46 protein-coding genes and 1 pseudogene (2 of these 47 cut by a window edge) are annotated in these 57,671 nt (G+C 56.5%); 4 read left to right on the top strand and 43 right to left on the bottom strand.

What is annotated here, in order from left to right:
* A protein-coding gene (locus HMPREF1153_RS03285; protein WP_037369658.1) for an NUDIX hydrolase crosses the window boundary here: on the bottom strand, positions 1-197 show its 5' portion. 271 nt of this gene lie to the left of the window's left edge; the window shows 197 of its 468 coding nt (coding positions 1-197); it begins with the start codon at positions 195-197; the stop codon falls past the left edge of the window.
* Between the two features lie 330 nt (positions 198-527).
* On the opposite strand from HMPREF1153_RS03285, the gene HMPREF1153_RS03280 reads away from it, so the two are divergent.
* The gene (locus HMPREF1153_RS03280; RefSeq protein ID WP_009645422.1) at positions 528-5,645 is read left to right on the top strand and encodes an autotransporter outer membrane beta-barrel domain-containing protein; all 5,118 of its coding nucleotides are present in this window, start codon (positions 528-530) and stop codon (positions 5,643-5,645) included.
* 95 nt (positions 5,646-5,740) lie between these two features.
* Here HMPREF1153_RS03280 and HMPREF1153_RS03275 read toward each other — a convergent pair whose 3' ends face one another.
* From HMPREF1153_RS03275 to fumC, 3 genes are all read right to left on the bottom strand, one after another.
* The gene (locus HMPREF1153_RS03275; protein WP_009645506.1) at positions 5,741-7,708 is read right to left on the bottom strand and encodes a methyl-accepting chemotaxis protein; all 1,968 of its coding nucleotides are present in this window, start codon (positions 7,706-7,708) and stop codon (positions 5,741-5,743) included.
* A gap of 389 nt (positions 7,709-8,097) precedes the next feature.
* Positions 8,098-8,955, bottom strand: a complete 858-nt coding sequence (locus HMPREF1153_RS03270) for a class I SAM-dependent methyltransferase (RefSeq protein ID WP_009645472.1) — start codon at positions 8,953-8,955, stop codon at positions 8,098-8,100.
* A complete protein-coding gene (gene fumC / locus HMPREF1153_RS03265; RefSeq protein WP_009645498.1) occupies positions 8,956-10,320 on the bottom strand; it encodes a class II fumarate hydratase in 1,365 nt (454 codons plus the stop codon). It abuts the gene before it with no gap.
* A 391-nt stretch (positions 10,321-10,711) separates the two neighbouring features.
* On the opposite strand from fumC, the gene HMPREF1153_RS03260 reads away from it, so the two are divergent.
* Positions 10,712-11,518 carry a class I SAM-dependent methyltransferase gene (locus HMPREF1153_RS03260; RefSeq protein ID WP_009645495.1) on the top strand — a complete coding sequence of 269 codons (807 nt, stop codon included), beginning with the start codon at positions 10,712-10,714 and terminating at the stop codon, positions 11,516-11,518.
* Between the two features lie 137 nt (positions 11,519-11,655).
* Here the strand turns inward: HMPREF1153_RS03260 and HMPREF1153_RS12250 are convergent, their stop codons facing one another.
* The 17 genes from HMPREF1153_RS12250 to tsaE form a co-directional block, all read right to left on the bottom strand.
* Positions 11,656-11,820 carry a FeoB-associated Cys-rich membrane protein gene (locus HMPREF1153_RS12250; RefSeq protein WP_009645499.1) on the bottom strand — a complete coding sequence of 55 codons (165 nt, stop codon included), beginning with the start codon at positions 11,818-11,820 and terminating at the stop codon, positions 11,656-11,658.
* Between the two features lie 45 nt (positions 11,821-11,865).
* Complete coding sequence (gene feoB, locus HMPREF1153_RS03250; protein ID WP_037369651.1) at positions 11,866-13,767, bottom strand: ferrous iron transport protein B; 1,902 nt, start codon at positions 13,765-13,767, stop codon at positions 11,866-11,868.
* Positions 13,767-14,006 carry a FeoA family protein gene (locus HMPREF1153_RS03245; RefSeq protein WP_009645483.1) on the bottom strand — a complete coding sequence of 80 codons (240 nt, stop codon included), beginning with the start codon at positions 14,004-14,006 and terminating at the stop codon, positions 13,767-13,769. Before HMPREF1153_RS03245 ends, feoB begins: the two co-directional genes overlap by 1 nt.
* A gap of 470 nt (positions 14,007-14,476) precedes the next feature.
* A complete protein-coding gene (locus tag HMPREF1153_RS03240; protein ID WP_037369648.1) occupies positions 14,477-14,761 on the bottom strand; it encodes a DUF2325 domain-containing protein in 285 nt (94 codons plus the stop codon).
* Between the two features lie 274 nt (positions 14,762-15,035).
* Positions 15,036-17,126: a heavy metal translocating P-type ATPase gene (locus HMPREF1153_RS03235; RefSeq protein WP_009645420.1), complete on the bottom strand. Its 2,091-nt coding sequence runs from the start codon at positions 17,124-17,126 to the stop codon at positions 15,036-15,038.
* Positions 17,123-17,950 (bottom strand): HMA2 domain-containing protein, encoded by an 828-nt coding sequence (locus HMPREF1153_RS03230; RefSeq protein WP_232208177.1) that lies wholly within the window; start codon positions 17,948-17,950, stop codon positions 17,123-17,125. Before HMPREF1153_RS03230 ends, HMPREF1153_RS03235 begins: the two co-directional genes overlap by 4 nt.
* Positions 17,951-17,965: 15 nt before the next feature.
* Positions 17,966-18,490, bottom strand: coding sequence for an HMA2 domain-containing protein (locus tag HMPREF1153_RS03225; RefSeq protein WP_009645489.1), 525 nt, complete (start codon positions 18,488-18,490; stop codon positions 17,966-17,968).
* A 113-nt stretch (positions 18,491-18,603) separates the two neighbouring features.
* Positions 18,604-18,813 (bottom strand): 50S ribosomal protein L9, encoded by a 210-nt coding sequence (locus HMPREF1153_RS03220; protein ID WP_037367891.1) that lies wholly within the window; start codon positions 18,811-18,813, stop codon positions 18,604-18,606.
* A gap of 148 nt (positions 18,814-18,961) precedes the next feature.
* Positions 18,962-20,080 (bottom strand): phosphonopyruvate decarboxylase, encoded by a 1,119-nt coding sequence (gene aepY / locus HMPREF1153_RS03215; RefSeq protein WP_009645452.1) that lies wholly within the window; start codon positions 20,078-20,080, stop codon positions 18,962-18,964.
* Positions 20,081-20,104: 24 nt separating this feature from the next.
* Positions 20,105-20,833, bottom strand: coding sequence for a class I SAM-dependent methyltransferase (locus HMPREF1153_RS03210; RefSeq protein ID WP_009645449.1), 729 nt, complete (start codon positions 20,831-20,833; stop codon positions 20,105-20,107).
* Between the two features lie 36 nt (positions 20,834-20,869).
* Positions 20,870-21,985 carry a 2-aminoethylphosphonate aminotransferase gene (locus HMPREF1153_RS03205; RefSeq protein ID WP_009645446.1) on the bottom strand — a complete coding sequence of 372 codons (1,116 nt, stop codon included), beginning with the start codon at positions 21,983-21,985 and terminating at the stop codon, positions 20,870-20,872.
* A gap of 97 nt (positions 21,986-22,082) precedes the next feature.
* A complete protein-coding gene (locus HMPREF1153_RS03200; RefSeq protein ID WP_009645431.1) occupies positions 22,083-22,628 on the bottom strand; it encodes a flavodoxin family protein in 546 nt (181 codons plus the stop codon).
* A gap of 155 nt (positions 22,629-22,783) precedes the next feature.
* Complete coding sequence (locus HMPREF1153_RS12245; RefSeq protein ID WP_009645441.1) at positions 22,784-23,071, bottom strand: zinc-ribbon domain containing protein; 288 nt, start codon at positions 23,069-23,071, stop codon at positions 22,784-22,786.
* A gap of 231 nt (positions 23,072-23,302) precedes the next feature.
* The gene (gene tsaD / locus HMPREF1153_RS03190) at positions 23,303-24,334 is read right to left on the bottom strand and encodes a tRNA (adenosine(37)-N6)-threonylcarbamoyltransferase complex transferase subunit TsaD (RefSeq protein ID WP_009645474.1); all 1,032 of its coding nucleotides are present in this window, start codon (positions 24,332-24,334) and stop codon (positions 23,303-23,305) included.
* Positions 24,327-24,824: a ribosomal protein S18-alanine N-acetyltransferase gene (gene rimI / locus HMPREF1153_RS03185; protein ID WP_009645469.1), complete on the bottom strand. Its 498-nt coding sequence runs from the start codon at positions 24,822-24,824 to the stop codon at positions 24,327-24,329. The genes tsaD and rimI overlap by 8 nt, the downstream gene beginning before the upstream one ends.
* Complete coding sequence (tsaB, locus tag HMPREF1153_RS03180) at positions 24,818-25,543, bottom strand: tRNA (adenosine(37)-N6)-threonylcarbamoyltransferase complex dimerization subunit type 1 TsaB (RefSeq protein WP_009645490.1); 726 nt, start codon at positions 25,541-25,543, stop codon at positions 24,818-24,820. Before tsaB ends, rimI begins: the two co-directional genes overlap by 7 nt.
* Positions 25,524-26,126: a tRNA (adenosine(37)-N6)-threonylcarbamoyltransferase complex ATPase subunit type 1 TsaE gene (gene tsaE, locus HMPREF1153_RS03175; protein ID WP_009645417.1), complete on the bottom strand. Its 603-nt coding sequence runs from the start codon at positions 26,124-26,126 to the stop codon at positions 25,524-25,526. Before tsaE ends, tsaB begins: the two co-directional genes overlap by 20 nt.
* 305 nt (positions 26,127-26,431) lie before the next feature.
* On the opposite strand from tsaE, the gene HMPREF1153_RS03170 reads away from it, so the two are divergent.
* Entirely contained in the window at positions 26,432-26,980 is a 549-nt protein-coding gene (locus HMPREF1153_RS03170) for an NADH peroxidase (RefSeq protein WP_006193450.1), read from the top strand.
* Positions 26,981-27,426: 446 nt separating this feature from the next.
* Here HMPREF1153_RS03170 and HMPREF1153_RS03165 read toward each other — a convergent pair whose 3' ends face one another.
* From HMPREF1153_RS03165 to scfB, 6 genes are all read right to left on the bottom strand, one after another.
* Positions 27,427-28,791: a GntP family permease gene (locus tag HMPREF1153_RS03165; RefSeq protein ID WP_009645502.1), complete on the bottom strand. Its 1,365-nt coding sequence runs from the start codon at positions 28,789-28,791 to the stop codon at positions 27,427-27,429.
* 52 nt (positions 28,792-28,843) lie between these two features.
* Entirely contained in the window at positions 28,844-29,857 is a 1,014-nt protein-coding gene (gene pdxA / locus HMPREF1153_RS03160) for a 4-hydroxythreonine-4-phosphate dehydrogenase PdxA (RefSeq protein ID WP_009645515.1), read from the bottom strand.
* A 31-nt stretch (positions 29,858-29,888) separates the two neighbouring features.
* Positions 29,889-31,166, bottom strand: coding sequence for a four-carbon acid sugar kinase family protein (locus HMPREF1153_RS03155; protein WP_009645468.1), 1,278 nt, complete (start codon positions 31,164-31,166; stop codon positions 29,889-29,891).
* Between the two features lie 27 nt (positions 31,167-31,193).
* Positions 31,194-31,958 (bottom strand): DeoR/GlpR family DNA-binding transcription regulator, encoded by a 765-nt coding sequence (locus HMPREF1153_RS03150; RefSeq protein WP_009645501.1) that lies wholly within the window; start codon positions 31,956-31,958, stop codon positions 31,194-31,196.
* Positions 31,959-32,180: 222 nt separating this feature from the next.
* Positions 32,181-34,010: a glycosyltransferase family 2 protein gene (locus HMPREF1153_RS03145; protein ID WP_198003313.1), complete on the bottom strand. Its 1,830-nt coding sequence runs from the start codon at positions 34,008-34,010 to the stop codon at positions 32,181-32,183.
* A gap of 97 nt (positions 34,011-34,107) precedes the next feature.
* Complete coding sequence (scfB, locus tag HMPREF1153_RS03140; RefSeq protein ID WP_009645424.1) at positions 34,108-35,511, bottom strand: thioether cross-link-forming SCIFF peptide maturase; 1,404 nt, start codon at positions 35,509-35,511, stop codon at positions 34,108-34,110.
* 199 nt (positions 35,512-35,710) lie between these two features.
* Here scfB and HMPREF1153_RS13010 point away from each other — a divergent pair.
* Positions 35,711-35,856: pseudogene (locus HMPREF1153_RS13010) on the top strand (ABC transporter substrate-binding protein); the annotation flags it as partial.
* Positions 35,857-35,939: 83 nt separating this feature from the next.
* Here HMPREF1153_RS13010 and scfA read toward each other — a convergent pair.
* The 16 genes from scfA to HMPREF1153_RS03065 form a co-directional block, all read right to left on the bottom strand.
* Positions 35,940-36,089, bottom strand: coding sequence for a six-cysteine ranthipeptide SCIFF (gene scfA, locus HMPREF1153_RS12240; RefSeq protein WP_006193459.1), 150 nt, complete (start codon positions 36,087-36,089; stop codon positions 35,940-35,942).
* A gap of 29 nt (positions 36,090-36,118) precedes the next feature.
* The gene (locus tag HMPREF1153_RS03135) at positions 36,119-37,231 is read right to left on the bottom strand and encodes an NAD-dependent epimerase/dehydratase family protein (RefSeq protein ID WP_232208176.1); all 1,113 of its coding nucleotides are present in this window, start codon (positions 37,229-37,231) and stop codon (positions 36,119-36,121) included.
* Positions 37,206-38,291, bottom strand: coding sequence for a radical SAM/SPASM domain-containing protein (locus tag HMPREF1153_RS03130; RefSeq protein ID WP_006193461.1), 1,086 nt, complete (start codon positions 38,289-38,291; stop codon positions 37,206-37,208). Before HMPREF1153_RS03130 ends, HMPREF1153_RS03135 begins: the two co-directional genes overlap by 26 nt.
* On the bottom strand, positions 38,281-39,354 hold the full coding sequence (locus HMPREF1153_RS03125; protein ID WP_009645486.1) for an AroB-related putative sugar phosphate phospholyase (cyclizing): 1,074 nt from the start codon (positions 39,352-39,354) through the stop codon (positions 38,281-38,283). Before HMPREF1153_RS03125 ends, HMPREF1153_RS03130 begins: the two co-directional genes overlap by 11 nt.
* Before the next feature lie 43 nt (positions 39,355-39,397).
* A complete protein-coding gene (locus HMPREF1153_RS03120; RefSeq protein WP_009645514.1) occupies positions 39,398-39,874 on the bottom strand; it encodes a VOC family protein in 477 nt (158 codons plus the stop codon).
* Positions 39,871-41,685, bottom strand: coding sequence for a thiamine pyrophosphate-binding protein (locus HMPREF1153_RS03115; RefSeq protein WP_009645497.1), 1,815 nt, complete (start codon positions 41,683-41,685; stop codon positions 39,871-39,873). The genes HMPREF1153_RS03120 and HMPREF1153_RS03115 overlap by 4 nt, the downstream gene beginning before the upstream one ends.
* A 12-nt stretch (positions 41,686-41,697) precedes the next feature.
* Positions 41,698-42,438, bottom strand: coding sequence for an SDR family NAD(P)-dependent oxidoreductase (locus HMPREF1153_RS03110; protein ID WP_009645517.1), 741 nt, complete (start codon positions 42,436-42,438; stop codon positions 41,698-41,700).
* Positions 42,438-44,054, bottom strand: a complete 1,617-nt coding sequence (locus HMPREF1153_RS03105) for an aldolase catalytic domain-containing protein (protein WP_009645439.1) — start codon at positions 44,052-44,054, stop codon at positions 42,438-42,440. Before HMPREF1153_RS03105 ends, HMPREF1153_RS03110 begins: the two co-directional genes overlap by 1 nt.
* Before the next feature lie 113 nt (positions 44,055-44,167).
* Positions 44,168-45,187, bottom strand: a complete 1,020-nt coding sequence (locus HMPREF1153_RS12125) for an FkbM family methyltransferase (RefSeq protein WP_050992505.1) — start codon at positions 45,185-45,187, stop codon at positions 44,168-44,170.
* A 98-nt stretch (positions 45,188-45,285) separates the two neighbouring features.
* Positions 45,286-46,245, bottom strand: coding sequence for an FkbM family methyltransferase (locus HMPREF1153_RS03095; RefSeq protein ID WP_037369678.1), 960 nt, complete (start codon positions 46,243-46,245; stop codon positions 45,286-45,288).
* Between the two features lie 43 nt (positions 46,246-46,288).
* The gene (locus HMPREF1153_RS03090) at positions 46,289-48,424 is read right to left on the bottom strand and encodes a glycosyltransferase (protein ID WP_009645416.1); all 2,136 of its coding nucleotides are present in this window, start codon (positions 48,422-48,424) and stop codon (positions 46,289-46,291) included.
* Positions 48,425-48,437: 13 nt separating this feature from the next.
* Complete coding sequence (locus HMPREF1153_RS03085) at positions 48,438-51,413, bottom strand: glycosyltransferase (protein WP_009645430.1); 2,976 nt, start codon at positions 51,411-51,413, stop codon at positions 48,438-48,440.
* A 184-nt stretch (positions 51,414-51,597) separates the two neighbouring features.
* Positions 51,598-53,730, bottom strand: a complete 2,133-nt coding sequence (locus HMPREF1153_RS03080; RefSeq protein WP_009645457.1) for a glycosyltransferase — start codon at positions 53,728-53,730, stop codon at positions 51,598-51,600.
* Positions 53,731-53,747: 17 nt separating this feature from the next.
* Positions 53,748-55,892 carry a glycosyltransferase gene (locus tag HMPREF1153_RS03075; protein ID WP_037369633.1) on the bottom strand — a complete coding sequence of 715 codons (2,145 nt, stop codon included), beginning with the start codon at positions 55,890-55,892 and terminating at the stop codon, positions 53,748-53,750.
* Between the two features lie 35 nt (positions 55,893-55,927).
* The gene (gene rfbF / locus HMPREF1153_RS03070) at positions 55,928-56,701 is read right to left on the bottom strand and encodes a glucose-1-phosphate cytidylyltransferase (protein ID WP_037369631.1); all 774 of its coding nucleotides are present in this window, start codon (positions 56,699-56,701) and stop codon (positions 55,928-55,930) included.
* A gap of 74 nt (positions 56,702-56,775) precedes the next feature.
* Positions 56,776-57,671, bottom strand: partial view of a glycosyltransferase gene (locus HMPREF1153_RS03065; RefSeq protein WP_009645471.1) — the final stretch only. 2,077 nt of this gene lie beyond the right edge of the window; only the last 896 of its 2,973 coding nucleotides appear in the window; the start codon falls outside the window, past its right edge; the stop codon is at positions 56,776-56,778.

Below are 57,671 nucleotides of genomic sequence, written 5' to 3'. Positions count from 1 at the left end.
TGCCAGCGGACGAGCCGATATCCCGTCTCCTCCTCCACCTCGCGCAGCAGGCATTCCTCGGGCGACTCGTCCGCCTCGAAGTGACCGCCGACGCCGATCCACTTGCCGTGATTGACGTCGTTCTCCTTGATTGTGCGATGCAGCATCAGATACTCGCCCTCGCGCTCGATATAGCAAAGCGTGCTCATTCTTTCCATGAATTGCTTCTCCCTCTCCAATAAGTCTTCATTCAAATCCGCCTCGCATTATAGCACCAAAGGACTGGGCTGAAAACAAGAAAAATCTTCCTTTTCTCTCTATATTGTTAGAAGGAGCAAAGCGCCGCAGAAATCATCCTCATTTATTTTTAGAAAAACAGAAAGATTATAGACAAACAACTAGGAAAATGGTATCATAATATCCGAGCAATACCGCACACCGAAACGAACGTTTCGGTGTGCGGTACTTGTCCATCTGGGTATGTGGGATGGTAAGGAGAAAGAAGCAGCTGGCTATCGCTTCTTGAAGACACAAGGAGGGATTGTTTCGTGTTTATGAAGAAAACTGCAGGAAAACGGCTTTCCTTTTTGGTGACACTGGCACTGTCTGCAGGGTTGGGAACAGCCGTCCAGCCGCCGTCGGCATGCGCGGCAGAAATAAACGTCACGACCGACCGCACGGCGGACGTCGACGGCGGTGCTGCAAACGGCAACAAGGTCACGATCGGCGCAGAAGGCGGCGGCGGGCATCCCGTCATCGCGGGAAACATCATCGGCGGCAGTGCGACAGATGCGGCGAAAAACCTCGTCGACATCAAGAGCGTCCTCTTAGAATCCCCTCATGCCGTCTACGGCGGACGCGGCGCCAACTCGGCGACAGAAAACACCGTCCAAGTGACGGGCGGCACACTCAAAGGCGACATCTACGGCGGCACGACGAGCGGCGGCGGCAATGCGACGGAAAACACCGTCACCATCACAGGCGGCACGATCTCGGGCAGCATCTACGGCGGCAAGGCGGAGGGCACGGGCGCGGCGCGAAATAATCACGTCACCGTGCGCCTTGCCGATACGACGCATCAAATCAGCGGACTGATCGTCGGCGGCACGGCCGCTGCTCCGACGAGCGCGATCACGGGCAACTCGGTGACCTTCGAGAGCGGTTCAAGCGGAATACGCGGCACAGCTGTCGGCGGTCTTGCTGCGGCATCCCATACGGGCGACTTGAAAAACAACACCTTCACGCTCAAGGGCGGCGAAATTTCCATGGGCATGGGCGCAATAGCGCTGGGCGGCAACGGCACGGTCGGCGGCGACAGCGCCGCAGACGGCAACCACGCCATTGTCGAGGGCGGAAAGACGCACCTCGGCATCTATGGCGGCGCAACCGCAGGCACGGGCAAAGTGTCGTACAACACGCTCACGATCAAGGGCGGCGAAATCGAATTGGCGGGTGCCGGCGGTGTTCATCAGGCGAACTCCGGCGCCTCGCTCGTCACACACAACAGCGTCACGATCTCTGGCGGCAAGATCGACGGTTTCATCTATGGCGGCTTCAGCAAGGCCGACGGCACGGTGACAGAAAACACCGTCACGATCACAGGCGGCAAATTCACCGCTCATGTCTACGGCGGCTATGCGGACGGCACCAACGGCAAGGCGACGCACAACTGCGTGAACCTCGGCGACGCTTCGCACGACCGCCTAGCGGCCGGCACGAACCTCGAACATGCGATTCTCTACGGCGGCAACAAGACAGATGATGTGACGGGCAACACCTTGAACGTCTACGCGAAGAATGCCGTCGTCCACTCCGTGAAAAACTTCGACAAATACGTGTTTCACCTCAAGGGCGATGCAGCGAGCGCCGAGCCCATGCTGACGCTCAAGGCGGCGGACGGCTTCGGCGCTCTCGTCGATTGGGACAAGCTCAGCCTTGATACGGCAAATGCCGCCAACACGCAGGCAATCGGCAAGGCGACGCTCCTCAAGAGCGAGACAGCGAATGCACTGAAATTCAAGAACTATGCGGCAAAGAGCCAAACGAGCGGCGACTACGAAACGACGCTTCGCACCGATACGAATGCGGCGACGGCGTCATCCGTCCTCCTCGACTACAACCGCTTCCAGAACAATACGGCTGTCTACGACGGCACGACCGCCGCCACACCGCTTGCAGGCGGCACGAGCGAAATCTATGGCGGCATCTCCTACAAGGGAAATACAGCGGCAAACAACCATCTGACGATCACGGGACTGCCGTCGGGCGGCGTCACGGCGGCCTATGGCGGCAAGACCACGAGCGGTGCGGGCGGCGCGACAGGCAACCGCGTGACCGTCAGCGCGACGGACGCAGAGAAAATCGGCAGTGTCTACGGCGGCTATACCTCGGGCACGGGCGCAGTCACGGGAAACACCGTGACCTTCTCGGGCGGCGCGACGCTGCACGATCTCATGGGCGGGCGCATCGACAACGCCGCCAGCCATGCCGACGCAACAGGCAACACCGTCACCATCACGGGCGGCAGCATCGGCGGCAGCGTATACGGCGGCTATACCTCGGGCACAGGAAAGACCACGGGCAACACCGTGAATCTCGGCGACGGCACGGCTGCGACGCTCGCCGCAGGCACACATACGGAAGATACAGCACTCTACGGCGGCAGCAAGTCAGACGATGCGAGGGGCAACACCTTGAACGTTTACGTCAAGGATGCCGCCGTCAAGAGCGCAGAGAACTTTGAAAACTACACATTCCACCTGACTGACCACATCACTGCGGACAAACCTTCGAGCGGCAAGATTGACGACAGCTACACCGAAAGCCGAGGCACGATGCTCACGCTCAAGGGTGCGAGCGGGCAGGAAATCGACTGGAGCAAGGTCACCGTCGACACATCGAAACTCTCCGCCGACAAGACGCTCGGCACGCTCACGCTCATGAAGAGCGGGACAGCGGGCGCACTGAAATTCAAGAACTACGCGGCGAAAGGCTACGAGACGGGCACGACGAGCGGCGACTACGAAATCGTCCAGCGCACGGATACGAACACGGGCACGGCGAGCGCCGTCCTCATCGACGCCAACCGTTTCCGCAAGGGCAGCGTCACCTATGACGGCGTGCATGATGCCAAGACGTACGGCGGCATTTCCTACGGCGGGCATACGACGGAGAACAATGCGATCACCATCACGGGAGTCGCAGAAGGCAAGACCATCAAGTACATCTCGGGCGGGCGCACGGAAGGATCGGCGGGCGACGCCAAGAACAACACGGTGCGCATCGAAAGCACCGCATACAAAAATACCGCCCGGACTGCTGCGGGCACGGGCACGATCGAAAATGTCTACGGCGGCTTCATCGGCAGCGACAAGAATGTGGGCTGCGCCACGGGCAACACCATCGACCTCTCGGGCGGCATCGTGAAGACGATCTACGGCGGCTACACGCGCGGCACGGGAAAGACCACGGGCAACACCGTGAGATTCACGGGCGGCACGGTCACGGGCACGATCTACGGCGGCAGCGATGCCAAGGACGTGAAGGAAAACACCCTCGTTGTCAGCGGCGAGCGCACGGCCGGACAGATCGCAAACTTCGAGAAGCTCCACTTCGACGCGGACATGGCGAAGGCGAACGACACGCTCCTGACGCTCAAGGGCGGCGCGGCGACAGCGGGTCTGAACTGGCAGAAGCTCGAAGCCTCGGGATTGGACGAAAATCGTCTCAAGACGCTGACCTCACCCTTCACAGAAAAATTGTTCTCGCTCATGGAAAATGCGAAGGGACTCGACTTCGGCACGACATACGACAAGGCGAAGGAAAAGACCGTCGGCGACTATGAATACACGATTGACACGGATACGAAGGGCGCGGCAGCGCAGAAAGTTGTCGTCCGCGGCTTTCGGTTCCAGAACAACGGCGATGCCAAGTATGAAACGGGCGACAACAAGGCCGCCTGGGGCGGACGCTCACTCATCGGCAACACCGTGCAGAGGAACAAGCTGACCGTCACGGGCGGCACACTCGAAAGCGCCTACGGCGGCCTGAATGCCAAGGGGAATGTCACAGGCAGCACGCTCGTCCTCGCGGGCGGCACAGTCAAAAATGCCTACGGCGGCTTCGCCGAAAGCACAGGCAATGCGACGGCGAACATCGTCGATGTGCGAAAGGACACGCAGGCGGCAATCTGCGGCGGTCATGCCGCCCAAGGCGAAGCGTCGGACAACATCCTCCATCTAGGAGCCGTCACCATCGGTGCAGACGTCTGCGGCGGCGTCGGAAAGAAGACCGAAGGCAACATCATCAACCTCCATGGCACGAAGATCCACGGCACGGTCACGGGCGGCACAGCGCCTGTCGCCCCGGGCGGCAAGGCGAACATCCTCGCCATCCGCTCCGCCGGCACGGAGATTCATGACTTCACAGGCGTGCAGAACCTCAAGTTCTACCTGCCCGAAGGAGCGACTTCCTCCATGGCGACGATGCTCAAGCTCGGCGTCAAGGACAAGGACATCCGCGGACTCCACGTTGACGTCGACTTCTCGGGCGCAGCGAAGCGGCTGCAGCAGAACGAGACGTTCAGCCTCATGAAGCTCGCCAAAGGCGGCACGTTGACGACCGACGAGAAGATTGCAGGCGAGATCACGGGCACGCAGGGCGTATCACTCGATTACAAATTCAGCGTGCGCAAGAAGAACACGGACGAGATCATCGCCGCCATCGAAGAAACATCGCTCAAGAATGAGACGAAATCCCTCGTTGAGACGAGGGCGGCGACGACGGACGTCTTGGGCGGCGGCATGAGCCTGCTCGCCGATGCAGGCATCGCCTCCGCCGTCACAGCAGCCGCCGCAAATGTGCAGACAGGCGCCTATACATCATGGGCGGCGCAGGGCGGCTCCTCCATGCGCGTGCATTCCGGCTCCTACGTCGACACGCACGGCTACACGCTGAACGTCGGCTTCGCGCGCAAGCAGACGACAAAGGACGGCGTCCTCACCTTCGGCCCCTTCGTCGAATACGGCAGGGCGAGCTACGATTCCTACCTTGAGGATGCCGCCGCCACGCATGGCGACGGCAAGGTCAGCTACGTCGGCGCAGGCCTTCTCGCAAGACATGACAAAAAGAGCGGCTTCTACATCGAAGGCAGCGTTCGCGGCGGCCGCATCAAGAGCGACTACGCGGGCATCATTGCCAAAAAAGCCACGAGCTACGACATCTCAAATCCCTACTACGCGATTCACCTTGGCATGGGAAAGGAACGGAAGCTCCGCGCGGGAGATTCGCTTGAAACGTACCTCAAGTACTTCTACTCGCATCAAAGCGGCACAAGCGCCAAGCTCTCAACGGGAGAAGACTACAACTTCGATGCCGTCAACTCACATCGTCTGCGCCTCGGCGCTCGCTACGCGCACGACATGGGCGAAAATGGGCGCTTCTATGCGGGTCTTGCCTGGGATTATGAATTCGAAGGCGAGGCGCGCGCCACCTACCAGGGCATGACGACGCCAAGCCCGTCGCTCAAGGGCGCGAGCGCCATGCTCGAACTCGGCTACCGCTTCGCGCCGAAGAAGAGCCGCATCAGCTACGACGTCAATGTCAGCGGCTGGCAGGGCAAACGCGAAGGCTTCACAGGAAGCGTGGGCGTGAATTGGACATTTTGATGAAAGCATTTCAAGGCATAGAAAAAGAAGCTGCCGGACGGCAGCTTCTTTTTCTATGCTTGTATGCTCTTCACAGCCTTCTCTCGATCCCCGTCTCACAGTCGGAACTTCTGCACGCCTTGCTGCAGCTGCTCCGCCAGATGCGCGAGCGTCTGGCTGGCGGCGGCGATCTCCTCGGTCGAGGCCGCCTGCTCCTCCGATACGGCGGAAACGTCGGTCGCCTTCTGCTGCACCGTATGCGAGACCTCATTGATCTCCTGCACGGCGGCCGCCGTCTCGGCGCAGCTCTTCTGCACCTTCTCGCTGATCTTGACGACGGACTCGATCTCGCCCTCAAGCTCCTCGACGAGCCCCATGATGCGGCGGAACTTCTCGCCCGCTTCCTTGACCTCTCGCACATTCTCGCGCACATCGTCCTGCTGGCTCTTCGTCAGCGAGAATACATGCTCGATCTCTTCCGAGTTCTTGCCGATGACTGTGCCGATCTCCTGCGCCGCCTGCTCACTCTGCTCGGCGAGCTTTCGCACCTCGTCGGCGACGACAGCGAAGCCCTTGCCCTGCTCGCCCGCGCGCGCCGCCTCGATCGCCGCGTTGAGCGCGAGGAGTTTCGTCTGCCCTGCGATGCTCGTGATCAGCTCGTTGATCTCAGCGATGTTCTTCGATCCCTCGTAGAGCTTTTCGACCGCCGCGCTCGTCTTCGCCGAGCCGTCGGCCAGACCTTCGACGCCTCGGATCGCACCCCTGAGCTTTTCCGCGCCTTCCTGCGTCGCCTCTCCCGTCGAGGCAACCGCCTGCTGCGCCTTGTCGACCGCCGAGCGAATCGTCTTCATCTCATCGTTGACGCCCATGACCTTCTCGGTTGCATCCTCAACGATCGTACTCTGACGCGCACTTTCCTCGGCGATGACGACGACGGCTTCCGCCGCCGACTGCGCCGCGTCCGCCGACTGCGAGGAGCTTGCCGTCAATTCCTCGCTCGACTCCGACACATGGTCGGCGGCTTCCTTCGTCGTCTTGACCATCGTCTGCAGGCTCGTCATCATGTCACGGCAGCTGTTCTGCAGGGCGCCGATCTCATCGGAGCGGCTGCTCGCGGGAAGATGCGTCGTGAGGTCGCCGCCCGCGATCTTCTCCATCAGCGAGCACAGGACGCCGATCGGCGTCGTCACCGCATGGAGCAATACATAGGTGATGCCGAGAAGCAGCACGAGAGCCGCGAGGCAGATCGCGACGACGAGCATGCTCATGTGCGTGACGGCGGCATTCGCCTCGTCGCGCGGCAGGGCGATGAGCACCGTCCAGCCCGTCTCCCCGACGGGAACGCCTGCATAAAACTTCTTGCTGCCCTGATATTCGGCTTCGATCTGCTCGGGCTTGCCTGTCGTAAGCTTCGCCGCCAGATCCTTGTAAGCGCCGCCGTCGATCTCGTTGAGTCGGTCGTCCACCGTATACTTCGTGTGGTAGATGTACTCCGTCTCCGGCCCTAAGATGACGAGCGCCCCCGTCTCACCGACCTTGACGTCCCGCACGATGTCCCCGACAGCTTCGAGCGAAATATCAATGGCGGCGACGCCCTTGATCTCCCCGTTCTTCTCGATGGCACGGCTGATCGTCAAGACGGGCTTGCCCGTGGACGCCGCCTTGTACGGCTTGGATATGATCGTCTTGTCAGGAGCAGCGGCCGCCTCCTTGTACCACGGGCGCTCCCTCGGGTCGTAGCCCGCGCGGAAGGACGCGCTCGTCGCCGCGCTGCCGTCCGCCCTGCCGATATAGGCGGAGACGACGCCCGGGCGTTCCGCCATGTGCAGCAGCGCCTCGTGCAGCGCCTCGCCCTCGGGCATCGCCTCATCCCAATTCACCGTCGCCGTTTCGACAGCGACGCGGTTCATCTCCACGATCTTGTCGATGGCATTAGCATAATGCTCGCCCATCTCATACATGCTTCTCTGCTTCGACTCCGACAGCGCCGAACTTGCCATCGTGCTGATCGCGAATCCCACGATGAGGAAGACCGCAACGAGCGGGATTCCGATGCCTAAGAGCATCTTCGGTTTCAGTTTCATAAGATACCTCCTCTTTCTCTCCCAACTTTTCTTTTATTATAGAACAAAAATCTCTCTTTGCGAGAAGAAAGTTTTTTCTGATAATTCAGGCAAAACAAGAAAACTCCCTGACAGTTGATTCCAATATACATGAATTGCGATGAATCTGCATAGAAGGAAACGACTTTCTGCTGTAAAAGAAAGAAATACGAGCAATCAAAACTCCGCAGACGAATTTCATGAGTAATTTCTAACAATATTTAAAGGACGTTTGCCCCATGTCGCTTGCGTGCAAAATATGCACGCAGCACCCGCCTATCGGGCATCGTGCGCCGCCCCTCCTGCAAAAAAGGCTGCGCACGAGTCGAACCGACTCATGCACAGCCTTCCACTTCTCTGTTACGACGACTTCACTTCCTGCCGACAAGCAGCTTGGAGGCGCTGCAGCACATGAAGCGCGCCTCTCCTTGACTCATGAACATGCCCTTGGCCGTGTCGAGAAGTTTGACCTCCTCGTAGCCCTCATCCTTCAGCTTGGCGGCGAACGCTTCCATATCGCCATACTTGCCGCGCTCCATAATGTCATGAATCGCGAAGACGCCGCCCTTCTTCAGGACGCGAAGTGTCTCTTCGAGCATCGTCTGCCCCGAGACCTTCGGGATGTTGTGATAAACGTAGTTGCTCGTCACCGCATCGAAACTCTCATCGGGAAAATCGAGCTTGAGGGCATCGCCCGGGCGGAACTCCACATTCGTCACGCCCTCAGCTGCCGCGTTCTCCTCGCAGATCCGCTGGCTGAACGAAGCGTAGACGCCGCGCCAGAGGTCGACGCCGATCGCCTGGCACGCGGGATTTCCCTTCGCGCAGGCGATCGTCAGAGCGCCGCTGCCGCAGCCGACGTCGAGGATGCGCCCGCCTGCGGGAAGCTTGACAAATGCCGCCGTCCCCTCGACAATCTGCCGCGCCAACTGCCGCTTGCCGTCGTAAGAAAACATGCGGTAGAGGGCGCAGAACCAAACTGTGAGGAGCGTCGAAGCGATTGCTGCAAGCGCGAGAAAGCCGTCTAGGGCAAGCCACGCGTCCGCACGCGGCAAAAGAGCGAATGCGAGCGCGAAGAAGGCCCAGAATAGGACAGCGGCCAGGAGAGCCGCCGCAATCATGCGGCGCGGCAGCCAGTTCTTGTAGTTCGGCTTTCTGCCCGTGCCGTCCTCGGGCGATTTCTCCGCGCCCGCTTCCGGTACGGCCGGACTCTTGCCGACATCCGTCACTTAGACCATCTCCTCGGGATGGAATACCTCGTCGAACTTCTCAGGCGCGAGGAAGCCGAGCGCGACGCACGCCTCCTTGAGCGAGATGTTCTCCTCGTACGCCTTGTGCGCCGTCTTCGCCGCCTTCTCGTAGCCGATGACAGGATTCAGAGCCGTCACGAGCATCAGCGAGCGGTGCAGATTCTCATGCATCTTCTCCTTGTTCGCCTTGATGCCCGATACGCAGCGCTCATCGAAGGAACGCAGGGAATCCGCCAGGAGGCGCACCGACTGCAGGAAGTTGTAGATCGTCACGGGCATGTAGACGTTCAGCTCGAAATTGCCCTGCGAAGCCGCGATGGCGACAGCCGCATCGTTCGCCATGACCTGCACCGCCACCATCGTCGCCGACTCGCACTGCGTCGGATTGACCTTGCCCGGCATGATGGAGCTTCCCGGCTCGTTCGACGGGATCGTGATCTCGCCAAGGCCGCAGCGCGGGCCGCTCGCGAGCCAGCGCACATCGTTGGCGATCTTCATGAGATTCGTCGCCAGCCCCTTCAAGGCGCCGTGCGCGAAGACCATCTCATCCTTCGCCGAGAGCGCGTGGAACTTGTTCGGCGCTGTACGGAAATCGAGTCCCGTGATGTCGCTGACGACGCGTGCGACTTCCTCGGCAAAGCCCTCGGGCGCATTGAGTCCCGTGCCGACCGCCGTGCCGCCCAAGGCCAGCTCCTTCAAGAACGGCAGCGTCGCCTCGATCTGTGCACGCGACTCCTTGAGCATGGCGAGCCAGCCGCTGATCTCCTGCGTGAAGGAAATGGGCACGGCATCCTGCAAATGCGTCCTGCCCGTCTTGACGATTCCTTCATTCTCCTTCATCAAACGCTCGAAGGTCGAGGCGAGCTTGTCGATCGACGGCAGGAGCTTGTCCTCGATGGCGACGACGGCGGCGATGTGCATTGCCGTCGGGAACGTGTCGTTCGAGCTTTGCGACATATTGCAATGGTCGTTCGGATGCAGAAGCTTCTCGCCCGCAATCTCATTGCCGCGATTCGCCAGCACCTCGTTGACGTTCATGTTCGACTGCGTGCCGCTGCCCGTCTGCCACACGGCGAGCGGGAAGTGCCCGTCCAGATCACCCGCGAGGATTTCGTCCGCCGCCTTCGCGATGGCGTCACGGCGCTTCTCGTCGAGCCGCCCGAGCGTCGCGTTGGCAAACGCCGCCGACTTCTTCAAGATGGCAAAGGCGCGGATGATCTCCTTCGGCATCTTTTCCGTGCCGATGGGGAAATTCTCGAAGCTCCTCTGCGTCTGTGCCCCCCAATAGCGATCCTTCGGTACGCGAACCTCTCCGAGAGAATCATGCTCGATCTTGTACTCCATAAACGTCTCCTCCTTCATCTGCAAGCTACACGCACAAACGTCCACTTTGTGGACATTGTGCGCTGCCCTTAATGAAAGTTACCCAATCAGTCTGCGCCCTTCGGGCTTGACTTCTTGGACTTTCATAGTAAAAACTCCCGTCCGCAAGTGGAAAGAAAAGCGCCGGAATTTTTCCGACGCTTTTAGTGTAACATATATGAAAATATTTTTCAATAATGTTTTATGAGGAATGAATATCATACTTCTGCATCGCCACTTCCGCACGGTTCTCCAATCCGAGTTTATGCTTCCGTACAAGCATGAGTATTCACCCTTGACATAGATGAACAAGCATCATAATATGTTTGTAGATATTGAGATTATATATCAATTATTCATAAGGAGGCCTTTCATGAAAACAAAGCTCAGCGGTGTAGCGGAAACCTTGCTCATTCCCCTGTGGGCGCGAGCAGAAGAAACGAAGCGCTCAGACGCCTTGATCCGAGACGATTTCGCCGTGCGGCTCGTCGAGCAGATCGACTACGACTTCGCCAAGTTCGCCCGCGCCAAGCACTCGCAAACGGGAGTCGCCGTGCGCAGCTACATCCTCGACCATGAAACAAAGGCATTCATCGAAAAGCAGCCCGATGCGGTATGCATCAATCTCGCCTGCGGTCTCGACACCCGCTTCTACCGCATCGACAACGGACAGATTGATTGGTACAACCTCGACCTGCCCGATGTCATGGAACTGCGCCAAAACTTACTCGCAGAAGAAGGCGCGCGCATTCACAATCTCGCCGCCTCCGTCTTCGATTCCGGCTGGCTAGAAAAAATCGAGCACGAAGGTCGCCCCGTCCTCATCCTCCTGGAAGGCGCGGCCATGTACTTCAGCGAACAAGAGATGCGCAGTCTCTTCGCCATGCTCGCCGAGGCCTTTGCCGATGCTTCCATGCTCATCGAAATCATGCCGCCTTTTCTCATCGGTCAGCAAAAGCGCCACGATTCCGTAGATACGCAGAAAGCGCCCTTTCAATGGGGCGTAAAAAGCGGCAAGGAGATAGAGAAACTCCATCCTGCCATCGCCTTTCTCAAAGAGCGAACCCTATACGAAGGATTCCGCTGCCGCTGGGGCTTGTTCGGCCTCCTCTCCGTGATTCCTTGGTGGAACAAGAACTGCAACGACAAGATTACCTGCCTTCATTTCGCAGCCCGCTGAATCGCCGCGGGATGTCTTGAAAAAGCCTGCGGTAACGCTTCGTATATTTTTACGACTCCTCCAAACATACGATAAACAATTCGCTCGAACAAGAAAAGCGCCGAGAATCTCTCGACGCTTTTCTTATATCCATCGGTTTACTTTTCCTGCCCCGTGCTGCAGCCGCCGCCGCAGCCTCCGCAGCCGCCGCTGCAGCTTCCGCCGCAGCAGTCTTCCTTGCCCGCCTTCACATTGTGATAGACGTGGCGCAGCGCGAAGAAGAGCAGGACGGCGACAATTGCGCCGACAATGATGCTTGCCATGGCAAAGATCTCCTTTCAAGAGTCAGAGAAGCACGGACGGCTTCCCTAGCCGTTCATGCCGAAGGCGCAGGCTCCCCAGTAGACAAGAAGTGAGACGACCCAGGCGACACCGAAGGTGTAGAGGGCGGCGAAGAGCATCCAGCTCCACTTACCCGTCTCCTTCTTGATCGTGCCGAGCGAAGTCATGCACGGCGTGTAGAGCTGCGAGAATACCATGAAGGCGAGCGCCGAGGCTGCCGTGAACGCCGTGCCCATCGAGCCGGCGAGCTGTGTCGCCGTCTCTGCGGCGTCCTCCGCCTCGGTCGAGACATCGCCGACGCCATAGAGGATACCGAGCGTCGAGACGACGGACTCCTTCGCCATGATGCCCGTGACGACGGCCGCGCCCGACTCCCAAGTCTCGAAGCCGTGCAGCGCGAAGAGATGGCTCATACCGCCGCCGATCGATGCGAGGAAGGACTCGCTCATCTCATCCGTAGCGCCGTCCGCATTGTAGTTCGACAAGAACCAGATGGCTACGCTCATTGCGAAGATGATCGTACCGGCTTTGATCAGGTATCCCTTGCCCTTGTCCCAAGTCTCCAGGAGCACCGTCTTCATGTCCGGCATGCGGTACGGCGGCAGTTCGAGGAGGAACGTCGATCCCTGGCTCCTGAACGCCGTGATGCCCAGAACCTTCGCCATGATGATGGCGACGACGATGCCGATGATGTACATCGAGAATACGAGATTCGCGGCATGTTCAGGGAAGAACATCGCAGCGAAGAGCGCCATGATCGGCAGCTTCGCCGAGCATGTCAAAAAAGGCGTGATGAGAATCGACGTGAGCCTGTCCTTTTCCGAGTCGAGCGCACGCGCACCCATGATGGCCGGCACGCCGCAGCCGAAGCCGACCATCAGCGGCATGATGCCCTTGCCCGTGAGGCCGACACGGCGCATGATCGGATCCATGATGAAAGCGACGCGCGCCATATATCCCGTACCGTCGAGGAAGGACAGCATGAAGAACAGTGTGAAAATGAGCGGCACGAAGTTGATGACGTTGCCGACACCCGCGACGATACCGTCTGCAATCAAGGATTTCAGCCACTCGGCGACGCCCGCAGATTCCATCGCGTCATTGATCCAGTCGGTGAACGGTCCGCCGATCCAGTCGCCGACGGCATCTGCGAGCGGCTGACCAATCCACGTGAAGGCGATACAGAACACCAAGTAGAGAATGCCGAGGAGAATAGGCAGCGCCAAGACGCCGTTCGCGAGCACGCGGTCGATCTTCTCCGAAGTCGACAGCCCGACGTTTCCGACGACAACCGCCTTCTTCATGATCTTGTCGATGAGATCATAGCGCATCTCGATGAGCTTTTCGTCCAGCTCTTCGGCGGAAAGGCCGCTCTTCTTGAGTTCCGTCGCCTTCGCCTTGTGCTCTTCAACCATCGCACTCGGACGGTAGTTCGACATGACGGTCGTCGTGAAGATTTCGATGAGCTTCTGGATGCTCTTCTTGCTGCGGCCAACTGTCTGCACGACGGGCATGCCCAGAGCCTCTTCGAGCTTCTGGATGTTGATGCGAATGCCCTTTCTTTCCGCCTCGTCCTGCATGTTGAGGTCGATGAGCAGAGGAATTCCCTCTTCGAGGAGCTGCACTGTGAGGAAGAGGTTGCGCTCGATGTTCGAGGAGTCAATGACATCAACCGCGAGGTCGGGCATCGTCGTCTTGAAGTAGTCGATGACGACCTGCTCTTCCGCCGAGCGTGCATTGATGCTGTAGGTGCCAGGCAGATCGACGACTGTGATCACGCGATCCTTGTAGTTGACGACGCCCATCTTCTTGTCAACAGTGACGCCCGGCCAGTTACCGATCTTCTGGCGCATACCCGTCAATTCGTTGAATATAGTCGATTTTCCCGTGTTCGGGTTGCCCGTCAGGGCGACGCTCATGGTGCTCATCAGGCTCCCGCTCCTTCCTTGATTTCCGTCACTTCAATCTTCTCCGCATCGGCGCGGCGAAGCGCCAAATTGTACGAGCGAAGCCCGATCGCCATCGGATCGCCCATCGGCGCCGACGGCAGCACCTTGATGCGCGTGCCCGGGATCAAGCCCATCGTCATCAGGCGCTGCTTGAGCTCCGAATCGCCCACCTTGTCGACACGAAGAGACATTCCTGTCTTTCCGTCTTTCAACGTCATGTTTCTTACCTCCATTAAATAAAACAGCAAACTGCACGCACAAACGTCCATGTTGCGGACATTGCACGCCTCCCTTAGCGAAACTCAGCCAATCGACCTACGCCTACGGCTCAATCGCTTGGGGTTTCATAAAAAATGAGAACGACAATGAAACTGAATCCAGTTCATCGGCAGAGATAATAATACTCTATCCAGCTCATGCTGTCAAGGAAATAAGGCGCGATTTGAACTTTTTCTATCAATTTATAAATATTCTCATTTAATCAAACAGCGGACGGACGTTCCGCCGAAGAAATTGCACCCTTCCCGTAAAAAATACTGCAGGGATGCAAATGCGCAGCCTCCCCAAAAGCTCCGCCTTGAGACCGACGACGCTCCTGCACACAAAAAGCGCAGGAGCGTCCCCTTCGCTCCTGCGCTTCCGTTAAAATATCACGGAAGACATCGCATCACCATGACGCGTTCCGCCTTCATGCTGAGTGCTCAGCGAGGACGTTCTGCAGCGCCGCCATGCTTGCCGAGTGGCAGAAAGCGATCTTCGCATTGCACTTCTTCGCCTCTTCCTGCGCGTGCATGGCAAGCTGGTGCGATGCCGTGCTCGTGAAAAGAATGATGAGATCGGGCGAGCCGATCTTCCTCCTGAGGTCTCGACACATCTTCGGAAAAACCTTCGCCTTGAACCCGCAACTCTTGCATGCCTCACGATAACGGCACTCCATACACTCGTTCCCCCCAAGAATCACCACACTGCTCATAACCACTCTCCCTTTCTTTTATCCTTGAATATGAATATCACTCATCTTTATGACATAATTATAAATGGGATGAGAATGATTGTCAAGTCCATAATAAAGGGGGATTCGTATAACTTTTGTCTTGGTCTTGCGGGGATGTCACGGCAAGGAAGCGCTGTCATCTTGCGGCAGATATCCCGACGGACTGCAAAGAGAAGCGAGCGACGCGCACATGCACCGCAGCATCAAAAAAGGATACCGCACAAATTTCTGCGGTATCCCTTTCTTTTTACTTTCAGCCGACGCGCCTTACAGGCTTCTTGCCTGTCGAGAGGATGCGTGCGCTGTTCAAGACGACGGCGAGCGTCGCCGTGTTGTGGATGACAGCCGCCCACAGCGGGCTGATCATGCCCAAGGCGCCCATGAGCATGGCGCCCGAGTTGACGAGGATCGTCGCGCGGAAATTCTGATGGATCAGTCCCATCGTGCGCTTGCCGAGACGCAGAGCGTCGACGAGGCCTTCAGGATCTTCCGAGCGGATCGTCACTGCCGAAGACTCGGCGGCAATGTCCGTCTGGCGGCCGCCGAGCGTCACGCCGACGTCGGCAAAGGCAAGCGCCGGCGCGTCGTTGATGCCGTCGCCGACCATCATGACTCTGCCGCCGCGCTCCTTGAGCTTCATGACGTAGTTCGCCTTGTCTTCGGGCAAGACCTCGGCATGGTAGGAGTCGATGTCCATCTGACGCGCCACATGATCGGCGACCTTCTCCGAGTCGCCCGTGAGCATCACGATCTCGTCGACGCCGTAACGGCGCATCTGGTTCAGCGTCTTCTTCATCTTCGGGCGCACGGGATCGGTGATGCCGATGATGCCCATGAGCGAGCCGTTCCGCGCGATGTAGAGGAAGTTTTCCGTCGTGTCCTCGACGACGAGCTCGCCCGCGCCCTGCACGCCGCGTTCCTTCATGAACTTGTAGCTGCCGACGATCACGTCGCCGCCCTTGAATCCGTCGAAATCAGGCACGACCGCCTGCATGCCGCGTGCGACGATCGTCTTCGACGAGCGGTGCTGCGGCACTTCCCAGTTGTTGTCCTTAACGTACTTCTGAATGGCGACGGCCAGAGGATGCACGGAGTGCATCTCCGCCGACGCCGCCAGAAGGATCATCTCCTTCTCCGTCACGCCCTCCGCCGTCTTGATGGAGGAGATCTGCGGGATGCCGACCGTGATCGTGCCCGTCTTGTCGAGGACGACAGTATCGGTATTAGCGAGCGCTTCCATATAGTTGCCGCCCTTGACGAGGATGCCCTTCTTCGCCGCCGCCGCAATTGAGGCGGAAATCGCCGTCGCTGTCGAGAGCTTCAAGCCGCACGAGAAGTCGATGAACAGGAGGTTCAGCACCCTCTGCCAATCGCGCGTCGCGCCGTAGACGATCGCCGCGCCGAGGAACGAGATCGGCACGAGCATGTTCGCCATGTTGTCGGCGAAGTTCTGCACGGGTGCACGTCTCGACTGCGCCTCTTCGACGAGGTGGACGATATGTGCGAGCGACGTGTCCTTGCCCGTCTTCTCGACCTCGATGACGATCTCGCCGACCTCGATGACAGAGCCTGCGTAGACAGGCGACTTCTCGCGCTTCATCGCGGGATTCGACTCGCCCGTGATCGACGCCTGGTTCACGGACGCCTTGCCGCTGACGACGCGGCCGTCGACGCAGATCATCTCGCCCGAATGTGCCGCGATGCGGTCGCCGACCTGCACGGACTCGACCGCGACCTTGCGCTCGACGCCGCCGTCAATGAGCCAGACGAAGCGCTGGTTCATGTTCAGAAGGCCGGAAATCTGCTTCTTCGCGCGCTCCGCTGCGTAGGCGGTCAGCATCTCAGCGCCGTTCGACAGCGTCAGCAGTGTGAGGCTCGATTCGGGCTTGCCTGCGAGCACGGAGGCGATAACCGCCGTACTCGTCAGCGTGTCGGCGTTCGGGCGGCGCTCTTTCACCATGCCCACGACGCCGTTCTTGAGGAAGTTGCGCGCGATGGCCAAGACGAGGAGGCTGCGAAACACCTTCATTCCCGCAAAGGCTTCAGGTGCGAGCTTTTCGAGCGCCTTCATGCCCGCGAAGCTCGCGAGCGAGAAGATTGCTTCGCGCCGATAGCCCGCCATGTCAAGCTCGGGATCGCTCGGTGCGCACTCTTCTTCCATGCGCTTGACGAGCCGACGCACGAGTGCAAGCGGCAATTCTTCCTTGTACCAGACCGTCAGCGCCTTGTCGCCGACCGAAGCGGCGACGACGCCCTTTATGCTTCGAAGCTGTGCACCCAAGAGGGCGCGCTTATCCTGAGCAAGATCCGCCGATAGGCGGAGCGAGCATGTCCCATACGTCATATCATCTTCCATCCTTTCAAGATCGAGAATGCCCACCAAAGCATCTGAGGACCCGACGGCCGCTGTTCATAGAGCAGGATCTTGCGCAAGCCGCGCACGATGAAGCCGAGAGCGAATACCGACGGGAAATCGAGCCAGCCATGCGTCTTCTCGTGCAGCCATACGTTCGCCGCGCCTGCTGCGCGGCGGATGCTTGCACCGAGTTCAGCGAGCGGCTGAGTGACGCCTGCCGCAGGGAGCAAATCGGAAAGCCCCTGCGGCAGATTAAAACCCGCATGCTCCGTAGCACCAAAGACGCGCTTGCCAAGATCCGCCATCAGGCGATCGACAGCTCCCTCATCGCCCGTATAGCAGACGAGCAGACTGCCCGTAACACTCGACGCCTTGACGGAATCGATGAAGGCGATGCGGCCAAGGTTCTTCTCCAGAAGCTTTGCCAGCTCCTCGTTCCCCTGCAGGGCCGCCGCATAGTAGCGCCTGCGCCCGGGCACGGCACTCTTCAGCGCGAAAGCTGGCATTGCCGGTGCAGACACGGCTGCAGAGCCGGACGCGTCCTGCGCCATGCCCTTGCCGCGTCCCCTGCCTTGACCGAACATGCTGCTCATGCCGCTGCCCATGCCCGTCGGCATCATGTTAAAGAGTCCGCTCATGCCGGAACTTCTGCCCATGCCGCCCCGCCCCATGCCGGACGCCATGCCGAAAAGACCGCTCATGCCCGCGCTCCTGCCCATGCCCATGCCGCCGCCCATGCCTGCAGAAGCGCCGCCCGAAAGCATGCTGCCGAGGCCTTGGACAAGGGCCGTGCCGATCATCAAACCAGACATATAAGACATAAAGATTTAACTCCTCCCCTGTGCCATCTGCACATGATGCTTCACATACGTTTCAATCTGTGAAAGCTCTTCGTTCTCAGCAAAAAATTCCGGCTCATAGGTGATGAGCACGGAGCCGGTGAGCGTACTGCACTCGACCTTGTCCACCTCGGGACAGTCGGCGAAGTACGCAAGAATCTGCTCTCTAAGCTTCTCGTTTCCCACGAGTGAACGGCTGTAGAGGCGCATCCTGCCCGGCGCATAGGCGGCAGGGCGCATCGAGCCGATGAGTGCGCCGAGCTTCGTCGGCGGCAGCGGCAGCTTCTGAAGCCCCTCGTCAATCTTCTTCATCACATTTTGCTTGAGACTTGCGCCGAACGGCATCGCAAGATCTTTCGCGAGCTTTTTGCGATACTGCCAAGCGTGAACGAGCGAGAGTGCCGCCCATGCCGTGCCGCAGACGATATGCAGACGCTTCGCCGGAACAAAGAGCGTCACGACCGTGCCTGCGGCAGCCGCTGCCAGCGGTAAGCCTAAAGGAATCTTTGCCATAGCGTCCTCCTTCATGCAATTCGTTATCAACAGCAAAACAGGAAAGGGGCTGCGCACGCAATATGCCATGACGATACGAGCATTTGCCTGTCGCAGCCCCTCTTATGTTTCCCTTACTGGTTCGCGCCGGCTTCCTGCGCAGCGATGAGGTCCTCAAGCTCTTCCTTCTGGCGCTGAAGCTCAGCAAGCGGCACCTGCGCTGCAGGAGCACCCTGCTGGATCGCCATCATCTGCTGCTCGCGCTCCTGCATGAAGCGATAGCCAAAAACGCCTGCGACAGCACCGACAGCAAGACCAATCCAGAAATCGCTCTTAGAGAAAATCGTACCCATAATATTCATCCTCCTAAAATTCAAAAGTGTCGACTCGAAAGACCGCTTCTTCGGCACTCTCCTCGCGTCAACGTCTTTTTCTATCATACCGATTATCCTACCATTTGTCAAGGGTATACCGGACAGTATCTGTTATTAATTAAAGGCTGAGAAAGCGCATCATTGCTAGCTTGTTGGCCTTTGGAGGAATCGTTGGTCGGCCGAGGTCGGCACGCGAGCCGACGGCGCATCGCACCTCTAAAAAGCACGATCCTGCCTGCCCTTTCATCTCCTCCAAGGCGGCGGCAAGCTCCTCGCCATCTTTCGCACGCTGTGCGGCGGCGTAGCCAAGCGCACGCGCGAGCGCCGGAAAGTCGATGGAGGAAGCCGCCGTCGGCATGCCGCCGACGCTCTCGTGCGCCTCGTTGTTCAAGACGACGTGGCAAAAGTTCGATGGCTTTGCGGCAGCGATGACAGCGGCCGCGCCCATGTGCATGAGGAAGGCGCCGTCGCCGTCGAGGCACCACGTGCGCCGCCCCTTCCTTTCGAGCGCAATGCCGAGCGCGATGGACGAGCTGTGCCCCATCGAGCCGATCGTCAAAAAATCGCGCTCGTGCCCCTCGCCGCGCTCCTCGCGAAGCTCGAAAAGCTCGCGGCTCGCCTTGCCTGTCGTCGAGACGAAGACATCGCTCTCGTCTGCGGCGTCGAGGATCGTGCGAATCGCCTCCTCACGGCGCAACGCATAGCCGTTTTTGTAGGAAACCTTCGTGTCGTGCGTGAGCGCGCCCTTTCGAACGACAAAGGCCACCGAACGCCCTGCCTCCAAAGACGAGCGGAAACGTTCCATGGCAGCGCGCACGTCTTCTCCTCGCGTCTCCTTCGCGAGCACGAAATGCTCGACCTGCAGAAGTTCGAGCAGCGGAAGCGTCACCTCGCCCTGATAGGCGTGCTGCGGCTCGTCCTTCACGCCCGGCTCGCCGCGCCAGCCGATGACGAAGATCAGCGGGATCGCGTACGCCTTCTCGTGCAGCAGCGACGCGAGCGCATTGACGATGTTGCCCTCACCGCTGTTCTGCAAATAGACGAGCGGCGAACGACCTGTCGCGAGATAATGCCCCGCCGCGATTCCCGCCGCCGTCCCCTCGTTCGCCGCGATGACGTGCGGCGCATGATTGCCGTATCGCTCCATCAAAGCGTCGCAAAGAGCGCGCAGCTGCGAGTCGGGCACGCCGACGAAAAAATCTGCACCCAAGATGTCCAAAAACTCCGTCGCCTGCATAATACCTCCCCCTTCTCCCGCAGATCATCTCTCTGACTCTTCCTTGCGATGGAAATATACATGATAGATGAACGGATTGTTCCAATAACCTTCGATTGTCGAATCTGCAAAGACAATGGACAGATCATGCTTTTTGGCAAATTCATCAAAGAACGACCTCCGGTAAAAGAACTTGTCAAGGTTCTTGTATCGCTCGTCGTAGTCCGGATCGATCATACGGCGCACACTCAGAAAATCCGCTCTCTTCTCGGCGTCATGCACATCGAGGAGGACGATGCTGCCGCATGTCTTTTCGAGCATTTTTTCCAGCACGGTTTCCGCATAGGATTCATCGGGAAAATAGGAGAAGACACTATTCGCCAGCACGCCGTCATATTTTTCTTTCGTGGGCAGATTTTTCGCTTCATCACAAAGGCTTTCCCGCAGGGTTCCTTCAGCAAATACGTCCTTCATGATAGAAATAAGCTTCTCCGAATAATCGAGGCCACCAACAGCGAAACCATCGAGTCGAAAGAGCCAAAGATTTGCTCCTGCACCGCAGCCGACCTCGAATATGCTGCCGCCTGCGGGCAAACGAAGCGCCGCCTTCGTTTCCTCATACTGCTTTAGAAGTGATTCATACGGTATGCCGCCACCCGTCACATCAAAGCCATTGATGCGCTTGAGTTCCAAGAGCATCGCCCGCTTGTCCGAGCGATCAATGCCTGCAAGCTGTGCACTTCTCTTATTCCAGATTTCCTGCCAGCGATTCATCTGTCTTCTGTCTCTCCTGTCCCATTCATTGCCGTTTCATTCCTTCGGCAAAATCATACCCAATTCCGCAAGAGCTTCTTTCAGCACGCGGAAAAACTTCTCAATATCCGTCTCGTCGATCGCGCCGAGCGCGCACAGGCGAAACGTCCCCTTCTCCTGCATCTTGCCCGGATAGATCGTGAAGCCATGCGCATAGCAATAGTCGTGCACGCGGTCAAAATCCCAGTGCTCATCCGCAGGATAGAGCACGGAGACGACGAGTCCCGACTGAACCTCCGGGCGGATCGCCTCCTTCAGCCCCAGAGCCGTAAGCCCGCGATGAATCGCCTGCGCCACCCGCGCATGACGCGCCGCCTTCGCCGCCTCGCCCTCGGCGAAGTATTCGGCAAGGGCCTGCTTCGCCGCATAAATCGTCTGCACGGGCGGCGTGAACTGCATCTGTCCCGTCTTTTCAAAGTAGGCGTACTGCTGGTAGAGATTGCAGTAATACGAGCGCACGGGATAATCCTTCGACTCCTCGATAAGTGATGTGCGGCCGATGACAAAAGAAAGCCCCGTCATCGCCTGTATACCCTTCTGTGCCGACGCCATGCAGAAGTCAATGTTCGCCTCTTCCATCGAAAAGGGCAGCATCGCATACGTCGATGTCGTGTCGACGACAAACATCGCGCCGTGCGCATGGGCAAGCGCACCGATTTCGCAGACGGGGTTCAGGACGCCCGTTCCCGTCTCATGATGCGTCGTATAGACGAGAGCGATGTCGGGATCTTCTGCGAGCGCACGCTCGACAGCCGCAAGATTGGGCACGTCTTCGACCGACGAGCGAAGGTCGATATGGGGAAGTCCATAGGCGCGGCATATATCGACGGCACGCGCAGAATACGCGCCGTTGTTGACGACGAGCACTTTCTTCCCCGCAGGCAAAAGCGAATTCAAGCACACGTCCATGTTGAGCGTGCCCGAGCCGCAGAAGAGCACGCACGAAAACTCCTTCGCATCGGCATGAACGATCTTCAAAAGCCCCTGCGCCACCTCGCGCATGACGTCGCCGAATTCTTCTTCGCGCGGGCAAATATCGGGCACGACCTGTGCCATTTTCACTGTATCTGTCGTCGTCGCCGGACCCGGATTTAAGAGGATCTTCCTCTCCATCAGTCACCGCCTCCATAAGAAATTATTAAGGAAAGTATAGCACAAGAACGTAAAAAGGGGAAGCGTTCATGTACACTCCCCCTGCACTTCATCCATATTACATCTTGCCCGCTTCCAGCCGCGCCTTTCGCTTCAGCCGCTTCTCCAGCATCACGCGCATGAAATCGTGCGCTCTTTGCAGATCCTCAGCATCGGGGTGGCTCGCAGCTCTCTGCCAGCGCGCCTGCGCCTTCTTTCCCGCGTGCGGGTCATCCTCTGCTGCAGCTTCCTTCTTACGCTTTTCGACGATCTTCGGATTGATCTTGCCCTGGCAAGAGAATGTGCCCGCGATATAGCAGTCCGCGCCGAGCGCATATCCTGCACGCGCGAACGCTGTAACGGCATGTTCGCTGCCTGGATCTGTACCGTGCGTCTGGAAAAATACGACATCCTTGCCCTCGATCTTTGGCAGGAGCGCGAGCATCTTCGGATCGGGCGCACCGAGCCGCAACCAGTAGCCGAGCGCCACGGCCTCGTAGCCCGAGAGGTCTTCCGGCACTTTCTCCACCGAGAAGAGGTCGGCGTCTGCTTCCTCTGCCATCGCTTCGGCGACAAGCTTCGTATTTCCCGTAAGCGACGAATAAATCACGCACCATTCTTTCATAAAAAACAGTCTCCTCCCATTTTATATGCCATCCTTACCATCTTAGCATATAAAACAAGAGGAGACTGTACCTTATGCTACGAAAGTTTGCGTCTTATCCGAGAAAGGAAACCATCCCGCAGGCTTCCATCGGGCAAAAGCATGCAAAGCTTGGCTTACCTGCCTCTTCTGGCAGCGAAGCAATCGCGGCAGTAGACCGGGCGGTCATCCTTCGGCTCGAACGGAACTTCCGTCTCCTTGCCGCAAGCGGCGCATGTCACCTGGAACATCGTGCGCTCACCGTTGTCGCCATCATGGCTGCGGCGTCTCTTTCCGCGGCAGTCGCGGCAGCGAACCGGATCATTTTCAAACCCTTTCTCCTTGTAGAACTCCTGCTCACCTGCGGTGAACGTGAACTCCTTGCCACAATCCTTGCAAACCAATGTCCTGTCCTGGAACTCCATGAAATATCTCCCTTGCTGATAATTATGTGAAAACGTCCTTCTCGGACGCTGCACGCACCGACGGCTTGGCATGTCCAAACCTGCGCTTGCCTACCTATTCTAGCAGATTCAAACAAAAAGCGCAACTGAAATTATTTTGCCATTTCTTGGAGGATGACCAAGCGAAACGCTAGGAATCATCGCTCTTGCCGCGTCTTTCGTCCATCGTGCAGCGGGCATCGGAAACATGCTTCACTCCCCGCCCACATCGCGCAGCGAAAGCCCCGGCACGGCGTTCAGATGAGAGTCGGCGAAGCCACCCGCCAGAGCTTGATAGTAGGCGCGGCAGCCGATCATCGCCGCATTGTCCGTGCAGAGCCGAAGCCCTGGATAATGGAACTCGACGCCACTCTCCGCCGCCGCCTGGCGAAGCCGCCCTTCGAGCGAGCTGTTCGCCGCGACGCCACCTGCCAAGACCAGCGTCCTCAGCCCCGTCTCGCGCAGAGCCGCGAGCGACTTCTCGACGAGCGTCTCGACGACGGCGTTCTGAAACGACGCTGCGACGTCGGCGGCATTGACCTCGATCTTCTTGAGCTTCATCGAGTTCAGATAATTTAAGACGGCAGATTTCAGGCCGCTGAAGCTGAACTCATAGTTGCCCTCTTCTTCCAAGGCGCGCGGAAAGTCGATGGCCGAGGCGTCGCCCTCTTTCGCGAGGCGATCGATCTCGGGGCCGCCCGGATAGGGCAGCCCGAGCACGCGAGCCACCTTGTCAAACGCCTCGCCCGCCGCATCGTCGCGCGTCTGCCCAAGCAAGGTGAAATGGTTGTAGTCCTTGACGTGGACGAGCGCCGTATGCCCACCCGAAGCGACGAGCGCCACAAACGGCGGCTTTAGCTCCGGCGAACTCAAGAAATTCGCAAAGATATGGCCCTCGAGATGATTGACGCCGATGAGCGGCACGCCGAGCGAGAAGGAAAGCCCCTTGGCGGCGGCGACGCCAACGAGCAATGCACCGACAAGCCCCGGCCCGTAGGTGACGGCAACTTGACCGATCTCCCCCTTGGCAACACCCGCCTCCTTGAGCGCCTCGTCGATGACGGGCACGATGTTCACGATATGACAGCGCGACGCAATCTCGGGCACGACGCCGCCGTACTTTTGATGCACGGGGATCTGCGTCGCGATGATGTTCGACAAGATTTCGCGCCCGCCGCGCAGCACGGCGGTGGACGTCTCGTCGCAGCTCGTCTCGATGGCGAGCGTCAAGATGTCCTTATCCATGCGCCTCATCTCCTTTTCCGTCCGTCCCGCCGAGTGCGGCAAGCGTCGCTTCGATGTCCGTGTTCCAGAGGATTTCCGCATCCTCCGCATTATCCGTATAGTAGTGCGGCCGCCTGCCGACACTCCGAAAGCCGAACTTCCTGTAGAGCGCGAGCGCCGCCTCGTTCGACGGGCGCACTTCAAGCGTCATGCTGCGCACGCTGTGCTCCATGGCGATCCGCATGAGTTCTGCGAGCAGCGCTGCGCCGACGCCGCGCCGGCGCATCTCGGGCGCAACGGCGACGTTCGTGATGTGGCCCTCCTCGCCGAGCAGCCAGACGCCGACGTAGCCGATGACTTCTCCGTCGTCGAGCGCCAACAAGTAGTAAGCCGCTTCCTGCGCGGCCTCCTCCCAGAAAGACTCGCGCGACCACGGCATGGAAAAGCACGCCAGCTCCACCTTCTCGACGGCAGCGGCGTCCGTGGGCAGCATCTTGCGAAAGGTCAGCATGACGCCCCCTCCGTCTTTTCTTTGCCATGGCGCTTCTCCCAAAGCACCTCCGCCTCCGAGCGCCGAATGTAGAACGGCTCCAGCGTCATGGGATCATCGCACTCGCCCGCCGCAAGCCGCGCGATGCCGAGCCATGCAACGTGCGAGGCGCGCGCCGTCAGAAGATGCGCGGGCGCGAGCGTGACATTGTCGGGCAGATTTCCGAGACGCGCACGCTTCTTCACTGCGAGTTCTCCCGTCAGCAATACGGGTTTTCCCATGTCCGCCGCCTCGCTGATCGCCTCGGCAAGCGGCGCAACGCACACGGGATGCACCTCGTGCAGACTCCCGTCACGCCACTCGTAGAGACCTGCATAGGCGTTTCCCTTCTGCGCGTCCATCAGGGCGAGCGTATGAACGTCCGGCACGGGGAAGGCGAGCGCGAGCGCCGCCAAGGTCGAAACGCCGACAAGCGGGATGCCCAGACCGTAAGCGATCGCCTTCGCCGTCGCCAAGCCGATGCGAAGCCCCGTGAAAGAGCCGGGGCCGATGCCCACGGCGACGCCTCGGAGAGCCGAGCGCTCGACGCCCGCGAAGGAGAGCGCCCCCTCGATATGCGAAAGAAGCGTCTCCGAATGCGTGCGCCCCGCCTCAACCGTCACTTCCGCCTGCAGTTTCCCCTCGCTCGCCACGGCGACGCTCGACACCGAGCTTGCCGTATCAATCGCCAGAATCGACAACGTCCCTCATCTCCTCAAAAAATTCCTTGAGCTGCACTCCCACAAGCGAAAAACACAGCCGACGGCGATCCGCCGCCTCCTCTGAATCGACCTCCCCCGCCGAAGATGCCACGCGCTCGATCGTCACGCGCACATAGTCTGCGGGCATCTCCTCGCTGAACTTGTCGAACCACTCGACGACGACGACACCCTCGGAATCGTCCGCATACTCGTAGAAGCCGATGTCATAAAGCTCCTCGGCACGCTCCAGGCGATAGACGTCGAAATGCGTAAGGCGCATCTTCCCTTCATATACGTTCATCAAGTTGAACGTCGGACTCGTGACCTCGCCCGAAAACCCCAAACCACGCGCCAATCCCTGCACGAAGAGCGTCTTTCCCGCGCCGAGATCGCCGGCGAGCGCGAAGACCGTCCCCGCTGGGCAAAGCGCCCCGATGCGCTCGGCGAGCGCCGCCGTCTCCTCGGGTGAAGCCGTTTCCACCGTAAACATTGCTGCAACACCTTTCCATAGGAGAGCGCCGCGTCCCTCAGCCATCGCGCCGAACTTTTTGCCGAAGCTCTCCGTCGTTTCTCTGCCTATCATACCACAAGCCCGCCTTTTTTTGAAACGCTTCGCGCAAGTATAGCGATACTTCTTATCAATAATAATTATCCACTAGTATTTATTTTGAAAAAGTATAAAAACGCGAGATATACGGAGATATTTCATGATATATGACTATATCTTTGTTATTTAGCATTTTTTCGATATTTCCTTCTTGGGACACTTCGCCTATAATAAGAGCACAGCAAGCGACAAGCACATGAGGGAAACACCCCGCACGGTGAATCGCGAGCCACTACCAAGAAAAAGAAAAACATCCACGATATTTTGGGAGGTAATGTAAAATGAAAAAGTTTGTTTGCACGGTTTGCGGTTATGTTCACGAGGGCGACCAGGCTCCGGCAGAGTGTCCGATCTGTCATGCTCCCGCTTCCAAGTTCGTCGAGCAGACGGGTGACATGCAGTATGCGGATGAGCATCATGTCGGCGCCGCCAAGGGAGCGGATGAAAAGGTCATCGAAGGCCTGCGCATGAACTTCACGGGCGAGTGTTCCGAAGTCGGCATGTACCTCGCGATGAGCCGCCAGGCAGACCGCGAGGGCTACCCCGAGATCGCCGAGGCCTTCAAGCGCTACGCTTTCGAGGAAGCCGAGCATGCAGCGAAGTTCGCGGAGCTTCTCGGCGAGGTTCTGACGAACAGCACGAAGGAGAACCTCAAGATGCGCGTCGACGCCGAGCACGGCGCCTGCGCAGGCAAGAAGGAGCTCGCTACGCTCGCGAAGCAGCTGAACCTCGACGCCATCCACGACACCGTGCACGAGATGTGCAAGGACGAGGCGCGTCACGGCCGCGGCTTCAAGGGTCTCTTCGACCGCTACTTCGGCAATAAGTAATGACTTTCCCTCGGGGCGGGGATCTTGAACCGCCCCGGGAACTTCCCCATAAAGAAATCACGGCTAACGATGAGTCCGTCCCATCGACGCTCTCGATTCGTCCGTGCTTTCTAAAACCTTCTCAAACCCCATAACCACTATCCAGAGGGGATTTCCCCAATCCCCGACCACTCCCAAAAAGCGACCCTTTCCCCAAGGGTCGCTTTTTCTATGGGTTGTTTCACGGCTGCTGCATCAGCTTCTTCGCCCTCCTTCAACATACCGCACACATGATCAGTAGACTACACGCACAAAAGTCTACTTTGCAGACATTGTGCGCCGCCCTTACAGAAACCTAGCCAATCGATCTGCGCCTTCGCTTGACCTCTTGAGATTTCACGCTAAAATAAAGGTCTCCATGCCACATCGACTGCAGCATGGAGACTTCGATGAAAACTACAGAAATATCAACCGAACATCGCGTTGAGAATCAGGAGCACGATGATGCCGGTCGCCCAAGCAATCGTGCTGGCAACGGAGTAGAGGCGCAGCTGCTCTTTGCCTTCGGTGATACCGATGGAGCGGTTGACGACCCAGAAGAAACTGTCGTTGAAATACGAGTAGAAAAGCGAGCCCACACAGGCGGCGAGAGCCGCGAAGACGGGGTTCACGGAGAGATTCGCGATAATTGGCGCCGTGATCGAGGCTGCCGTGATCATCGCCACCGTGCCGCTGCCTTGGATGAAGCGCACGATCGTCGCGATGAAGAACGGCAGCAATATGGCAGGAATGCTCGTCTGCAGCATGGCTTCGGCCAAAACCGTGCCGACGCCGCTGTCGCGGATCAACATGCCGAAAGCGCCGCCGCCGCCTGTGATGAGGATGATGATGCCCGCCGACTTGATGCCTGTTTCCATTTCCTCCAGCACGCGTTTCTTGTCGAGACTTCCCGTCAGGCCATAGATCGTCAGGAGAAGTCCAATGCCGACGGCAATAACCGGTGTACCGAAGAACTGAATGGCATCGGCGATCTGCCCTTTCATCCCCATGGCAGCCGCCACTGTACCAATAAGAATCAAAAGGATCGGCACAACGATCGGCGCAAACGAGATGAAGGCCGAAGGCAGATGCGCGTCATCGTAGATGCTGCTTCCCTGGTTCGATGCCGCATACGATCTGTCACGCGTCCAACCGCCATCCGCTGTCGGAATCTGCCAAATCCTTTCGCCCGCCCACTTCGCAAAGAGCAAAGGACCGATGAGCATCGGCACGGAAAGCACGAGTCCCCAGAGAATCAAGGATCCGACGCTCACTTCAAAGATGCCTGCGACTCCCACAGGTCCCGGGGTCGGCGGCACCATCGTATGCGTGATAACGAGACCAGTGGCGAGCGCGATGCCGATGGAAACAATCGACTTGCGCGCTTCTGTAGAAATCGCCTTGGCCAGAGGCGTCAAGATGACAAAACCCGAATCACAGAAAATCGGGATGGAGACGAGGAAGCCCGTCAACGCCATAGCGATTTCTTCACGTCCCTTGCCGAAAAGCTTGAGAAAGCACAATGCCATGCGCTTCGCCGCACCCGATACCTCGAAGAGCTGGCCCATCATGACGCCAAAGCCGATGATGATGCCGATGCTCCCAAGCGTACCGCCGAAACCCTTCGTGATGCTCGCGACAATCTGCTTGAACTCGATGCCGCCGATCACACCGACGAGGACGGTTGCCAAGATCAGCGCCAAGAATGTATGAATCTTGGTCTTCATGATCATGAAAATCAAGCAGGCAATACCAAAGCCAAGACCTATGAGTATTTGCGTTTCTGCAGCCATGAGGATTCATCTCCTTGTTCATGAAATCATTACTTCTGCGGAACTGCCCCGTTCATCCCTGCTTGAAATTCGGGGCATATTTTGCTGCGAGGCGGATCGCCTCCACCATGCTCACGGCACTCACGATGCCCTTTCCGGCGATGTCGAAAGCCGTGCCGTGATCGACCGACGTGCGCAGGAACGGCATGTCGAGTGTGACGGCGATCGTACGCTCGAAGTCATACGTCTTCGTCGCGATATGACCTTGATCGTGATAGAGGGAAAGAACCGCCTGATAGCGTCCCTGCAACGCCTGATGAAAGACGGAGTCCGGACCGATCGGGCCCACGACATCATAGCCTTCCTTCTGCGCCTCTTCCACAGCAGGCGCAATTTCCTTGACTTCTTCCCAACCGAAGAGCCCATGCTCACCCGAGTGCGGATTGAGTCCCGCGACGGCCATCTTTCCCTCAACGCCGAGCTGCTTCAATGCTTTCGTGCAGCGGCGGATATACTCAAGCACGCGCTCCTTCGTAATGGCATCACAGGCATCGCGCAGTGACATGTGACGCGTGAGGAAGAATACGCGCATCTCGTCAACCTCGAACATCGTCAGCGGATCACGCGAGTTCGACAGTCCGCCAAGAATCTCCGTATGTCCGATGTAGTTAATCTTCGCCGCACGCAGAGACTCCTTATTGATCGGCGTCGTGGCAATCGCATCAATCTTGTGCGCCATCGCCAGCTCCACGCACTTCTTGATGTAATCAAATGCCGCCTGTCCGCACATCGCTTGGACTTCGCCCATCTTCAGCTTCGCCATATCGACATTTTTGAGATCAATAAGATTGATGACGCCCGCCTCATCGACGGCAGCCGCAGGATCCTCCACCGTATGGATGCGCGCTTTTACACCGCAGACACCGATTGCTTGCTCCATCGTGCCCTTATCGCCGACGACGATGACCCTCGCAACATCCGTCACCTTCTTGTCGAGCAAAGATTTGACGGTGATCTCCGCACCGACTCCGGCAGGATCGCCCATAGGCACACCGATCAGAGGTTTTTCCATTACATTCTTTTCCATACGCACAACTCCTTTTATCTTTCAAGAATCATCAAAGGGCAATATCCTTGGCGATTTTTTCCAAGCAAAGCCCGATCGCATCATCGCCGCCGATCATCCCCCCCTTCGTCACAATGCGCAGCTTCGGCAGGCGGCCGCCAAGAATGCGCCCGTAGACAGCAAGCGGCAGAACCTCGTCACGCACCTCAATGCCGTCGGCGTCCAACTTCTCCAAGAGAGCAATCGTGATGTCGCCGCCCGAGCAATAAATACCCTCGAGTTTGCCGCTCTTCTCCAAGATCTCGCCCGCAGCCTCGGTCAATGTGCCGGAAAGGATGCGTGACACATCCTCCGGAGTGACACCGAGTGCCTTCGCAGTCGCCTTGAGATCGAGATGTCCCTCATCAGAAAGCGGCGTCGTCGTCAGCAAGAGAACGTCTTCAGCGTCTACGGCATCACAGATCTTATTGACGACCCGCCGAACTTCCGCCTCACGCCGCTCCTTCTCGAAAAACTCCTTCACGCGCATGTCGACAAAGAATACGCGCCTCTTTTGCAGCAAATCGGCAATCTGCCGCTTCGTCGTCGCCGTCACGCTGCCGATGACGAGCAAAACCTTCTGTTCGCGCTTTTCCTTCACCTGCATCTCGTACACAAACTGCATGGTCAAGGGCCCGGGATCGACCGTCAGCACGCGGCAGCCGCTCTGCAGCACCGCTTTGGCGATCTTCTGCACATCTTCATTGCGCACCGCATCAAAGACGAGAACGCGCACCTCCTTCGCCGCTTCTCTGACGACAGCGGCAAACGAGTCCACGTCCTGCGCCAAATCTTTCAACGAAAAGTATCGCACCTCGTGGCGCGTTTGCTGCGCGACAAGATCTACAACATCATCCGATGCAACGGGCATCTTCGGATCGCGCCCCGCATCCGACTCTGTCAGAAGCATGCCGTTCACGAGCATCGTTCGATTTGCGACGATGCGTCCCGAGTCGGGATAAGCGGGTACGACAATCGCCGTAAAGTCGTCGCCCAAGGCGGAAAGTGCCCCGTCAATCTCCGCTCCGATATTGCCGCGCAGCGTCGAATCAATGCGCTTGTTGAAAAATTCACCACCCGACTTCAACTGCAAAAAGGCTTCTCTGACACGTCGGAAAGCCTCCTCGGAGGATAATCCGCGGCTCGCCGTCGAGTAGGCCAGCACATCCGCCTTGTGCTCTGTCGCTCCAGTCAGGCGAAAGAGACTGCTCACACTAAGTCCAATTTTCTTGAGGAGCACGCCCGATGCATTCGCCCCTGTCAGATCGTCAGCAACAATCACGCCTTTCATCGTATCTTCTCCTTCCCGGCAAGCCGATCAAATCGCGATGATTTCTCCACGCGGCATCGCCTTCTTCACCTCTGTCTTCGTAAACGGATAATCCGTGATGACGCGATCCAGTTCGCTCATATGAGCCGCCTTATAGAGCTTTTTCTTGCGGAACTTCGATCGATCAGCGACAAGTATCGAAACCTCGCTTATCTCAAGGAGTTTCCGCTTGAACACGCACTTGCTCTCCGTCGGTACGACAAGAAAGAAGTCCTCCGTGACGGCAGACGTGCCGACAAAGGCGAGATCAATGCCGTAACGCACAAGCTGCTCCGTCGCCATAGCACCCGCAACAGCCCCTGTCTCCGGCAAGACGACACCGCCCAAGAGGATGGTGCGAATCTCTGTTTGAGAATACAGATGCGCACCTATGTGCAAATCGTTCGTCACAACCGTGATATTAGCGGGCGCTGATTTCTTCAAACGGTCAGCAATCTCGAACGTCGTCGTGCCTGCATCGAAGAAGACCGTCATACCCGCACGAATCTGCCGCAGCGCCGCCTCCGCGATGCGCCGCTTAACTTCGATATCGCGCACCTTCTTCTTCGCATACGAAGTCTCTTCCACGATGTAGTTTGGCAGCATGGCTCCGCCGTGCGTGCGCACGAGCAGCCCCTTCTCTTCCAACTGTTTGAGATCACGGCTAATCGTCATGGCCGTGACATTGAGCGCCTGCACCAGGACGCTGCTCGTGACCGTTTCATTCTGCTGCAGGTAGTCAAGAATAAATTTCTTCCTGTCGATCGAAATCATATGCGCCCCCTTGATGTTAATTTAGTTTATATTTTGTTATCTTTTGTTATCTTATTATAAAGCTGTCGTTTTCTTCTGTCAATATAGAAAATAAACGCATTGTCTTTATGCTGCAAAAAAAAACGGGTGCATGAAGTCTATCAACTTCATGCACCCATTACAACAAAATGCATATCCAAAGCATCGTCCGCTCTCTTTCTCCAAGCATCGGAAGTGCCTCAATCAGCATACCTGCTGCGCCAGTTCTGACCGAAGTCTGCTGCACGCTTCATAAAGTCCAGAACTTACGCCAGACCGGACGGCGAGGATTCCATCGCGGTTGCCATCTATGGCAAGCGTAACGGCAACTTTCAGTTCTTCTGAAGAAATCCCCCGTTTTCTCGTTTGAATCTCCTGCTCAAGCAACAATAGCCATTCCATGTGGCAAAGGAGTTTTTCCTCTGAACTGAGCCTTCGCCGAACCTGAACGAGCGCTTTCTTAAAGAAGCCAACGCGGCTTGTTTTCTCAAAGATTGAGAGCCATAGAGAAAGCCTTTGCAGACTCATATCTTGCAGTTCTCTTAGAAGATAATTGCAAGATTCCATCGTCTCACGTCGAAAGAGCGCTTCGGACATGCCGCCTTTAGGAAATTTCCCCTGTTTGAGAATTGTCTTTCGCAGGTCGTCACTTTCAAAAACATAAAACGGCAGTCCATACGTGGCAAAGTCCAAATAAACGGGCGGCTCAGGAACATCTCCCTCCGATACTTCAGCATCCGCCATCACAAAAGAAATATCATCGTTCAGTGCAAGCGAGGTCACCATCTGCTGCAAGCAGGCGCTATTGTGGGAAACGTCCGGCAGGAAATACTGCACATAGGTGCCACGGACATGCTTCGGCAAATGCTGAATCTCATCCTTCGCCAGAATGAGCGGATGCGATATCCCCGCCTCTTCGGCAAGGACGCGGAGGCTCTCCTTTTCCACGGGAGAAAAGCACAGGAGGATGCATTCGTAAAAAGAATATTTTTGCAAAGCAAGATCGCTAAGAGAAAGGCGAAGTGCCTGCATGTCACCATAAAAAGGAATAAGCACACTGACCACGGGCGGTTCTACATGCTTTTGTCCATCTCTTTCCACTATGCGGAGAACGGCTTCCTTCTGCGCATGGGCCTCTGCGATTCCTTCCGCCGTCAGCATGATGTTGCGCAGCAGCTTATGCTCGGGAACTTCCTCCCGTGTGAAGCGAAGCGGGAAACGTCCTCGAAAAGCGTCCTGCCGACTCGGTAAGGGATCGCTTGCCGTTGACATTTCGAATCGTTCATGCGCGAGGTATGCTTGAAAAATAAGACGCCAATGGATTGCCATAACAGTTCCGCCGGAAAACTTTGCTACATTCGTGAGCCAGCCAACAATGTTTTTGGATAGGATCTGCTCTATGCTGCGTTCTGGGAAATGTGCAAGGTATAGTCCTGCTACTTCGCGCATCGGACAAGATACTGACCTGCCGTTTTCACGAATCGCCACGAAATGATTTCCCTGCGCAACGGACATCCTTCCTTCCAGCCAAAGAGGAATATCCTCGTCTCTGCGAGTCAACAAAACCTTGCTGTCCATTCTGGGACTCCGTTCTCGCACATGATCGCGTGCGAGAAGGAACATGTCCTGATCTTCCTCGGGGCGCGTAAGGAAATGATCAATCCATGCCAAGTGATAATAAACTCCAAGCTCCAAGTTTTGCAGAATGCGGCGACTCTGGAAGACATCCTCGGTATCAGCCAGTAAAAACTCATCCGCATCCAGCGGGCATACGACATCCGCGGAAAACTCACGGAACGCACGAACCACAAGCTCCGTCGTATATTCCCACTGCCTGTACGCCATATCCTCCGCCTCTGCAAGGATAAGAGGCAGGCCCTCATCTCGCAGTGCGCACAAGATTTCCTTTGTACGATCCGTACTCCTGTGATCGAGCACCAGCATAGCGTCTGCAATCGCACAATGCCAGCGCACAAAGCTCTCAATGATGTCCTCTTCATTACGCACCATGGACACAACGACAATTCGATTCAAAGTCATCTCACCTCCGTTTTCATGTACGAGGACACAAACACGTGCAGCGCGGACGCTTGTGCAGGCAGATTCCCCTCCATCTGTCAGTGAAATCATCCTACAGAGCAGCCGCCTGCACCTGTTCTTCCTTCTCCAGTGCCAGCAGCGCCTGCACGTAGAGCGCACATTCGAGACGCTTTTTCTGAATCTCGCAGCCGACTTCGTAAGGCTTTCTTATATCGCCGTGGAATAGGTCGGCGTTGGCGTGGCAGCCGCCGCTGCAGAAGAAGCGTGCCCAGCAGTCGGCACATTTTTCCTTGTTGAGGACGTGCGACTCGCGAAAGTACGGCGGCAGTTCTTCGTCCGTCACTCCGTCGTAGATGCTGCCGAGCTTGTAGCGCTTTCTACCGACAAATTGATGACACGGGTAGAGGTCGCCGTTTTCTGCGACGGCGAAGTATTCGTGACCCGCGCCGCAGCCCGAGAGGCGCTTGGCGACGCAAGGGCCGTTCGACAAGTCCATGTTGAAGTGGAAGAAGAAGAATCCCCTGCCCGCGCGATGCCGCTCCATGTAAGCGGCGGCGAGGCGGTCGTACTCCTCGCGGATGCGCGGCAAATCTTCTTCCATGAGGGCGAGCGGGCTGTCCTTCAAGACGACAGGCTCGACCGAGAGAATATTGAATCCCGCATCGTGCATCGAGAGCACGTCCTCGGTGAAGTCGAGATTGCGCTTCGTGTAGGTGCCGCGAAGATAGGTATAGACGCCGCGATAGTCCCAGTCGCCGCCTGCGCGGCTCGCAAGACACCTTCGGAAGTTTTCCACGATACGGTCATAAGTGCCGTGTCCGCCGACGTCGGGACGCATGGCGTCGTTCGTCTCCCTGCGCCCGTCGAGCGACAGCACGAGCGAGAAATCGTTCTCGTTGAGCCACGCGATGTTCGCATCGTTCAAGAGCATGCCGTTCGTCGTCAACGTGAGCTTGAAGATCTTGCCCGTCTCCTTCTCGCGCTTCTTTATATGCTCCGTCACCTTCTTGATCGTCTTCATGTTGAGGAGCGGCTCGCCGCCGAAGAAGTCAATCTCACAGTGCTTGCGCGGCCCTGAACCCTCGATGAGGAAATCGACGGCGCGACATCCGACCTCGGGCGTCATGACGGCGCGCTCCATGCCGTAGTTGCCGCCGTCGCCGAAGCAGTATTTGCAGCGCAGGTTGCAGTCCTGCGCGACCATCAGGCACAGCGACTTCACGAGTCCCTTCTGGGAAAACGTCGGCGGCACGTCAATGTCGGGCGCGAAAAGCTCGCCGAGCGCCATGAGTTCGTGCAGCTCTTCGAGCGCTTCGGAAAGTTCCGCCCTCGGGTACTTCGCACCGAGCGCATCGACGACCGCCCGATCATTCGCGCCGTCGAAGACGTCCATGATGTCGTAGATCATCTCGTCGACGACATGGACGGCACCGCTGTTGACATCAAGCAGGATAAAGCTGTCCGCCTGTTTGAACTTATGTATTCTCTCTTTCATAATTCCTCCATATATGCTGCGGCAGAAAGGTCATGCTTCAAGGATGGGGTGATGCACTGCCCATAAGCGAACCGTTTTGAGCAAGCGTGAAGAAGCCCGCCCATTCCCCCTCGACCAAAATTCTCGTTCAAGCGAAGCGCGTTTGAATTTTGGTCGGTTGTTAGGGGAATGGACGGGCTTTAGAGGAATCACTGATAAAATGAAGTCCGTCAGATTGGTGCAGATTTTTCGTCCTATCAAGGAGACAAACCGGACGCATAGCGGGGCTATGCGGAGGATTTGCCGACGCAGAGAGGGCGGAAAAGATGCGCCAAGATGGCGGGTCGGAATTTATCAGTGCTTCCTCAACTTGCGAGATTCCGTGTTCGTGTTGGGCAGTGCATCACCACCGAAACATCGGCTTCAGCAGAATCGCCCTTTCCAGAATCTCACGCTTGCTTCCTGCTCTCACAGACCTGATTGCCCACCGTGCAGGACGTCTTGCATGCCGACTGGCACGACGCCTGGCATTCGCCGCAGCCGCCCGTCTTCAGCGTCTTCTGCATCGTCGGCTTGTTGACCGTCTTGATGTGTTTCATCGTATGACCCCCTTCTTGCCGTCTTTCCCTTATTCTACCCTTTTTCCGCTCGCTTGGCAAGATGTTTGCACATCGCGCAGGTATCGCCAGACGCGTGCGAATCCCGCTGCCGCGTCGAAGCGGCATTGCCAGCCGAGTTCTCGAAGTTTGTCGGCACTGGGGAGGTTCGCCTTGTTGAAACTGTTTTCCAGATACGCCGCGCCCTTCGGCCGTTCCTTCGCGATGACCTTCAATCCCAGTTCGGGACGCAATTTCACGAGGATTTCCGCAAGCTCGCGGATGCTCAAGAACGCCCTGTCGTTCGACACGTTGTACGCCTCGCCCGCCGCGCCCTCGAAGAGGATGAGAAAGAACGCCGAAACAGCGTCGGCGATGTAGCAGAAGGGACGGCATGCGCTACCGTCGCTGTGCATGACGATGTCCGTGCCCGCCGCAACGCACTTCATGAAGGAGGAGAAGACGCGCGGATCGCTCTCAATATCCATCGTCGGCGCGTAGGTGTGCGCGATGCGTGCGATCTTCGCGTTCACGCCATACTCGACGGAAAAGAGCCGGCACCACGTCTCGCCCATGCGCTTGCTGCCGCCGTAGCAGCTCAAAAGATCGAGCGGATCTGCCGCGCCGACGTCCGCCTCGTGAATCTCGCCCGCGCCCTCTTGCATCTTGCCGTAGACGTCGCCGCTGCTGAAAAAGAGGAAGGACTGCGTCCCCTTCTCCTTTGCCAAGCGCAGCAGATGGTATGTGCCGAGCACGTTCGGCTCGGCGACCTCGACGGGCATCGTCTTGTAGTACGCAGGATTCGCGAGGCTTGCAGCATGGATGATGAAGTCGACCGCCCCTTCGATCTGCCACGGTTCTCTGAGATCGTGCTGCACAAGCGAGATATATGGCGCATCCGCGTACTCGCCGAAGCGTGCGCGCGCTCTTTCCTCGCTTCGCACATGGAGCAACAGCCGCATCCCCATCGCGTGTTCCTCATTCAGATAGACGAGGAAGAACGCGACGTAAGACGCGAGCATTCCCGTCGCACCCGTGAGCAGCACGGTCTTGCCCCTGAGCTTTTGCCAATCCAGCCCACGCGCGTAGATGTCCTGCATGTCCTCGTCGAGCACCGGGCTATTTAGAAACGTTCTTCTTTCCATCGCCTTCCCCCCAATAATGGAGCTTCTCCACAGGGAAATCGTCGAGATTGTCCTCACTCGTATCCTTCAGCGGAATTTCGCACGTCGCGCAGAGCGCGTGGTGCGCCCCCTTCGTCTTCAGCTGCATACAGCGAAAATCGTAGAGCTTCTTCGAGTTCCAGATTTCTTCCAGTGTATTGTCACAGATGCTGCCGACCAAGGTGTCGCGCGACCAGTCCGTACAGCAGACGACGACGTCGCCGTTGCTGCGCACCGTCATGTGCGTGAACGGATAGCGGCAGACCTTGCGCTCCTTGTAAAGCGCCTGCTCCAAGTACGCCGCCTGCGCTTCCTCGCCCTTTTCCTCGCTGCCGTAGAGTCGGTCGAGGGCATTTTCCTCAAGCTTCGGCAAAATCCACGGCGTGTCAATCAGCTGCTCGTCGGACACATCCTCGTACATGCGATAGAACTCGTCGTTTTCCTCGCCGTGCGTGTCCATGATCTTCGCACAGATGAAGGGCTTCTTCGCTCCCTTCTCGTCGCGGTACTTCTTCAAGTAGGCGATGTTCTCGCGAATCTCGTGCGGTGTGACGCGCGATTGCGTGATGCGCGCCTGTCCGTCCGTGCGCACGGAGTAGATGGAAGCGCGCAGGTAGTCGAGTCCGAGATCAACGAGTTCCTCCGCCACTTCCTTCGTCAGAAGGGACGCATTCGTCGTGATCTCCATCTCGTGACAGACATCGGCTTCCTTGATCTTCTTCACCATGCGGCAGACGCCTTTGTGAAGAAGCGGCTCACCCGTCGAGTAGAGCTTGATGAGCTTGATCTTCTTGCCCTGATGGCGGCAGAAGTCCTTCATATCCTCCAAGAGCTTGTCAAAAAGCTCGTCTGTCATATTGCCGAAGGGACCGCCGTGCTTCGTGTATTCCTGTGTGCTCTGCCAGCACATCAGGCACTTGAAGTTGCAGATGTTCGTCGGCTCGATGCACACGCACAGAGGTACCGCGAGCGGCACGACCTCGCGCAGTGTCAGGCGATTCTTCTGATACGCCTCGGAAAAAGGCACAACTTCATTTTCCACGATGATTCCTCCAATATTGCAGCAGACACGCAAGCGCCTGCCGGATTTCTTCTTCCTCAACATCGCGATAGACACTGAGCTCATGCGCTTCGTTCAAAAGCACTGCCGTGATTCTCTCGCTCGTCTGCTTCTTATCCTTGTGAATGGCGGCGATGATGCCCGCAGGCGCGAACCACTCCTCACGCCAGGGAATGTGCGCGAGGATCTTCATACAGAGCGCCGCAATGCGCGCCGCATACGCTTCTTCGATGAAGCCGCGCTTGACCGATACCGCATTCGCCGTAATCATACCGAGCGCAACGGCAGATCCGTGCGGAATCTCATAGGAGCTGACACTCTCGAAGGCATGTCCGAAGGTGTGCGCGTAATTGAGCAGAACCCTCTTGCCGCGATCAAACTCGTCCTCCTCGATGAAGCCGCGCTTGAAGTCGAGCGACGTCCTCACATACTGCAGCAGCTTCTCGTAATCGTGCGCAAGAATCGCCTCCATATCGCGCTCCATGCCGTCGATGCCCGACGCGCCCGCAATGACGTTGAACTTCACGACTTCGCCTAAGCCGCTGCAATAGTCCCGCGGGCTGAGACTCCGGAAAAACTCGGGATAGATGAAGATCTCGTCGGGCGGATAGAAGGAACCGAGAAGGTTCTTGAAGCCCTTGTAGTTCAGTGACGACTTGCCGCCGATGCAGCTGTCGCAGGCGGCGAGGAGCGTCGTCGGGAAGAACGTCCAGCGAATGCCGCGATAGAGCGCCGTGGCGACAAAGCCCGTGACATCCTGCGTGATGCCGCCGCCCAAGGACACGAGATGCGAATTGCGCTTGGCGCTCATCTCCGTCATGCGCTCACAGATTGCGAGCATTGCCGCCATATCCTTCTTCTCCTCGACAGCTTCAAGCAGGAAGAATCGCTCCTTCGGAAAATCTGGCAGGCGGTCTTTATAAATCTCGTAAACCGTACGGTCAAGCACAAAAAACGTGTCCTTCGCCGCCGCCAAATCCTGCAGCAGGGACAAATCCCTGCAAAAATCCACGCTGTATTCCTTGAACGCCGACTTGATCTTCATGCCGCCTTCTCCTTTCCCATGTCTCGCTGCAGACGAATCCCGCTCATCTGCCGGAACTCAAGCCTTCCGCCTGCGCATCTCGCCGCGTGATCAGCTCCAGCCAATTCCCCTCGGGATCGCGGCAGAAGCAGCAAAGGTTGCCGTTTCCCATATCGTGCACGCGCGTCGCGCATGCGCCGCCATGCGCGGCAATCGCCATGCGAGTCGCTTCCATATCGCGCACGCCGAAGGCGATGTGCAGCCCCGCCTCGATCGGCAGATTCGTCTTCTTTTCCCGCCCTTCGGGTACGATGACTTCCAGAAGCTCCAGCATATCGCCTACACCGCTCGCCTTTCCCTGCTCCGTGATGAGCTTCGTGATTCGAACCTTCGCACCTGCCTCCTGGAAGAGGTCGGCAAGCAGCGCGTCCTCCTGCTCGACGTTTTCGCATATCGCGTGCATATAGAAGACCTCGCGGTAAAACGATACCATGCGCGCCAAGTCCCTGACGTAGATGCCTGTATGGCGCAGGTTAATCATGCTTTTCCTCCGTCCGGCTCGATGAGCGGGATATACATATTGCGTGCCAGTTCCTCGCGCGGCAAAAACGGCGCGAGATCTTCCAGCGGGGGACTCGTAAGCCGCCCGTCGGGCAGCCGCTTCGTCGCGGACTTCGGCTCGAACTTCTGCTCTTCCGTCACGAATACTTCCGTGAGCACATAGCCCGGTTCTCTTAACGCCTGCGCGATCTTTTCGTGCAGCTCCGCGTTGGAAGAAATCTTGATGTAGGGCATCTCGAACGCCTGCGCGATTCGCTCAAACGACGGGAAACCGAGATCGCCGCTCTCGGGGCCGACGCCGATGAGTGCATTGCCGAAGACGTTCTTCTGCGTCTGGCGAATCTGATGATAGCCGTTGTTGTTGATGACGAAGAGTTTGACGGGCAGCCGATTCGTGACGACGGTCTGCAATTCCTGCAGGTTCATCATGATGCTGCCGTCGCCCTCAAGGCAGACGACGCTCTCGTCGCTCGCGACGGCCGCACCGACGGCAGCGGGCAGGCCGTAGCCCATCGACGAGATGCCGCAGTTCATGAGGAAGCGGCTGCCATCCTTGATGAAGTACGACTGGCTGCCGACGACGCTCGCAGACCCGTTGGTGACGACCGTGATGCTGCCCTCGGGCAGAGCGCGGCTCAAAGCATCCATGAAAGCATAGACGTTCGTCTTGCCCGCCGCTTCCTTCTGCTCGGGCCGCACGACGGGGTACTCGCTCTTCCACCTGCGGCACTGCGCGAGCCATGCCCCGTTTTCCTTCGGCTCATCCTCCTTCGCCGCCGAGAGAAGCGCACGCATGAAGTCCGCCGCATCGGCACACACGGGATAGTCGACGCGGATCGTCGGCTTTTTCAGTTCGGCGGGGTCGATGTCGTTGACGATCGTATATGCCGCACGCGCCCAAAGTCGCACGTCGTAGCCGACCTGATAGATGCTCAGTCGGCTGCCGATCGAGAGCAGCAGGTCGCTGTTCTGCACGGCGAAGTTGCCCGCGCGGTCGCCCATCGTGCCGCCCCTGCCGCAGTAGTACGGATGCTTGGTCGCGATGAGGTCGATGCTGTCCCAGCATGTGACGACAGGCATTGACAGGCGCTGCGCCAGTTCCTCGACGAGCGGCGCCGCACCTGCGAGGCGGATGCCGTTGCCCGCGTAGAACACGGGACGTTCGGCGCTTCTGAGCTTTTCCAGCACATGATGCGCAGCCTTCTCAACGTCTGCATATTCCTCCTGCGCATGAGCCTTGAATCCCGGCAGATCGTCGTCGATGAAGCTTCCCTGTATGTCGAGCGGCAAATCGAGCCACGAAGGGCCGGGGCGGCCGCTCTTCGCTAAGTGATACGCTTTTCCGAGCGCAAAGGGAATCTTCTGCGGCTCGGTGATCATCTCCGCATACTTCGTCATATTATCAAGCGCTGACACGATGTCGAACTCCTGTCCGCCCAGCGTGCGAAGCGACAGACCGCTCGCCCGCACCGTCAGAGAGGATTTCATCTGCCCCGAGAGCACGAGCAGCGGAATCGAATCCTGATAAGCGCCCGCAACGCCGTTCAAGGCGTTGATCGCGCCTGGCCCGCTCGTCACGCAGAGCGCCGCCATGCGCCCATGGACGCGCGCATAGGCCTCCGCCGCCATTGCCGCTGCCTGCTCATGATGGCAGTATATCGACGCAATCTTCTCGTGGTGCCCGAGAGAATCGTTGAGGTGCATGGCGCCGCCGCCAACGACGGTGAATACGTGCGTGATGCCTTTTTTGACAAGAAAATCCGCGATATAGTCTGATACTTTGACCTTCATGAAGCACCTCCGCTACTTCAGCGACGCACCGCCGTCCACGGGCAGCACCGCGCCTGTGATGTAAGAAGCCTCATCCGAGACGAGGAAGAGCGCCGCACGCGCCACTTCGAGAGCGTCGGCGACGCGCCCCATCGGTATGCCCGAAAAGCGCGAGAAGTCGCGATTCGTATAGATCGGCGTGTCCGTGATGCCGGGAGCGAGGCAGTTCACGCGCACGTCAGGCGCGAAGTTCAGCGCACAGAGCTTCGTGAACTGGATCAGCGCCGCCTTCGACGAAGCGTAGAGGTACGTCTTGCTGCCCGCGATATGGTAGGGAAGGCCGCCGATCGAAGCCGTGTTCAGGATCGTACCCTTTGCCCTTTGCAGGAGCGGCAAAAACGCCGCCGTCATATCCATCGCCGCCTTCGTATTCGTGCGAAAGACACGCTCCCACGCCGCATCGTCGATCTCGTCGATCGCCCGCGTCACGAAGATGCCCGCATTGTTGAAGAGGATGTCGAGCCGTCCGAACTCTTCCTGCACAACAGCAAGAAGCCGCGCCACATCGTCGGCATCCGTCACGTCTGCACGAACGAAGCGTACTTGCCCCGCATGTTTCTTCTCAATCTCAGCGGCAAGCGCCTCGCCGCGCTCCGCATCTCTGCCCACGGCGATGACGTGCGCTCCCTCAGAGGCAAAGAGCCGCGCCGACGCATGGCCGATACCCGAGGTCGCGCCCGTGATGAGCGCGGTCTTTCCCGCGAGCCGACCCATCACTCGCCGTCCTTTCCCTGCCATTCGTAGCGCGTCTTCGTGATGAAGTCCAGCTCAATCTTGTCGCTGATGCTGCGCAGGAAGCCGCCGATGTACTTGTTCAGATATTCGGCGCGGCTACCGTCGACGCGGTACTCCTTATTCTCATCGAAGTAATTGCGGCTGCGCTTCGAGTAGCCGTCGAATCCTGCGAGCGTCACCGCAGGAACGCCCATGCGAAGAACCGCCTTCAAGATCATGACGAGAGCATTATCGATGATTTCAGCATCCCTGTCAATGAGCGAACCGTAGTTGAGCACATAGGGGAAAGATCCCTCCGACTTCGTCATGTTCGATGTCGCGACGATCGGCTTCGCTCGATTGACGTTGTGCTGCAGATCGCTAAAAAGCTGCATGTAGCGCTTCGATTTCGCCATGAAGATGGCATCGACCTCGATGGTCGGCGGCGCGTAGTTCACGGCGATGACGCGCGGCTTTTTCTCCTCGATAAACCGCTTCACCTTCACACGTTCCTTCATCATGCTGCGCGCAGGACCAAGGAGCAACAGCGGACGCCGCCCTAGCTTCTCTTTCAGGATGCGAAGAGTCTCCTGATCGTCGCACTCAATGCTCTGATACTCGCGATAGAGCCTTTCGATGTACGCCTCGTCGTAGAGCAGGCTCTTCGCTGGCTCAAGGGTTTTCAAAATGTCGCGGATCTGCTTGACCGACAGCGTGCGCTTGTTCATGAGACGACTCACATAGTTCGGATGACAGTGCATCGAGGACGCGATGTAGTAGAAGAGATTGTAGCCCCAATACTGCCTCTGATAGATCTCCATGATGACGTTGTCGATGGCTTCAAGCGCCTGCGTCACATGGTAGCCTGCCCCCTGCTTGTCGTTGCGGAACATCAGCAGAAGTTCCAGCGGCGCATTGCCCGCGCTCTTTCCCATGCCATAGAGCGTTCCGTCCGCCAAGAGACCGCGCTTCGAATCGAGCGAGAGAAAGTGCTTCGCATTCGCATAGCCGAGCTGGAAATTGTTGTGCGCGTGGTAACCGACACGAATCTGCGGGTCAAGATTCGCGTCCAGGATGCCATATATATGGCACAAATGCTCCTCGTCAAGCAGTCCGTAGGTATCGACCATCGACGTCGCATAGGGCATGACCTCGTTGACAAGCTTCGCATACTCGGCGAGCTTCTCGTCCGTATACGTCGTGACGGAAACCATCTGTGCAAAGACTTTGTAGCCGAGCTTCTTGACCTCAGCGCAAAACGCCAGGGCTTCCTTCATCTTCGCTTCCTTGAAGATCACGCGGATGCCGTCGAGGAACGTCTCCTCGCATGGCTCCAAACGCTCAATACTACAGGCACCGTAATCGATCATGCCAAGAACGAGCGAGTTCCCCTTGGAAACTCCTTCGAACATGCGGCTGACGGAAGCCGTGTCGGGCAAGACCGTCCGCCCGCGGTCGAAGCTGCTCTTTTCATCGAGGAAGCCCACCTCAATGAACTCCACGCCTGAACTTACGAGGCGCTCAAAGATTTCTACAATCTGATCGTAGCCAAACTCCCAATTGTTTACATAACCGCCGTCACGCAGCGTACAATCAAGCAGCAGCCGCTCTCCCAAAACAATCCCTCCCATCCTTTCAGTGAAGCAGAGTCCTCAAATCAACGCATCTTTCATCGCGGCATATGTTCGCATACTCCAAGACGCCGCGCCTCTGTAAATATCACCTTCCCTCATCTAGGCACAGCATGGCATATGGAATGCATTCCTCCGCGAAGATAAAATTCATAGTCATCACGGATTTCCTTTATGGTTTCAGGGATTTCTATATAATCATCCCATTTATGATAGGTACAAATCGCCATGTACGGATGATATTTTTCAATAAGGCGTGCCGCGCCCCGAAGCGCCGGAATCTCAAAGCCTTCGATATCCATCTTGATATAAAGACTCCCTGTCACTTCTCCTACACAATCATCAAGAGTGCGAATGGCGATCTCTATCGTCCCGTTCGGGTCGATGAAGCTCATCGTCTTATTCTGCGTGAACCGTACACTTCCCGACTGATCAGAAACCCCGCAGCAGAAAGTCTCCGACAGCTCGCACAATCCCATGCGTCTCAGATTTTGCTGCAAGGAGCTGTACGTTTGAGGATTCGGCTCAAAAGCATATACTTTTTTCAAACGCTTGCCAAAATTCTGTTGAAAATCAGCAATCGTATCGCCGTCATAAGCACCGCAATCCACAAAAGTCACATCGTCTTCCCGGGAGATCAGAGCATCATCCACAAAATAACGCTCGTACGGAAGGTAATCCCATACATCCTGCAAACGAATCGGTGCAAACTCTTCAACTCGTTGCCGAACAAGTTCCCCGATATAGGCCAAATTGCAGGAATCCCTTTTGTCATAAATCTGCAGCAGCCGCTCTCGATTCGCCTCGCCCCAACTTCTCGGCTCGTGCTCTGCATCAACAAAAAACGGCGTCCGCCAATACGGATAGACAAGAATCTCATTCATCCAGCCTTGCTGACGAATATATTGGGCAATCCGTTCGATATCAAAACTCGTGATGACAATTTTCGCCCGCGGATGCTTCGCGATAAAAGAAGGGGCATACATCTTCTTGTCCGAATCCCATTTTGCCGGGTTTCGATCAACGCAGCCAAGATACTCTCCACCGGAACGAGAAATAAAATCTCTGACATGCTGGTTTCTCTCCGGCACGTCGGCATAGATCACGTACTCCATCATAAACTTCACCTCAAGTCATCAAGGATGCGCCTGAACCATGCAAAAATCTTCCCTGCGGTCTGCGCCGGCAAATGAAGCACGCCTTTGAACAAAAATCTTCAGCTGCCATACTGCTTCAAAAGCTCCCGATGCTTCTCCTCGTGCAGGAAGAAAAAGTTCGTCTCCTGCGTCGATTCATCCATCTTCTCGAAAGGAAGCAGCCGTTTGCCATCGGACGTATAGCAGCTATACCCCCATCCTTTGAACATCTCGATGATCTCGTTCGGGTGATAATCGAAACGCGCCGCATGCTTTCTGAGCATCTCTGTATAGACAACAGGCTGCAGCTCACTGAACACACGCGCGCCGCCTGCAAAGACCATCTTCTCCGCGCCCTCGGTATCGCACTTGATGAAATCGAGACGCGCAATACCGTTCGCTTCCACGAAGTGATCGAGCGTATCGACGGGGCAGATGATCTCATCCAGACGTTCCTTGCGCTCGCCCTGGCCCTGATCACCTTCTTTGAAATAGTACGTATCGGTAACAGGACGCAGAGATGCCGCCTCGTTCGCCGCAGGTATAAAGAATTTCAGGTCGCCGCTCTCGCTGTAGAACCCCATGTGATGCGCCTTGATCTGCTCCCCGCACGCATTCAGACGAAGATTCTTCTCCAAGCCGCAGAAGGTGTCCGCCACCGGCTCAAAGGCATAGATCGTCGCATCCTCATGCGCCTTCGCCAGCCCCAGACTCACGCGCCCGACGTTCGCACCGATGTCGAAGAGCACGGCATTTGTCGGGATGAAGCGGCTCATAAAGTCGATCTCCTCGCCCTCCGTGCCAATGAAAATCGTCTCCGCACGGCAGATATTCTGCGTCATGTCAAAGAAGAGCGCAATATCCTGCGTCTTGAGCACGATGCCGTCCTCGCGGATCTCGACGCTCCTGCAATAGGGATTTTTCTTGACGATCTGCTGCACCTCCAAGAGAGGCACAAGCCGCTCGCGCGCCAGCTCCCAATAGAGACGCTTCGGCGCCTTCCCCTCTTGGTACAAATCATAGAGCTTTTCCAGTTTCATCGTGTCCGTCATCCTTCTTTCTTGAAAATGCGCACCGACAGGCTCAGGAAAAGACATCCGGCGATATCTTCCGAAGCCTATCAACAATCTGCGGATAATACGGCTCTTTCGCGTAATACTCGTCAATAATATCGAAAATTTGTCGGAAAGATAAAGCCCTGCCTTCCGCTCGGATTCTTTCGCATGTAGGAAGAATCTTCCCTTCCATCAGCCGCCATTTTTCTGCCGACAGCACGTCCGGCGGAATCGTCGCTTCTGCCGTCAAAATCTTGAGATAATCTCGAATAAACGTCTCGGCAAACCGATCGTCACTGCCGCCATGCTCTCCCGTCCCCAAGCGGAAAAAGCGCCGCGTGAGTACGACGAAATCAGGATTTTGCCGCAGCATTTCCATCTGCAAATAGACCTGCGGCAGCCGCGTATAGTCATACTTCTCGGGATCTCTGATCGCATGGTACAGATCCCGCCGCATGATTACGGCGCTGAGCCACGTCATGAAGTAGCCAACCTGCCCGACGTAAGCCGCCGCTCCGCTGCCCTTGCGGACATCCAGCGGAATCGCCCGATTCACGAGATGAAACAATGCCGCACCTCGATACGCTGCGACAGCGCTCAAAAGATCCTGCAAAGAGCCGTCGAAAGAGTAGTCATCATCGCCCGCCACCGTCACATATTCTCCCGCGCTCTCCCGCAGAGCGCAATGGATATTCTTCTCCGCCCCGACATTCTTTTCATTGCAGTGATAGCGCAGATTCCGATACTTTTTCTGCAGCCTGCGCACGACATCTTTCGTCGCGTCCGTTGAAGCATTGTCAGAGACGAGGACTTCAACGAGGTCGTCATTGCCGACCTGTTCAAGCACACATGCGAGCGACTTGGCAAGATACTCGCTGCGGTTGTAGGTGATGACGGCATACGTCAGCAAAGGCGGCGCTTTTCGTCTCTCCTCGACGATCTCTTCCAACGCCGCCGCGTCCTTGACAGGAAGCCACTTCCCCGCTTGCACGGAAAACGCCTGCACCACGCGCGCCGGATTGCCCGCAGCCACACAATAGTCGGGGATGTCGGAGACGACGACGGCATTTTCCTCTACCAACGACCCGCGCCCGATATGCACGGCTCCCTTGACGACGGCGTTTGTCGCAATCTTCGTCGCTCGCCCGATGCGCATACCGCGCTCGTCTAAAGAGCTGCCGCACGACGAAAGTGCAAACGCCCCCCCCGAATGGACCTTCTCTATAAGATGAACATTCGGAGCAAGCGTTACAAAATTCTCCAACACGATGCGCCTTGCCGCCGTCAACGTGCTGTAGGCGTCAATCTCACATGCATCGCCGATAACGATGCGCGGTTCACCGACAAAATCCTCGTACGCCATGCGACAAAGCGCCGTCCGATGAATCTTCACCCCCGCGCCGACAGAGACCGCCTCGGGCGCAGAAAACTCCCGCCACCCTTCGACAGAAGAGCCGGCGCCGCACGCATACAAAATCTGCGTCTCGTCCGGAACATCATCCGTCAAATAGGCATGATGCGCCGCAAAAAACTTCCTGCGCTCGCTCTCATCGGCATCGAAGGATATCGCACGCTCCTGATAGGCGCACCACGGCTCTTTCGCGAGCGGCACGACGATGCGGTCCCCTTCCCGCTCAAACCGCCTGCAATGCGCCAGCAAAGCGTAATATTGCCTTTGATAACATGTATCCCAAGAGAGATCCCGCTGCGTCGCAAAAAACGACGGCGCAAGGAAACGCACCGTCCTGCATTCTCCGACCGTCCCCCGCCCGAAGCGCAAATCTCTGCGCCCTTCTTCCGACGGAACATACGCTGCGCCGCATACATACGGCGATTCCATGAGGTTGCCGCTCGCAGGAAGCGACGCGCTGCCAAGAAAGCCGACCATGCCGATGCTTTCATCTTCAAAAATTTGCAGAAGTTCTCCAAGCACATCCGGCTCTGCGAGTCGGATGTCATCGTTGAGATAAATCTTGAACTTCGCATCGGAAAGAGTCAGCGCCTTGTTCGCCTGCGCCGCATACGGCTCCTCTGCCGCCAGCGTGAAAAGCTCCGCTTCATATCCCGTCGGCAGGCGGAGCGCCTGCAAGGATTCCAAGGCAGCGGCGCAGCGCACTTCATCCGACTTGCGTACAAGGAACGCGATCTTTTTTTCGTTCTTCAAGACGATTTCCTCCTCAACGCACACCGCGCAGAATGCTTTCGAGACTTTCGACAATTTGCGGATAATACGGCTCCTCGCCATAATATTCGCGGACGATGTCAAAAAGGCGATCCAACGTCAAGTTGATATGCTCTTCCTTGACCTTTCTGCATCGAGGTAGAATCAAGCGCTCCATAACCCATCGTTTCTCCTTTGAAAGCTGCTCGGAGGGAATGTCCACGACATCCTGCAAAAGATCAAAGTAATTCTTGATAAAGATTTCGCCAAGCTCATAGCCATCCGGCTGACAATCTCCCGTTCCCTCATCGAAAAAATTCCCATGCAGTACGACAAAATCTTCTTTTCTTTTCAAGATCTCCATTTGCAGATACACCTGAGGAATCCGCGTATAATCGTACTTTCGCGGCTCCGGCAAGAGCGCATAGAGTTCGCGCCGCAGGACGACCGCCGTAATCCACGTCATGAAAAAGCTCACTTGCCTGAGATATTCCAAAGGACCGCGTCCCTCATACACGCGCAGCGCATCATCGCCTTGCCCCAGATAAAACAACGCCGCGCCGCGATGCTGCACGAGCTTCGTGAGCAGGACAAGCAAAGCGCCGTCAGCAAAATAATCATCGTCTCCCGCGACGAGCACATATTCGCCTCGACTTTTCCGCACGGCGGTATGGATATTCGCTTCCGTGCCGACGTTCTCCTCATTGCAGTGATACCGCAGATTCTTATACGTCTTTCGCATCTCCTCAACGAAAGCTCTCGTATCATCCGTCGAAGCATTGTCCGAAACGAGGATTTCCGTGAGTTCGTCGTTACCGATCTGCTGCAATACGCAGCGAAGCGACTTCTTGAGATAGCGGCTGCGATTGTAGGTGATGAAAGCGTATGTCAGCAGGGGCGGTGTTTTTTCCCTTTCCGAAAGCAGCCTTCGCAGTGCCTTGTCACCTGTGACGGGCAGCCACTTCCCCGCTCGCGGCGAAAAGGCCTTGACGATGTGCGCGGGGCTTCCCTCAGCGATGCAGTAAGGGGGGATATCCTGCTGCACGCAGCTTCCTGCACGCACGATACTGCCGCGGCCTATGCGCACGGCCCCCCTGATGAGAACGTTCTCCTCGATGCGCACGCCGCGCTCGACATGAATGCCGCCTTTCTCCGTGAGGAGCTCACGATCAGCAGTGGATATTCCGACACCGCTTTCATCGAGGACGTAATCTTTGATATGTACATTCTCCGCCACACTTACGGCATTTTCCAATTCGATGCAATTTACCGCCGCAAGCGTGCTGCCGATACCGATCTCACAATAATCGCCGACGATGATGCGCGGCTTTCCTGCGAAATTGGGCCGGACGAGTCGGCAGAGCGCCGTCTTGCAGATGTGCGTCTCTCTGCCGACAGCGATTCCTTCTGGAAAAGAAAATTCCTGCCATGAAGGAATTTTGCTCCCTTCGCCGCACGCATAAAGCGTGCTGCTTTCCTTCGACTCCGTACCGTCGAGATATGTATAGTAACGGGTGAAAAACTTTTTCTGATCAGCTTCCGATGCATCAAAGGAAATATTTTTCACCTGATAGGCGCACCAAATGTTCTCAGGCAAGGGAACGACAATCCTGTGCCCTTCTTCCTCAAATGCTCGACAATATGCCAGCACGGCATAATACTGCTTTTCATAAGATTCATCCCAAGGGATATCCCATTGTGTCGCAAAGAAGGACGGCAGGATATAACGGACATCAGCCGCTGCTTGCACTGCCGTGCCGAAGCGCATCTCGGAAAAATCTTCTTCTGTCGGCACATAGACAGCGCCGTATTTATAGGGAGAATCCATAAGACTGCCGCTCACGGGGAGCGACGCACTGCCAAGGAAACCGACCATGCCAATGCTCTCGTCTTGGAAAATCTTCAGCAGCTCTTCGATCGCCTGCGCATGGACGAGGAAAAGATCGTCATTGATATAGATTTTAACCTTGGCATCGGTGTCCGCCAAGACTTCGTTGACCTGTGCCGCATAGGGCTTTTGAGCATCGATTGTAAATACTTCCACTTCATAGCCGTCGGGCCACTTCACATTCTTGAGAGCTTCGAGGCAAACTTCGTGCTGCCCTGTATGGCTGTCCCGCAGGAGCACCGCGATCTTCTTTTCACTCGGCAGGCAACGTTTATGCACCGCCTCGTCTGCCCCTGCACGGCTCTGCAGCAAACGGCGAACCTCCTCCGCCGCCATGAACTTATACCTCTCAGGCACATGCCATTTTTTCAGGAACAAAGCCGCATTTCGTTCAATCAATGCATTGGAGCGCCGAGCTTTTTCCGCCGCCTCTTGGTCGCCATATCCTTTCGAGAAACTTGCATGCCCGAAATGATGAATAAATGTGTCATGGCAGAGGAGAAGATCCCATCCCTGCTGCAAGATGCGCAGAGAGTAGTCGTCATCCTCGAAGTTGCCGGGGCTGAACTGTTCATCAAGAAACCCTACCTTGTCGAACACTTCCCGCTTGAAGAGATAGCAAAATCCCACAAGTGTCGTCTTCTTCTCCCAAGATGCAGGATTCGATTTGTTGTAGTCCGCAGCAAATGCCTGCATTTCCTCCATGCCCCGGTAAGAAACCTCAATCTGCTGATTATTGGAGCAATAATTCGTGACACAGCTCACAGCGCCGACCACAGGATCACTGTAAAGCGCACGGCGCAGATTCGACAGCCAGTCCTTCGTGACGATGGTGTCGCTATTGAGGAGCAGGATCTCCGTTCCTTCCGCAATTTTCAAGCCTTGATTGCAGCCCTTGGGGAATCCCTGATTCTCCTCGTTGTAGATGCATCGAAGATCCCCCTGCTCTTTGAGCCACTCGGCCGAGCCGTCCTTTGAGGCATTTTCGACGACAATGATCTCATATGTTCCGGCTTCCGTATACTCACGTATACTCGCGATGCAAAGCTGCAGCATCTCCAACGTATTGTAACTCAAAATAATGATGCTCGTCTTATGACACATGTTTTCTCCTCCCCGCCGAATCTTCTTCCAAACACATGCCGATGCCCAAGGTACATTCCTGCAGCCCTGCAGCGATTCCCCTCAAGGCCGTCGTTCGCTCTGCATCTGTTTCTTGTTCCAAAAGCACACCCTATCTGCAAGGCTGTTGCAGCGGCAGCACATAACTCCATATAAAACAGACCTTTTATTTCTGCAGGATACGTCTGAGATTTGCAGCAACTTGAGGATAGAACGATTCGCTGCCATAATACTCTCGAACGATATCAAAAAGTCCATCCAAGGAAATCTGCAGCTGCTGCGCCTTGATTCTTTCGCATTGAAAATATATGCATTCTTCCATCAGCCTCTTTTTTTCTTCTGACAGAACCGTCGGCGGAATCTCTCCCGCCGTTTTGAGCAGATCAAAATAATTCTTGATGAACACTTCGACAAAGTTGAACCCTGACGTCGTATGCTCGCCTGACCCCAAACGCATGAAAGGTGCCGCAATGACAGCGAAGTCCGGCTCCTGCTTCAGCATCTCCATTTGCAGGTATACCTGAGGGATGCGCGTAGCATCATGCTTTTGCGGCTCTTTGATCCGCGCATAAATGTCTCGCCGCATGATGGTGCTCGTAATCCACGTCATATGATAGCCAACCATATGAACGTACTCCGCGATTCCGCTTCCTGTATGCACGCGATACGGCTCATGCGCCCTTCTCAGATGAAAGATCGCTCTCCCTCGGTGTTGGAGAAGCCTTCCGAGCACGGCAAGCAAACCCCCATCGGTGAAATAATCGTCATCTCCTGCAACAAGCACATACTCGCCGCGGCTCTTTCCGATGGCCACGTGAATATTTGCTTCCGCACCGACATTCATTTCGTTGCGATGGTAACGCAGATTCCTGTACGTCTTTTGCATCTCTTCGACAAAATCTTTCGTATCATCTGTCGATGCATTGTCCGAAACAAGGATTTCTGCCAGATCATCGTTTCCCAACTGTCGTAAAACACAGTCCAGAGATTTCCGCAAGTATTCACAGCGGTTGTACGTAATAATGGCAAACGTCAGAAGCGGCGCTGCTACCTTACGTTCTGCGAGCAGTCGTGCCAATACCTGTTCATTCGCCAAAGGAAGCCATTTCCGTTCTTTCAAAGAAAATGCTTTGACGACGCGTGCAGGACTCCCCGCTGCTATGCAATAAGCAGGGATATTCCCACACACGGTGCTGCCCGCCCGTATGAAACTGCCGCGTCCGATCTGCGCGGCGCCCTTGATCCGGACTCCTTCCTCGATCCGCACGCCGCTTTCAATCTGAATGCCGCCTCCCTCGCTCGAATCCATCTGCGCTTCGAGGGAAAGGCCAATCACCGTCTCATCGTAAGCATAGTCCTTGATGTGGACATTCTCCGCCACCGTCACATTGTTTTCCAACCGGATGCCATAGAGCGCCGTGATCGTGCTGCCGGCACCAATTGTACAATGATCACCAAGAAGAAGCTTGGGGCGACCGGCGAAATTCGACAGGGCAAGGCCGCAGCTAGCCATCCGATGCACATGTGTATCGCATCCGACAACAATGCCCTCGGGATGGGAAAAATCTCGCCAAGATGGAAGCGTCGTTCCCTCGCCGCACGCATACAAAACAGCCTGCGTCCCCTTCGTCTCCGCACGATCCAGATAAGGATGATATCTTGCAAAAAACTTCGCGTGATCGGCTTCTTCGGCATCGAAGGAGATATCTCGCGACTGATAGGCGCACCAAGCCTCCTTCGCCAAGGACGTCACGATCCGACTTCCGATTTTCTCAAAGCTTCGGCACTGTGCCAGCAAGGCATAATATTGTGTTTCATACTCTTCATCCCACGGCAAATCCATCTGCGTCGCAAAGAATGAGGGCAGAACGAAGCGTACATCCGCTGTCTTTTCTTCCGAAACTTCTCCGAATCGCATCTCGGACAGTTCTCGTCCCGTCGGCACATAGACAACGCCCCGTTTGTAGTCTGATTTCAGCACATTGCCATCGCGAGGCAGGGACTGACTTCCCAGCACTCCGACCATACCGATGGAGGCATCCTTGAAAACTGTCAGCAATTCCTCGATCAACTGCGATCGGACAAGACGCACATCATCGTTGATATAGATCTTGTACTTGGCATCCGAAAGCGTCAACGCTTTGTTCGCCTGCGCAGCATACGGACTTTCCGCTGCCAGCGTGAAAAGTTCCGCCTCATATCCTGCGGGCAGATGAAGCGCCTGCAGCGATTCCAAGCAAGCGCTATAGCACACTTCATCCGACTTGCGCACAAAGAACGCAAGTTTCTTTTCCCTCATATGGTCTGCCCCCAAAATTACATTTCACTGCCGGTGATTTGCACGATTCCATTTAACGTCGCAAGAACATCTTCATAGTATGGCTCATCCTTATAATACGTCTCAACAATATCAAAAAATCCGTCGAGGGAGACATCTATGTGCTCTCCCCTTATTCTAGCGAGCCACAGATACACATGGTTCTCCATCAAGCGCTTTTTTTCCGCAGACAGCAACTCCTGCGGGATTTTTGCCTCAAACTGTAGCATATCAAGGTAATGCTTGATGAACACTTCGGCGAAGTTCACGCCGGCCGGCGCTCGATCCCCCGACGCTTTGAGGATGAAGGTTCCATACAATACAACAAACTTCGGATTTCGCTTCAATATCTCTATTTGCAGATATACCTGCGGTATATGCGTATCATCGTATTTTTGCGGATTCTCTATGAGATCGTACAAGGTGCGCTGCAGGACGATACCGCTGATCCACGTCACGAAGAAGCCCACACTTGCGATATATTCCGCACAGCCCGAACCTCGCTGCACATCGTAGGAATCGAAGTTGTTTCCCAAAAAGAAGAGCGCCGATCCCCTATATCGGACAATGTTGCTGAGCAGGAAAAGCAGTGCGCCGTCGGCAAAGTAATCATCATCGCCCGCAACGAGTACATATTCCCCCTTGCTTTCTTGAATCGCCCGATGGATGTTCCCTTCCGCACCGATATTCTCCTCGTTGCAGTGGTAGCGCAAATTTTTGTACGTTTTCTGCATCTTTTGGACAAACGCCTTTGTGTCATCCGTCGAGACATTGTCCGAAACGAGGACTTCCGCCAGCTCATCGTTGCCAAGCTGCTGCAGAACACATCGCAGGGACTTCTTCAAATATTCACTGCGGTTATAGGTGATGAAGGCAACGGTAAGAAGCGGCGGCGTCTTCTCCCGTTCTGCACGTACCCTTTCCAGAGCCTTTTCCCCCGCTGTAGGCAGCCACTTCCCAGCCTTCGGAGAAAAGGCTGCGACAACGCGCGCAGGGCTCCCTTCGGCAATACAATAGGCAGGAATGTCTGCTTCTACCGTGCTTCCTGCGCGCATGATGCTGCCGCGGCCAATGTGCACAGCGCCCCTGATCAGCACGTTCTCTTCGATGCGCACGCCGCGCTCAATCTGGATGCCGCTCTCTGCCGCGATGATTGCACGATCTTTGAATGAAAGTCCTATGTCTCTGTCATCATACACATAATCCTTGATATGGACATTCTCCGCTACACGCACAGTGTTTTCCAGCACGATGCGGTTCACCGCCGCAAGGGTACTGCCAGTTCCAATCTCACAACGATCGCCAACGATGATGCGGGGCTTTCCCGCGAAATTGGGCATAACAAGGCGGCACATAGCCGTCTTGTGGATGTGCGTCTCCCTGCCGACGGCGATCCCCTCGGGATGGGAAAATTCTTTCCATGAAGGAATCTCGCTTCCCTCGCCGCACGCATAGAGTGTGCTGATTCCCTTCGACTCCGTGCCGTCGATATAGGAATGATACCTCGTAAAAAACTTTTTCCGATCAGCTTCAGATCCATCGAAAGAGATGTCCTTCACTTGATAGGCGCACCAGATATTTTTAGGCAGGGGAACGACAATCCTGCGCCCCTCTTCCTCAAAGGCGCGGCAATGTGCCAGCACGGTGTAATACTGCTTTTCATAAGATTCATCCCAAGCGATGTCCCATTGTGTCGCAAAGAAGGACGGCAGAATGCAGCGAACGTCTGCGGCTTTTCCCGTCGCATCTCCAAAGCGCTGCTCGGAGAAACCATCTTCCGCCGGCACATAGAAAGCGCCGCGCTTATAGGCAGAAGACAGCACATTGCCGTCTACAGGCAAGGACTGACTGCCCCATGCTCCCACCATACCGACGGCGGCATCCTTGAAGATTGCCAGCAATTCTCCAAAGAACCGGGGCTGAACAAGGCACATATCATCATTGATATAGATCTTGTATTTGGCATCGGAAAGGGCCAATGCTTTGTTCGCCTGCACAGCATACGGCTTTCCCGCTGTCAACGTAAAAAGTTCCGCCTCATATCCCGCAGGCAGATGAAGCGCCTGCAGCGATTCCAAACAGGTGCTATAAAGCGCCTCATCCGACTTACGTACGAAAAATGCAACTTTCTTTTCTTTTTTCATATCATTCCCTTCCTGCAAACATCCATCACTGAAAGTCACCAAAGCTTCCAAGGCGCTTTGCCGCTTTGCCACAAACGCTCAAGCAAAATCTTTTCGCGCAGCGTATCCATGCACTGCCAGAAGCCGCTGTGCAGGTAGCACTTGAGCTCACTTTTCTTCGCCAACTCCTCCAACGGCCTCTGTTCGAACACCGTAGAATCGTCCTCGATCAATTCAAAAACGGAAGGCTCCAGCACCATGTAGCCCGCGTTGATCGGCGCACTGTCCTCCATCGCCTTCTCTCGAAAGGCATGCACGGAATTATCAAAGCCGATGTCCAGGATGCCCTTCTGCTGCTTCTGCATGATTGCCGTCAGTGTCGCCGCCTTGCCGTGCTCCTTGTGAAAGCGCACAAGTTCACCGATATCGACATCCGCTACGCCGTCACCGTACGTCATCATGAACGTCTCATCCCCCACATACTTGCGAATGCGGCGGATGCGCCCACCCGTCAAGGTATCGAGTCCCGTATCGACGATCGTAACCTTCCACGGCTCCGTATGCTGGTTGTGCACAATCATGCGGTTTTCCTGCGTGAAGTCGAACGTGATGTCGGACGTATGCAAAAAGTAGTCAGCGAACCATTCCTTGATCATATGCTGTTTGTAGCCCGCGCATATAATGAAATCGTTGAAGCCAAAATGGCTGTATCCCTTCATGATGTGCCAGAGGATCGGCATGCCGCCGATCTCCACCATGGGCTTGGGTCGTCTTTCCGACTCCTCGGTGATTCGCGTACCGAATCCGCCTGCCAGAAGCACTGTTTTCAAATCTTCATCTCCTTTTATTGTCAACACCGTCGATGCAGCTCTCTTCCACCGCCGGCTCATAACAGGGCAATCCGCTATTCCCTCAAGATTTCCTTGAGAATCTCGACAAGCTGCGCATAGTATGGTTCGTTTCCGTAATATTCTTCGACAATATCGAAGATTCCATCGAGCGACAAGCCGATATGCTCCTCCTTGATCCTTTTGCACCATGGAAGAATCGATCGCTCCAAAACGTGCTTCTTTTCTGCCGAAAGTTGTGCTGCGGGGATGTCCACCGCTCCTGTCAATATATCGAAGTAATTCTTGATGAAAACCTCGGCGAAATTGTAACCTTTCGGTGTATGATCGCCGCCACCTTCCGCAAAAAAAGCCCCACAAAACACGGCAAAATCCGGATTTTGCTTCAACATTTCCATTTGCAGATATACTTGAGGGATACGCGAATCATCATACTTATGAGGTTCAGGGATATGGTCATAAAGCTCGCGCCGCATGACGATGCAGCTGATCCAACCCATGAAGTAGCTCACCATGCGAATATACTGCAGACATCCTGTTCCCGTATATACGCAGCGCGGAATCGTTGCATGATGACCTAAGCAAAAGAGAGCAGCCCCTCGATATCGGATGATGTTGCTAAGCAGTACATGGAGAGCGCCGTCAACGAAGTAATCATCATCACCCGCAACGAGCACATACTCGCCTTTGCTCGCTTTGATAGCTCGATGAATGTTTCCTTCCGCGCCGACGTTCTTCTCGTTGCAATGGTAGCGCAAATTCCTATATTTTTTCTGCATTTTTTCAACAAATACCCGCGTATCGTCCGTAGAAGCATTATCCGAGACGAAAACTTCCGCCAGTTCATCATTGCCAATCTGCTGTAATACAGCTGGCAGGGACTTCTTCAAATATTTACTGCGATTGTAGGTGATGAAGGCAACGGTGAGAAGCGGCGGCGTCTTTTCTCTTT

Source organism: Selenomonas sp. CM52 (assembly GCF_000292955.1).
Lineage (GTDB): Bacteria > Bacillota > Negativicutes > Selenomonadales > Selenomonadaceae > Selenomonas.
Note: the sequence above shows the minus strand (reverse complement) of the source record. Positions and strands in the feature narration are given on the sequence as shown.

Excerpts from the sequence above, each read along its gene's own strand:
- HMPREF1153_RS12245 (WP_009645441.1), bottom strand. The coding sequence starts at position 23,071 with ATGGAGTTCCAGGACAGGACATTGGTTTGCAAGGATTGTGGCAAGGAG.
- HMPREF1153_RS03275 (WP_009645506.1), bottom strand. The coding sequence starts at position 7,708 with ATGAAACTGAAACCGAAGATGCTCTTAGGCATCGGAATCCCGCTCGTT.
- HMPREF1153_RS03085 (WP_009645430.1), bottom strand. The coding sequence starts at position 51,413 with ATGTGTCATAAGACGAGCATCATTATTTTGAGTTACAATACGTTGGAG.
- tsaD (WP_009645474.1), bottom strand. The coding sequence starts at position 24,334 with ATGGATAAGGACATCTTGACGCTCGCCATCGAGACGAGCTGCGACGAG.
- HMPREF1153_RS03120 (WP_009645514.1), bottom strand. The coding sequence starts at position 39,874 with ATGATTAACCTGCGCCATACAGGCATCTACGTCAGGGACTTGGCGCGC.
- HMPREF1153_RS03225 (WP_009645489.1), bottom strand. The coding sequence starts at position 18,490 with ATGGCAAAGATTCCTTTAGGCTTACCGCTGGCAGCGGCTGCCGCAGGC.
- HMPREF1153_RS03260 (WP_009645495.1), top strand. The coding sequence starts at position 10,712 with ATGAAAACAAAGCTCAGCGGTGTAGCGGAAACCTTGCTCATTCCCCTG.
- HMPREF1153_RS03095 (WP_037369678.1), bottom strand. The coding sequence starts at position 46,245 with ATGAAACTGGAAAAGCTCTATGATTTGTACCAAGAGGGGAAGGCGCCG.
- HMPREF1153_RS03110 (WP_009645517.1), bottom strand. The coding sequence starts at position 42,438 with ATGGGTCGGCTCGCGGGAAAGACCGCGCTCATCACGGGCGCGACCTCG.
- HMPREF1153_RS03230 (WP_232208177.1), bottom strand. The coding sequence starts at position 17,950 with ATGTCTGGTTTGATGATCGGCACGGCCCTTGTCCAAGGCCTCGGCAGC.
- HMPREF1153_RS03210 (WP_009645449.1), bottom strand. The coding sequence starts at position 20,833 with ATGAATCGCTGGCAGGAAATCTGGAATAAGAGAAGTGCACAGCTTGCA.
- HMPREF1153_RS03200 (WP_009645431.1), bottom strand. The coding sequence starts at position 22,628 with ATGAAAGAATGGTGCGTGATTTATTCGTCGCTTACGGGAAATACGAAG.
- HMPREF1153_RS03240 (WP_037369648.1), bottom strand. The coding sequence starts at position 14,761 with ATGAGCAGTGTGGTGATTCTTGGGGGGAACGAGTGTATGGAGTGCCGT.
- HMPREF1153_RS03165 (WP_009645502.1), bottom strand. The coding sequence starts at position 28,791 with ATGGCTGCAGAAACGCAAATACTCATAGGTCTTGGCTTTGGTATTGCC.
- HMPREF1153_RS03235 (WP_009645420.1), bottom strand. The coding sequence starts at position 17,126 with ATGACGTATGGGACATGCTCGCTCCGCCTATCGGCGGATCTTGCTCAG.
- HMPREF1153_RS12125 (WP_050992505.1), bottom strand. The coding sequence starts at position 45,187 with ATGATGGAGTACGTGATCTATGCCGACGTGCCGGAGAGAAACCAGCAT.
- HMPREF1153_RS03155 (WP_009645468.1), bottom strand. The coding sequence starts at position 31,166 with ATGAAAGGCGTGATTGTTGCTGACGATCTGACAGGGGCGAATGCATCG.
- aepY (WP_009645452.1), bottom strand. The coding sequence starts at position 20,080 with ATGCAGGCGACGGAGTTTTTGGACATCTTGGGTGCAGATTTTTTCGTC.
- feoB (WP_037369651.1), bottom strand. The coding sequence starts at position 13,767 with ATGAGCACCATGAGCGTCGCCCTGACGGGCAACCCGAACACGGGAAAA.
- HMPREF1153_RS03080 (WP_009645457.1), bottom strand. The coding sequence starts at position 53,730 with ATGAGGGAAAAGAAACTTGCGTTCTTTGTGCGCAAGTCGGATGAAGTG.
- HMPREF1153_RS03205 (WP_009645446.1), bottom strand. The coding sequence starts at position 21,985 with ATGGAGAGGAAGATCCTCTTAAATCCGGGTCCGGCGACGACGACAGAT.
- HMPREF1153_RS12250 (WP_009645499.1), bottom strand. The coding sequence starts at position 11,820 with ATGGCAAGCATCATTGTCGGCGCAATTGTCGCCGTCCTGCTCTTCTTC.
- scfA (WP_006193459.1), bottom strand. The coding sequence starts at position 36,089 with ATGAAACACATCAAGACGGTCAACAAGCCGACGATGCAGAAGACGCTG.
- HMPREF1153_RS03115 (WP_009645497.1), bottom strand. The coding sequence starts at position 41,685 with ATGAAGGTCAAAGTATCAGACTATATCGCGGATTTTCTTGTCAAAAAA.
- fumC (WP_009645498.1), bottom strand. The coding sequence starts at position 10,320 with ATGGAGTACAAGATCGAGCATGATTCTCTCGGAGAGGTTCGCGTACCG.
- pdxA (WP_009645515.1), bottom strand. The coding sequence starts at position 29,857 with ATGGAAAAGAATGTAATGGAAAAACCTCTGATCGGTGTGCCTATGGGC.
- tsaE (WP_009645417.1), bottom strand. The coding sequence starts at position 26,126 with ATGATAGGCAGAGAAACGACGGAGAGCTTCGGCAAAAAGTTCGGCGCG.
- rimI (WP_009645469.1), bottom strand. The coding sequence starts at position 24,824 with ATGCTGACCTTTCGCAAGATGCTGCCCACGGACGCCGCTGCCGTCGAG.
- HMPREF1153_RS03170 (WP_006193450.1), top strand. The coding sequence starts at position 26,432 with ATGAAAAAGTTTGTTTGCACGGTTTGCGGTTATGTTCACGAGGGCGAC.
- HMPREF1153_RS03125 (WP_009645486.1), bottom strand. The coding sequence starts at position 39,354 with ATGAAGATCAAGTCGGCGTTCAAGGAATACAGCGTGGATTTTTGCAGG.
- HMPREF1153_RS03245 (WP_009645483.1), bottom strand. The coding sequence starts at position 14,006 with ATGACGTTGAAAGACGGAAAGACAGGAATGTCTCTTCGTGTCGACAAG.
- HMPREF1153_RS03150 (WP_009645501.1), bottom strand. The coding sequence starts at position 31,958 with ATGATTTCGATCGACAGGAAGAAATTTATTCTTGACTACCTGCAGCAG.
- HMPREF1153_RS03135 (WP_232208176.1), bottom strand. The coding sequence starts at position 37,231 with ATGGAAAGAAGAACGTTTCTAAATAGCCCGGTGCTCGACGAGGACATG.
- HMPREF1153_RS03075 (WP_037369633.1), bottom strand. The coding sequence starts at position 55,892 with ATGAAAAAAGAAAAGAAAGTTGCATTTTTCGTACGTAAGTCGGATGAG.
- scfB (WP_009645424.1), bottom strand. The coding sequence starts at position 35,511 with ATGAAAGAGAGAATACATAAGTTCAAACAGGCGGACAGCTTTATCCTG.